This is a genomic window from Stenotrophomonas veracruzanensis, assembly GCF_032911525.1.
Classification (GTDB): Bacteria; Pseudomonadota; Gammaproteobacteria; order Xanthomonadales; family Xanthomonadaceae; genus Stenotrophomonas; species Stenotrophomonas africana.
Genome location: NZ_JAWJTI010000022.1, coordinates 1 through 57092, shown reverse-complemented (window position 1 = coordinate 57092; position 57092 = coordinate 1). Strand labels below are relative to the sequence as shown.

The following is a 57092-nucleotide window of genomic DNA, read 5'->3' as shown; positions in this document are numbered from 1 at the left end:
GGTGATTTCCCCGGACAGCCCCTCCCCTTTCCCGCCCCGCCTGCCGGACTCCCTGCCTGCAACGCTGCCGCTGGTCATCATCGGCGCCGGCCAGGCCGGGTTATCCCTCAGCGCGCTCCTGCAGGAGGCCGGCATCGAGCATCGCGTGCTGGAGGCCGAAACCGTGGGCGCCAGCTGGCAGCGGCGCTGGGAGTCGTTCCAGACCAACACCGCCAACGCGACGATGGCCCTGCACGGTCATGCCTATGCCGGCGATGATCCGGAAGGCTTCATGGGGGCCCCGGAGTTGATCCGGCGGCTCCGCGACTATGCCGACGAACGCGCGTTGCCGATCAGCGAGGGGTGCGTGGTGCGCCGGGTCGCGCCTGAGTCCGGCGGTTATGCCATCGACAGCAGCCAGGGGCTGGTCCACGCCCGCGCGGTGGTGGTCGCCACCGGTGAATATCGCCGCGCGCGGATGCCCCGGGTGCCCTTCGCGCCCGCGTCAGGCCTCACCGTGCTGCACTCGGGCGACTACCGCAGTGCCCGCCAGCTGCCCGATGGCGCCGTGCTGGTCATCGGCGGTGGGCAGTCCGGCGCGCAGATCGCCCAGGACCTGCGCGACAGCGGTCGCAGCGTGTACTGGTCACTGGCCCAGCGTCATTCGCATACCCGCCGGCTGCGCGGCAAGGACTCGATGACCTGGTGGGACATGGCCGGGCGCATCCACCAGCATGTGAGTGAGGCGGCCGCCGTACTGGCCGGAGAACCGGATGCGCTGCGCAAGGCCCGCACCGCGGAGTTTCCGCTGATTTCCGGCAAGGGACGTGCCGGCCTGGGCAGTTCGATCAGCCTGCTGTCGATGCACCGCGCTGGCATCAGGCTGCTGGGCCGTTTGCAGGAGTTCAGTGGAAACACGGCCCGCTTCGCCGATGTCCGTCCGCAGCTGCGCACCGCGATCGAGGCGACGCGGACCGAATATGCCTATCTCGATTCGCTGGCCAGCGCGTACTACGCCACGCGGCCCGAACCACGCACCGACGATGCCCGCTACATTCCCGAAGAGGTCTACCTGCACTGGGAGCCGGAACCGTCCCCGTGCGAGCTGGATCTGCAGGCCGCAGGCATACGCTCGGTGGTGCTGGCCACCGGTTTCGTCGCCGAATGGCCGTGGCTGGACGTGCAGGGCGTGCTGGATGCGCACGGTTATCCGCTCGGAGAGTTCGGCGTTTCACCGCAGCCAGGGTTGTTCTTCATCGGCATGCACAACCTGCAGCGGATGAGTTCATCGTTCCTGTGCAACGGCGGCCGCGATGCACGCGACCTGCTGCCGCCCATCCTGCAGCACCTTGGCCGAAGCGGGAGTACCGGCTTCGGCGCAGGGTAAGGGAGCCGCCGGGGAAGGCCCGACGGCACCAGACCGGCTTAGCGGCCGGTCTTCACCTCGGTCCACAGCCGGGTGTAGAGCTTGTCGGTCTCCGGCGTGTTGATCGAATAGGTGAACATCTTCTCGGCCACGTCGGCCGGCGGGTAGATGGTCGGATCGGTCCGGATCGCCTCGTCCACCAGCGGGGTCGCGGTCGGCACCGGGTTGGCGTAGTGGATGAAGTTGGTGTTGGCCGCGGCAACCTTCGGCTGCAGCAGGTAGTTGATGAACGCGTAAGCGGCTTCCGGATGCTTGGCATCCTTCGGGATCGCCAGCATGTCGAACCACTGCGGAGCGCCTTCCTTCGGGATCGAGTAGGCCACGTGCACGCCATTACTGGCTTCCTCGGCGCGGTCGCGGGCCTGGATGATGTCACCCGACCAGCCGACCACCAGGCAGGTACCACCGTTGGCCAGCGACCCCACGTACTGCGAGGAGTGGAAATTCTGCACGTACGGGCGGATCGACTTCAGCAGGTCGGCCGCCTTCTGCAGCTCGGCCGGGTCACCGCTGTGCGGGTCCAGGCCCAGGTAATGCAGCGCGATCGGGATCATGTCCGCCGGCGTGTCCAGGATGGTCACGCCGCAGTCCTTCATCTTGCTGATGTTCTCCGGCTTGAACACCAGGTCCCAGCTGTTGGCGATGTCGGTGCTGCCGCCAAAGCGCTGCTTCAGCATCTCCACGTTGTAGCCGATGCCGGTGGTGCCGATCATGTACGGCACGCCGTACTGGTTGCCCGGGTCCTGGGTGGCGATGCGCTTCATCACCGCCGGATCGAGATTGGCCAGGTTCGGGATCTTGCTCTTGTCCAGCGGCAGGAACACGCCGGCCTGGATCTGGCGGCCGAAGAAGTTCAGGGTCGGCACCACCACGTCGTAGCCACTGTTGCCGGCCAGCAGCTTGGTCTCGACCATCTCATCACTGTCGAACACATCGTAGGTCACCTTGATGCCGCTCTCCTTCTCGAAGGTCGGGATGGTGTCCTCGGCGATGTAATCGCTGTAGTTGTAGACGTTCAGGACCTGGCTGTCCTGCGCGCCGCCGTTGCCACCGCTGCAGGCGGCGAGCATGGCGGAGGCCAGGCTGAGCGTGAGGATACGCAGCTTCATCGGGTGCTCCAGAATGCGGAAAGGGGGGCCAGCGGGGCCGGCAACGGGTGCCAGCCTACCCCCCGGCGGCGGATTTTTCTATTCCAGATGCTCAGACGTTCAGCAGCAGGAACTCACGCTCCCACGAGCTGATGACGCGGAAGAAGGTCTCGTATTCCTTGCGCTTGACCGAGATGTAGGCGCGGCAGAAGCGCTCGCCCAGCAGTGCCTGCAGCTCGCTGCACTGCTCCAGTCCGTCCAGCGCCTCGCCCAGCGAGCGCGGCAGGTTGTAGCCCAGTTCCTTGGCGCTGCCGGTCACCGGCGCGTCCGGTGCCAAGCGCTCGCGGATGCCCAGCAGGCCGCAGGCCAGGGTCGCCGCCATCGCCAGGTAGGGGTTGGCGTCGGACCCGGCGAAACGGCTTTCCACGCGCATGTTCTCCGGCGTGTCCAGCGGCACGCGCAGCCCGCAGGTGCGGTTGTCATAGCCCCAGTGCACGTTGCTCGGCGAAACCTCGCCGAACACCAGCCGCCGATAGGAGTTCACGTTCGGCGCGAAGAAGGCCATCGCCTGCGGCACGTACTTCTGCAGGCCGCCCAGGTAGTGGCCGAACACCGGGCTGAACTCGCCCTCGGCATGGGTCTCGCCGGCGAATACATTGCTGCCATCGCTCACCCGCACCAGGCTCTGGTGGATGTGCATGGCGCTGCCCGGCTCGTTCTCCATCGGCTTGGCCAGGAACGTGGCATACACCCCGTGGCGCATCGCCGCCTCGCGCATGGTGCGCTTGAACAGGAACACCTGGTCGGCCAGGTCCATCGCATCGGCATGGGTGAAGTTGACCTCCAGCTGCGCTGCGCCGGATTCGTGGATCAGCGTGTCCACGTCCAGCTTCATCGCATCGGCGTAGTCGTACATCAGGTCGAGGATCGGGTCGAATTCGTTGACCGCGTCGATCGAGTACGACTGCCGCGCGGTTTCCGGCCGCCCGGAGCGGCCGGCCGGTGGCAGCAGCGGGAAGTCCGGGTCGGTATTCTTCTGTACCAGGAAGAACTCCAGCTCCGGCGCCACCACCGGGCGCAGGCCCAGCTCGGCGTAGGCCGCCAGCACGCGGCGCAGCACGTTGCGCGGCGCCAGTTCGTGCGGCTCACCGTTCTTGGTGTAGCAATCGTGGATGACCTGCGCGGTGGCGTCTGCTGCCCACGGCACCATGCGCACCGTGTCCGGATCGGGGCGCAGCATCATGTCCGAGTCCGACGGCGACGTCAGGTCGTAGTAATCGTCAGGGAACTCGCCAGTGACAGTGGTGGCGAAGATGCCTTCGGGCAGCCGCGTGCCGTAGTCGTGCGAGAACTTGTCGGCGGGAATGATCTTGCCACGCGCGTTGCCGGTGATGTCCGGCACCAGGCACTCGACCTCGGTGATGCGCCGTTCCTTCAGCCAGCGCAGCAGGCTGCTTTCCTGCGGTGCGGGGGGCGTGGCCGTCTTGCGCGGGCGCGTTCGGGAACTCATCGGGAATCCAGTCGGTTCTGTTGGTGCTGCCGGCAAGCTTGGCCGAACGCACGGAAAATAGCGTGATAGAACGGCGCCTGCATGACACGCCACTCCGGGTGCCACTGTACGCCGAGCACGAAACCATGGTGCAGGCTGCGCGCCGCCTCGACCAGCCCATCATCTGCCACGGCCTCGACCTGCAGGCCCTGCGCGAGGCGGGCAATGCCCTGCCCGTGCACCGAATTGACCTGTGCGCGGTCACTGCCGTGCCACTGCGCCAGCCAGCCATCGGCGACCAGGGTAACCGCGTGGGCCGGCCCGTACTGCACCTCCACCGGCGCCTGTAGGTCTTCGCGATGGTCAGATAGGCCAGGCACCGCGTGTACCTGCGGATGCAGGCTGCCCCCCAGCGCGACGTTCAGTTCCTGGAAGCCGCGGCAGATCGCCAGTACCGGCAGGTCCAGCGCCAGCGCCTCGCGCAGCAGCGCGAACGCATTGGCATCACGGGCCGGGTCATGCGGATTGCCCGGCCAGCTGCGGCCGCCCTCGTAATGCTGCGGTTCGATGTTGCTGACCGCGCCGGTCAACAGCAGGCCATCAAGCCCCTGCAGCCAGTCGCCAGCCGGCAAAGGAGGCTGCAGGCTCGGCAGTACCACCGGGGTCACTTCGGCGGCCTCGGCCAGCGCGCGCACGTACTTCTCGCCAGCCACCGCGAAACGGTGGTGGCCGAGCACGGTACTGTCGGTGGGCAGGCCCACCCAAGGCAGGCGGCGCATGGGAAAACTCCTTGGCGTGCGAACACGTTACCCGCCGGCCAACGAAGGCGGCAAGTCTTCGCCGTCACACCATGGCTGTCACGCATCGGCGAAACTACGCGGGTGAATGCTGATCGTTCTCCCCCGCTCCCCCCCTCCCGCACTGCGCCCGCGAGGCCTGCAGTGAGCGCCGCCTTCCCGCCCAGCTGGTATGCCGCCAGCCTGCCCGAACCGGCCGCAATGCCTCCGCTGCAGGGTGAGGTTCAGGCCGATGTTGCAGTGCTTGGCGCGGGTTACACCGGGCTGACCGCAGCACTTGAACTGGCTACGCGTGGCCAGCGCGTGGTGGTACTGGACGCGCAGCGGATCGGTTGGGGCGCGTCCGGTCGCAATGGTGGCCAGGCGCTGGTCGGCTATGGCTGCGAGGTGGACGAACTGGAGCGTCAGCTCGGTCGTGATGATGCGCGCCACCTGTTCGACTGGTCACGCGACGCGGTGCAGGCAATGCGCACACGCATCGATCGCCACGGCATCGACTGCCATTGGGTGGAAGGCCACGCCAGCGTCGCGATCCGCGAACGCCATGAGCGCGACCTGCGGGCCAACTGCGAGCATCTGCAACGCCACTACGACTACCCCATGCAGTGGTGGGACCGTGATGCCCTGCGCGCACAGCTGGACAGCCCACGCTACCGCGCCGCGATGTTCGATCCGCTCAGCGCGCACCTGCAGCCCCTGGCCTATGCCCGCGGACTGGCCGATGCCGCGCGTGCGGCCGGCGTGGTGATCCACGAGAACTCCGCAGTGACCCGCGTGCAGCGCGGAACGCAGCCCACCCTGCATACCGCGCAGGGAAGCGTGCGCGCCGCGCATCTTGTGGTGGCTGGCAACGCCTGGCTGCAGGGCCTGCTACCCGAGCTGGAACGGCGGATCATGCCGGTCGGCACCTATATCGGCGCCAGCGCGCCGCTGGGTGCCGAGCGCGCCCGCGCCCTGATCGGCAACAAGATGGCCGTGGCCGACACCGCCTGGGCACTGGACTACTTCCGTCTCAGCCACGACGACCGCCTGCTGTTTGGTGGCCGCGCCAGCTACTCGGCACTGCCCCCACCTGGCCTGCGCGGCGTGATGCAGCGGCGCATGCACCAGGTGTTCCCACAGCTGGCCGACGTGGCCCTGGAGCAGGTCTGGGGCGGTTATGTGGACATCACCCGTAACCGCGCCCCACATTGGGGTCGGCTGGACGGCAACCTGTACTTCGCACAAGGGTTCTCCGGCCATGGGGTGGCCGCCGCCGGGCTGGCCGGCGAGGTGATCGCCGCCGCCATTGCAGGCCAGAGCGAGCGCCTGGACGTGTTCCAGCGCCTGCGGCATGCCCCCTTCCCCGGCGGTCGGCTGCTGCGGATGCCGCTGCTGGTGGCGGCAATGTCGTGGTACAAGCTGCGGGATGCGTTGTGGTGAGCTGATCAGGGATCACACCAAGTCAGCTCCCTCGGAAACTGTGAAACCCGTCGCCACGGGAAATCATGTGATGATTTTCTCACTTGCCCGGCGCTGCGCTGAGGTGATTGCATAATCGAACGCGTGTCGATACCGTCGGTAAGAACCGGGTCCCGCGGCGAATGGATGCTGACAGGGAACGTACTGTGAAGGGGTAGTGCGATTGAACTGGTGGAATGAAGGCCTGCAGCTGAAGTTGCGCATCCATCCGGCAGGACTTGCCCTGGCTGTGCTGTATGCCATTGCCTGTTGGGCCACCCGCCAGTTGTCCCTTGATCAGTTCTATCTGCCCGCTGGTGTACGCGTGGCTGCGGTACTGCTCTGTCCTCCTCGGCTTTGGCCCTATCTCCTGCTGGGCGAGTACGCCTATTTCGCACAGATGCGAGTGCCGATGATCGAACGGTACGGGCTGACATGGGTCATTCTCGGCTCGGTCTTCCAGATGCCGGTTGTAATGACGATCGTCTATCTCCATCGCAATGTAATCTCGGCAGTAAAAAACGCTTGGCTCATCTCGATTGCTGCCTTCGCTGCAGTTTCCGTCACACTGATCAACCTGCTTCTGGCGAACTCCCTCTGGCCAACACCTCCCGCTTTTCCGCTGCTGACCGGAATCGTCCGCCTGGTAGTAGGTGACTTCATCGGCATACTCACGTTTGCGCCGCTTGTGCTGCTGTGGTCGCGAGGCAAGGCTGAAGTGCAGGTCCGAAAACGGGATATCGCACAGATGGCAGGAGCACTTGCGCTGATGGTCGTGTTCGGCCTTTGGGCTGCGGACGTACCTGCTGATGCAGTGACGACAAAAGTATCCCTGCAACTCCTCATGGCGCTTCCCGCCGTTCTTCTCACATGCGTGTATGGGTGGCGGGGCGCCGCCATCGGCGTGCCGACCCTGAACATGATTATCGGTCTGACAACACCCTCGTCTCACCCTGAGTCATTCGATCCTGCATCGTTCGCAACCCAGCAGATCATGGCCGTCACGGGCGCAGCACTGCTCATACTGGGCTCCCGGATCACTCACTACTATCACCGTTATCGACTGCGGGAGGTCGGCGAGAAAAATGCCATCAGACTTGCTCGGAGCTCCCATGTCGCCAGTGAGCTGGATCTCCGCGAACGCGCGTTGCATCTGCGGAAGCTTGGGGATGGCATAGATCATGCGCTTGACGAGGTTATCAACTGGCTTACTGCACAAGGCCATCATGCGATTGCGGAGAGCCTTGTACATGTGGCGTCGATTCATTCGCGCCAGTTCCGCGAGCAGACAAGCATGATTTATCCGACCGCCCTGGAGCAGCTCGGCCTTTATGTTGCCCTCCGAGCAGGTGGCGTTCGCGAAGCATGGGAAAAAACGGCTCGCGTAGCCAATCCGTCGTTGCTTGGCGACCCCTGTCAACTCAGTGTCGGACTGCAGCTTGCTGCCTACCGCACTGTGATAGATGCGGTGTCACTGCTGATCCAGGGTGAAACGGGACAGATCCACGTGCGGGCGCGTTGCGGACGGATGGGTTCGCATCGTGGAATCCTGATAGCGGTGTCAATGCTGGATCAACATCAACGCCTTTCGGACACGACCGTCGCCGCCGCGATGGAAAGACTGGCCGGCAGGACGCTTGCCTACGGCGGCACGCTGAAATGCAACCGAAATCGCATCGTGCTGGCAATGAAGGAAACGGGTACAGCCGCTCCTCTGGATGCTTTTTCATCAGATGCCCGGAACAGCCTTTCGGGACTCGAAGCGGGTCCCTCACGCGCTCAGGCTTGAACGACAAGGTCTACTGACTTCTGTTTCGATAGCGGGCATTCCCCCCCCTGAGCGTGACCGCAGCAACGTGCAAGCGGTTTTGATCGCTCGCACGCCTCAAGCCCTCCGGTCCGGGCGCTACGGTGTTTCGACAGACCAGATGTCGCCATCCGCGGTGGCATACCGCACCAGTACCACGTCCTGCGCACGATACACCTCGGAACGCTTTGCACTGGATGGGACAGTGAGTCGCTGACCGGGAAGCGAAACAAGTGCTGCGGACTTGCCGGCAGGCAATGCAAAGTACGCACCCGCGGCATTGCCGATGATCAGCTTCACCTGACCGGTCAGATCGTTGACCTGCAGGTAGACCATGCCATCGCGTTGGAAGGCATACACCTGCCAAGCGGGATCGGCGCTGATGTCTGCGGCAGCAGGGTTGGTTTCACCAAGGCCTGCCTTCGAAACTGCGGCACTTGCCAAGGGACTGCCGTGGTAGTCACCGCCCCCTTTATCACCCGCGAATACCGGAGCTGCGGCGAACAATGTTGCCCCGGCTACAACACCAACAAATATGGATCGCACAATGACCTCCTGGTCGGGATAAGAGTAGACAACCTCAAAACGATAGTAGCGTCTTCCCGCCACAACAAAGTGATTGACGGATAATCCGGACGATTTAGTTTCATTCGTGCACCCCTCTCCCCTTCCCCCCTGCCCGCGCCATGTCATCTGCAGAAGAAGGAGGATGCTGATCGCGCCTGCGACGATCTGGTGGATAGTGTCCAGTAGCGGGCCAGCGGTAGCTGAGCGCGAGCAAAGGAGGCTTGTTTTTGGACCGATTCAAGAAGGCAATTGAACTGAGCTTCCGGATCCGGCCGGTCGGGATCACACTCGCGGCCGCCTATGCCTTGAGCTGCCTCGCCTCGCGCCAATTCTCGCTTGATCAGTTCTTCCTGCCCGCAGGCATCCGGGCAGCAGCACTGCTGATCGTCCCGCCCCGCTTGTGGCCCTACCTTTTGCTGGGGGAGTACGCATACTTCGCAACACTGCGCATCCCCATGATCGACAGCTATGGCTTGGCCTGGGTCATTCTGGCCTCGACGCTTCTGATGCCGATGGCGATGCTGGTAGTCCACCTTCACCTCAGGAGAATGCCGTCCGACGCAGCCACCGGCCTCTGGCTGCTGTCGTTGTCGATCTGCACGGCACTGTTCGTCCCGGCTCTCAACCTGAGCATTTCATATGTCCTCTGGTCGAATCCTCCGCCGAGCAACCTGCTGTACGCGGTCGACCGAACGATCTTTGGTCACTTCGCGGCCATCATTACCCTGCTCCCACTGGCCTTCCTTTGGGCGCAGCGGCACGTGGATCCCAGTTGGAGCACTCGCTTTGTCGCGCCTACAGCTGCGGCGATCCTGGCGATGCTGATACTGGGGTTGGGCATGCAACTGACGGACAGCAGCGCCCATACCACCCGCACACATCTTGTCCTTCTGTCGGCCCTGCCTGCCATCGCCCTGACCTTCATGCATGGCTGGCGCGGCGCGGCCATCGCAATTCCGCTGTTGAATCTCCCACTCCACGGCGCTACGCCCAGCACCGGCCTGCCCTCCTCTTTCGACCTCGGTACGTTCGCCACCCAACAGAACATGGCTGTGATCAGCGTCGCGTTGCTCGCACTCGGATCCAGCATCAGCTATCACCATCAACGCGCGCGGGCCCGTTGGCAGGCTGAACGGAACGCCCTGCGCCTGGCACGCAGCTCCCACCAGACCAGCGAGCGCGAGCTGCGTGAACGGGCCGCCCATCTGAAGCATCTGGGCGAGGGCATGGACAGTTCGCTCAGCGAGATGGTCAGCTGGCTGAAGGCTCAGGGCCATCATGCCGTGGCGAACAGCCTGCAACACGCGTCATCCGTGCACTCACGCCTGTTCCGCGAGCAGGCCAGCATGGTCTACCCCACCGGACTGGAGCAGGTCGGGTTGTACATCGCCCTGCACGCAGGCGGCGCATGCGAGATCTGGAACAACACGCATCGCGTCATTCCGCCCAGGCTGGCGGGGAACCCCTGCCTGCTGTCCGTGGATCTGCAACTGGCCATCTACCGCTCCTTGATCGAGGCGGTGTCACTGCTGCTGGAGCTGGAGACCGGGCAGGTCTGCGTGCGTGCCCGAAGTGGCCGGGCGGGCGGACGTCGCGGCATCGTTGCTGTCGTGAGCCTGCTCGACCGTGGTTGCACGCTGTCGGCACGCACCACCGACCAGGCCGTCGAGCGCCTGGCCGGTCGAATGCTTGCCTACGGCGGTACGGTTCACTGCCGGGGCAACCGGCTGCGACTGGTCCTGCATGAATCGATCACCCACGCGGCGCCCGCGACGGCCTGACACGGAATCTGGCGCGGCGCGCGACGTTCGCCGCTAAAGTTACACCCGAAACCGCCGCTATCCGTGCCGAGCCCTCCTTCGTGAGCCACCGCATCATGCCCGTCCTGCCGCAGGCCGCCGTCGATGGCGACCTGGCCGATCCGTTGCCACAGCGGATCCTGCTGGTCGAAAATTCCCGTGCGTTCACCGGCATGCTGCGCGAAGCCATCGAGCAGCGCCTGGAACTGCCGGTGGTGATCGCCTCCACCCTCGCCGAGGCCGACCGCCTGCTGAACGAAGGCGGCGGCTGGTTCCTGGTGCTGACCGGGTTGGTGCTGGCCGACGGCGACCGCGATGCGGTGGTTGAGTTCTTCCTCAAGCGCGACCTGCCAACGGTGGTGGTCAGCGGCGTGTACGACGAGGACCTGCGCAAGCGCGTGCTGCAGCAGCAAATCATCGACTACGTGCTGAAGAACACTCCCGGCAGCATCGACTACCTGGTGTGGCTGGTGCAGCGGCTGGAACGCAACCGCCGCATCGCCGCGCTGGTGGTGGACGATTCGCCGTCTGCGCGTGGCTACGCTGCGGCCCTGCTGCGCATGTACGGCCATGAGGTGCATGAAGCCGCCGACGGCAACGAGGGTCTGGCTGCCATCGAGGCGCATCCGGCAATCCGCCTGGCGGTGGTCGACCAGGAAATGCCCGGCATGCAGGGCGTGGAGTTCACCCGCCGCCTGCGTACCCTGCGCTCGCGCGACAAGGTGGCGGTGATCGGCATCTCCGGCAATACCGATGCCTCGCTGATCCCACGCTTCCTGAAGAACGGCGCCAACGACTTCCTGCGCAAGCCGTTCTCGCGCGAGGAATTCTTCTGCCGTGTCTCGCAGAACGTGGACCAGCTGGAACTGATTGGCACCCTGCAGGATCTGGCCACCCGCGACTTCCTGACCGGCCTGCCCAACCGCCGCTGCTTCCTGGAGCAGAGCCAGCGCCAGCTGCCGCAGCTGCAGCTGCATGGCCAGTGCGTGGCGGTGGCGATGATCGACATCGACCACTTCAAGCACATCAACGACACCCACGGCCACGAGGCCGGCGATGATGCGCTGCGCGCGGTGGCCGGCGCGGTGGCCGCACATGCACGCAGCCAGGACCTGATCGCACGCTTCGGTGGCGAGGAGTTCTGCCTGCTGGTGCCGGACATGGAACAGGACGAGGCGCTGCTGTACTTCGAGGAACTGCGCCAGCGCATCGCCGCGCTGGAAGTGGACATCGGCAGCGCTACCTTGCGCATGACCGTGAGCATCGGCCTGTGCTGCCTGCGCCCGCAGCGTGATGCGCTGCACCGGCTGATTTCCGAGGCCGACCGCCAGCTGTACCTGGCCAAGGCCGGTGGCCGCAACCGGGTCAGCTGCACCACGGTGGCCAGCCCGCTGCGCCCGCGCGAGCCTGCCCTGCCCTGACCGGCCCGCTTTGATCCAGATCAACGCCGCACCCGCGCGGCGGCTCTACAGTCGGCCCCGACATACGCATGAAGGGGAGCCGGGGATGGCACTACTGGTCTGGCAGGACGATCTGAACATCGGCATCGATGTGATCGACCAACAACACCGCCGCATCATCGAGATGCTCAACCACCTGCACGTGGCCCAGGCCAGCATGCAGCGTGCGGCAGTGGGTGAAGTGATCGACGAGGTGGTGGACTACACCATGTCGCACTTCGCGTTCGAAGAGGAGCTGATGGAGGAAGCGGGCTACCCGTTCTGTGCCGCGCACAAGCGCGTGCATGAGGTCTTCATCAAGCGGGTATCGGAATACCGCATGCGCTTCCAGGCCGGCGAGGACATCAGCGACGAGCTGCGCACCATGCTCTCGCGCTGGCTGTTCAACCACATCCGCGGCGATGACCAGGCCTATGCCGAGCAGGTCAAGGCGCACCTGAACCAGTTCGCCCGCGAACACCAGGGCGGTGGTTGGCTGGGGCGCACGCTCAAGCGCTTCTTTGGTTGAGCCGCAGGGCGCGCCGGTGCAGTGCCACCAGTGCGCACAGGGTCGCCACCGCGGTCAGGCACAGGTAGTAGCCCACCGCGACCAGGCCGAAGCGTTCGGCCAGCCAGGTGGCCAGGTACGGCGCCGGTGCCGCACCGAGGATGCCGGCCAGGTTGAATGACAGCGAAGCACCGGTGTAGCGCACCTCCACCGGGTAGATCTCGGCCAGGAAGGTGCCGCAGGGACCGTAGGTCAGGCCCATCAGGAACAGGCCCAGGCACAGGAAGCCAGTGACCAGCCACGGGCTGTGCGGCTGGAACAGCGGTGCGAACAGCACGCCGAAGCCGACGATCAGTACGCTGGCGACGATCATCGTGCGCCGCGTGCCCCAACGGTCGCCATAGCGCGCCGACAGCGGAATACCCAGCGCGAAGAACAGCATGCCGGCCATCTGCATCAGCAGGAACTGCTCGCGGCTGTAGCCCAGCACCGCAGTTCCGTGGCCCAGGCTGAACACCGTCATCAGGTAGAACAGCACGAAGGTGGCGAAGGCACCGAGGGTGCCCAGCAGCATCGGCACCGGATGGTCACGCAGCACCGTCCACATCGGTAGCCGCACCGGCGCCTTGCGCTCCAGCGCCTTCTTGAAATCGGGCGTCTCGTGGATGTTCAGGCGCACCCACAGGCCAAGGCCGACCAGCAGCGCGCTGGCCACGAACGGAATGCGCCAGCCCCACTGCAGGAAGTCGTCCTGGCTCAGGCAGCGGCCGAGCACGAGGAAGATGCCGGCCGACAGCAGGAAGCCGAGCGGTGCGCCCAGCTGCGGGAACATGCCGTACCAGGCCCGCTTGCCCGGCGGCGCGTTCTCAGTGGCCAGCAGCACCGCCCCGCCCCACTCGCCGCCCAGCCCCAGGCCCTGGCCGAAGCGGCACAGCGCCAGCAACGCGGGGGCCCACAGCCCGATCTGCGCATGGGTGGGCAGCAGGCCGATCAGCACCGTGGACAGGCCCATGGTCAGCAGCGCGGCCACCAGCGTGGCCTTGCGGCCGATACGGTCACCGAAGTGGCCGAACACTGCCGAGCCCACCGGGCGCGCGATGAACGCGACCGCAAACGTTGCCAGTGACTGCAGCAGCGCCGCCTGTTCGCTGCTGTCCGGGAAGAACAGGTGCGGGAACACCAGCACCGCCGCCGTGGCGTAGATGTAGAAATCGAAGAATTCGATGGTGGTGCCGATCAGGCTGGCCAGCAGGACTCGACTGGGGGAATTCACGGGCGGCGCGGCAGCGGTGATCGTCGACATCGGCAACACGGGTAACGGCGGATCGCCCGATTCTGCCACGGGCCGACGGCCGCACGGGGCGATGGTTTCAGCCGACACCGATGCCAACGAAATTTTTCGGGCCGCCCGCTAGGCTGCGCCACCGGTCCCTGCATGGATGCTTTGCCGATGACTGCAGTCGCGCTGTCGTGGTCCGATTCGCCGAAGCTGCCGCGCATGGCGGCATGGCTGGTGGTGCTGCTGGTGCATGGATTGATGGCAGTGTGGCTGCTGGGCAGTGGCAGGATGACGCTGCACAGCGACGACGCAGCCAGGATTTCATTGCGCTGGTTACCGCCGGAGCAACCCGCGGCGGTACAACCACACCCGGCGCTGCCCTCCGCATCGGCGGCGCGACCAGCCGCATCGACAGCGCCACGTCCGGCCCCGGCCGCACCCACGGATGCCATCGCGCCCGCGTCCGAGGAACCGCCTGCAACGGCGCCACTGTTGCTGGGCCTGCCTGCGGGCAGCATCGATGGCGGTGACGGCATCAGCGCAGCGGGCGTGGCGCCGCGCCTGATCGGTCGGCGCGAGGTCCATCCCGCGTTCGGGCCGCGCCGCAATTACTTCCGGATCCGTCGGCAGATGAGCCCCGAGCAGATCGTGCATGGCGTGGCGCAGCTGCTGGGCTTGTGGCCACCCGGGTACACCGTCGACCCGTGCGAGCTGGGCAAGCAGGACATGGACTATTTCCAGAACGCCGTCGAAGAAGCCGATCGCGACGTGCTGCGTGCGGCAGTGCTGCAGGTGAGTGCCCGCTGCCGGTAGCGGGCACGCCTTTGTAGAGTCGAGCCATGCTCGACTGCGCTTCGCCAGATGCAGCCGAGCATGGCTCGGCTCTACAGAAGAGCGAACAGCAGCCGATCATGGCTCGGCTCTACAGAAGAACGAACGGCAGCCGAGCATGGCTCGACTCTGCAAAGAGCGAACAGCGGTCACGCAGCCACGTCGTTACAACTGGATCCAGGTAGCCTTGATCTCGCTGTACTTGTCGAACGCATGCAGTGACTTGTCCCGCCCATTGCCGGACTGCTTGTAACCACCAAACGGCGCGGTCATGTCACCGCCATCCCAGCCATTCACCCATACGCTGCCCGCGCGCAACTGTCGCGCGACCCGATGGGCGCGGCCCAGGTCACGTGTCCACAGGCCAGCGGCCAGTCCGTAGCGGCTGTCATTGGCCAGGCGCACGGCTTCGGCCTCGTCGTCGAAGCCGAGTACAGCCAGCACCGGCCCGAATACCTCCTCACGTGCCAAGGCCTGCTCCGGGCGCACCTGGTCGAACACGGTGGGTTGCACGTAGCAACCGCCGGCCTCCACCTCGGCACGATGGCCGCCCAGCAACAGGCGGGCGCCCTCACCTTCGGCCCGCGCGATATCGGCCAGCACCTTGTCCACGTGCGCGGCATCCACCAGTGCGCCCATCGGTGCATCCGCCTCCAAAGGGTGCCGCGGTTGCATGCGCTGGCCGTAGGCGATTACCTGGTGCACGAAGTCTTCGCGGATCGAGCGTTGCACAAGCAGTCGCGAGCCAGCGGTACAGACTTCACCTTGGTTGAAGAAGATGCCCTGTGCCACGGCCTTGGCGGCGTCCAGATCGGGAGCATCGGCGAATACTACGTGCGGGCTCTTGCCACCGCATTCCAGCCAGACCCGCTTGAGGTTGGATCGCCCGGAATACTCCAGCAGCTTCGCGCCGGTGGCAGTGGAACCGGTGAAGGCCAGCACGTCCACATCCATGTGCAGCGCCAGCGGTTCGCCGACGCGCGCGCCATGGCCCGGCAGCACGTTCAGTACGCCCTCCGGCAGGCCCGCCTCGGCGGCCAGCGCCGCCAACCGCAGCGCACTCAGCGGTGACCGCTCAGAAGGCTTGAGCACCACCGAGTTGCCCATGGCCAATGCAGGCGCGATCTTCCAGCACGCCATCAACAGCGGGAAATTCCACGGCACGATGGCCGCCACTACCCCAGCGGCCTCGCGCGTGACCAGCCCCAGCTCGTGCGGGCCGGTGGGTGCGACCTCACCGTACAGCTTGTCCACCGCTTCGGCGGTCCAGCTCAGGCAGCGCACCACGCCGGGCAGGTCGATACGGCGCGCGTCACGCACCGGCTTGCCCATGTCCAGGGTTTCCAGCAGGGCCAGCTCATCGGCGTGCGCTTCCACCAATGCCGCCAGCGCCAGCAACACGCGCTTGCGATGGGCCGGGCTTGCCTGCGACCAGTGGCCCGCCTCGAAGCTGCGCCGCGCTGCCAGTACCGCGCGCTCGACATCCTGCGCGTCGCAGTCGGCAACCGCTCCCAGCACGCGACCGTCGATCGGGCTGATGCAGTCGAAGCGGGCGCCGCTGGCGGCATCGACATAGCGGCCGTCGATGAAGGCCTGGCCCGGCATCGACAGCTGGAGGGCCAGCGCCTGCCAGTGGCTGCGGTCGGGGAAATCGGCCATGGGAAGCTCCAACATTCAACGAGCCCTGGTTATACCGGGGCCGCCGCGACTCCGCCGTGACGCAGCTGCGCTACATTCATCGCATCGGACCCGATGGAGCTGGCATGAAGCGTCCCGAAAGCGACCTGCACGACCTGGCCACCCAGCGCCCCGAGTCACTGGACGCGTACTGGATGCCGTTCACCGCCAACCGCCAGTTCAAGGCTGCGCCGCGTGTGCTGGTGCGTGCCGAGGGCATGCACTACGAGGATGTCGACGGTCGCCAGATCCTCGACGGCACCGCCGGCCTGTGGTGCTGCAACGCCGGCCACGCACGCCCACGTATCGTCGAGGCCATCGTCGAGCAGGCACGCACGCTCGACTACTCGCCGGCCTTCCAGATGGGCTCGCCGCCGGCCTTCGCGCTGGCGCAGCGACTGGCCGCACTGGCTCCGGGCCCGCTCAACCATGTGTTCTTCACCAGCTCCGGCTCCGAGGCGGTGGATACCGCCATGAAGATCGTGCTGGCCTACCATCGCCAGCGTGGCGAGGGCCAGCGCACGCGCTTCATCAGCCGCGAGAAGGCTTACCACGGGGTCGGCTTCGGCGGCATGGCGCTGGGTGGGCTGCCCAACAACCGCAAGTCGTTCGGCCTGCAGCTGGGCGGCGTGGACTACCTTCGGCACACCCTGGACCTCCCACGCAATGCATTCAGCAAGGGTCTGCCGCGCCAGGGTGCGGAACTGGCCGACGACCTTGAGCGGCTGATTGCGCTGCACGACGCTTCGACAATCGCCGCCGTATTCGTCGAACCCATTGCCGGCTCCGCCGGGGTGATCCTGCCCGCACCGGGTTACCTGCAGCGACTGCGCGAGCTGTGCGACCAGCACGGCATCCTGCTGGTGTTCGACGAGGTCATAACCGGTTTCGGCCGCGTCGGCATGCCGTTCGCCGCGCAGCGCTTCGGGGTCACCCCGGATCTGCTGACCTTCGCCAAGGCGGTCAGCAACGGCGCGGTACCGCAGGGTGGGGTACTGGCCAGCGACGCCGTGCATGCAACGCTGATGCAGGCGCCGCCACAGGCCATCGAGCTGTTCCATGGCTATACCTATTCGGGGCACCCGCTGGCCTGTGCAGCGGCGCTGGCCACGCTGGAGGTCTACGCCGAGGAGCGCCTTTTCGAGCGCGCCATCGAGCTGGGCGAGTACTGGCAGGAACGGCTGCATGCGCTGCAGGGCCTGCCCAACGTGATCGACATCCGCAACTTCGGCCTGGTCGGCGCGGTCGAACTGGCGCCTCGCCGCGATGCGCCGGGCAGCCGGGGCTACGAGGTCTACCGGCGCTGCTTCCACGACGGCCGGCTGCTGGTGCGCTGTACCGGCGACATCATCGCGCTGTCGCCCCCGCTGATCGTGGACAAGGCACAGATCGCCCAGATCACCGGCACGCTGGGCGAGATGATCCGGGCCACCGCCTAGCCCGGACCGACGGTGGCGAGCGGGTACAATGGGCGGTTCCGCTCCTGCTCGTTGCCGTGCCCATGGATATCGTCGTCAAAGAAGAACTCAAGGCCTACATCGACCCGCTCACCGCGGACGAACATGACGCGCTGGAGCGCAGCATCCTGGCCGAAGGCTGTCGTGACGCGCTGGTCCTGTGGGGCAACGTACTGGTCGACGGCCACAACCGTTTCGGCATCTGCCAGAAGCATGGCCTGCCCTTCAACACCGTGCAGAACACCCGCTTCCAGAGCATGGAAGACGTGCACCTGTGGATGATCGAGCAGCACCTGGGCCGCCGCAGCGTGTCCGATTTCCAGCGCGGCGTGCTGGCGCTGCGCAAGCGGGACATCCTGGCCGCCCGCAAGCAGATCGAACAGGCCCGGCTGCAGCGCGAGAGCGATGGCACCGCCGAGGTGGTCGAAGACGCGGGTGAGGACAGCCCGCCGTGGGAGCCGGCACCGAAGATCAGCCGCGCCGAGCTGGCCCGCGAGGCCAAACTGAGCACCAGCCAGGTCGGCATGATCGAACGCATTCACGCCCAGGCTGCGGCCGAAGTGGTGGAAGCGGTGAAGGCCGGCGTGATCTCGATCAGCGCCGCCGCGGCCGTGGCCGACCTGCCCGAAGAAGAACAGCGCGCCGCCGCCGCCGGTGGCAAGGACGAGCTGAAGCAGGCCGCCAAACGCGTGCGCGAGTCCAAGCGCAAGCCGCGTGCACCGAAGCCGGAAGCGGCCGAGATGGACTTCGAGGAAGCGGACGAGGAGCAGATCGCCAGCCGCGACGCCGAGGTGCTGTCGGCGCTGGAGCAGCTGGGCGAGGATGCCCCGGCGCTGCGCCGCCGCGTGGTCGCGCTGACCCGCGAGAACGACACCCTGCGCGCGCAGCTGGCCGCGCTGCGCAAGCAGCTGGAAGCGCTCTGAACCAACGGGTAGTGCCGGCCGCTGGCCGGCAACCCCAAGAACGTTCCAGGTGCGCTGAGGATGCCGGCCAGCGGCCGGCACTACCAGATGCTCATGCCGTGCCGGTTAGACTTCCGGCATGACGCCTGCCCACGATCCGCGCCGCGCTCAGCTGCGGCGCCTGAAAGCCCTCGCGCTGGGCCTGTTGCTGTTGATGCTGGCCGGTTTCGCGGTCAGCCACTGGCAGGGCGAACGCGGCATCTGGGCCTGGGTCTCGGCCTTCTGCGAAGCAGCGGCCGTGGGCGCACTGGCCGACTGGTTCGCAGTCGTCGCGCTGTTTCGGCGGCCGATGGGGCTGCCGATCCCGCATACGGCAATCATCCCGCGCAGCAAGGAACGCATCGGCGACAGCCTCGCCCTGTTCGTGCGCGACCAGTTCCTGGAACCACAGGTGCTGCTGGCAAAGCTGCAGGTGTTCGATCCGGCCAGCCGCCTCGGCAGCTGGTTGGCCGACCCCGCGCGCTCACGGATGCTGGCCGACATGGCCCGCGGCTGGGCGCTGCAGGCGCTGGATTTCTTCGACGAAACCGCCGTACGTCGGCAGCTGCACGCCTTCGTGGTGCAGCAGCTGCGGCAGTGGAATGCCGCCGCCACCGTCGGTGAACTACTGGCCCTGCTGACCGCCGATGGGCGCCACCAGCGCGTGCTGGACGAAGGCCTGCAGCGGCTGGGGCGCTGGCTGGAGCAGCCGGAAGTGAAGGAGCGCGCCTCGCAGTTGATCGTGCGTTACATCCAGCGCGAGTGGCCGACGCTGTCGAGCACGGTGAACTGGGTCAAGCCGATCGACGAGATCGGTGACAGCCTGGCCGAGCGCTTGGCGCGGGCGGTGCTGGAAGAACTGCAGCAGGTGCTGGCCGAGCCGCAGCATCCGCTGCGCCAGGATTACGAGAGCTGGCTGCAGAACTACGTGCAGCGCCTACGCGAGGACCCGGGCCTGGCCGAACGCATCGAACAGCTCAAGCAGGAAATGATCGACCACCCGGCCCTGCAGGACTACGTGCAGGGGCTGTGGGCGCGCATCCATGCCAGCCTGCGCGCCGATCTGCAGCGTGAGGATTCGGCGCTGGTCGGCCACCTGCAGCGCAGCCTCGCATCACTGGGCAGCAGCCTGCAGGCCGACCCCGCCCTGCGCGACGCGCTGAACCAGCATCTGCTGGAGGGCGCCCAGCGCCTGACCGGCCGCCTGCGCGAAGGCGTGACCACGCATATCGCGCAGACCGTGAAGAGCTGGGACGAACGTCACCTGGTCGAGCAGCTGGAACTGAGCGTGGGTCGCGACCTGCAGTTCATCCGCTTCAACGGCACCCTGGTGGGTGGCCTGATCGGCCTGCTGCTGCATGCGGCGACGGTGGTGTTCAGGTTCTAGGCCCAGCTGCGCCATCAGGATCGTCACGCTTGATTCATAAAATGCGAATGCCTATCATTTACTGATCGGTTGTGCGCTTAGCCAAAGGGTACGGAGACGTGCCCATCGCCCGTGTACATCCCCGACCTCTGGGCCGCCCGTCCGCGCGGGCCGTGCCTCGTCGATGGGACACGCTGGGCAACATGCGCAGGGCGCAAGGGGCCGCGGACGCGTTCCATCCCTTCTCCAACCTGCAGGACCTCCGTGGACCGCTCGCCCGCAACCGCCAGCCCCCGCACCTACTTCTCCAACCCGCGCTGGGGCGTGCTGTCACGCTCGTTGGCTGCAATCTTCGGCGGCTACGCGCTGGCCTCGGTGACCAGCGTGTTCTGCGCGGTGGCCCTGCCCGGTGCGCGCGGCCAGACCGTGCTGACCGGCATGCTGCTGGCGATTCTGGTGGCCGCCTGCGCAGCGCTGTGGGCCTTCGCCACCCGCAGCGCGCTGCGTGCGTGGGTCGGCATTTTCGCTCCCACCCTGCTGATGGCGGCCATCGCGCGCATGCTGGGGGCCTGGGCATGAAGAACGGATTCCGCCAGTCGATGGCCTGGCTGCACACCTGGACCGGCCTGCTGGTCGGCTGGTTGCTGCTGCTGATTTTCATGGCCGGCACGGCCAGCTACTACCGCGAAGAAATCAGCCGCTGGATGCGCCCGGAGCTGCCATCCAGCAATGTCAGCATCGACGTCGCCGCGCAGCGCGCGGTGGACTTCCTGCAGGCCAACGCCGCGCAGGCCGAGAACTGGTTCGTCACCTTGCCGCAGCCGCGCAACCCAGCCATGCAGATGTTCTGGCGGTTGCCGCCGGAACTGGCCGACCCCAGCCGTGGCCGCCGCGGTGGCTTCGGCGATGCCACGCTTGATCCCAACACCGGACAGGCATTGAAGGCGCGCGAGACCCGCGGCGGCGACTTCTTCTACCGCCTGCACTTCGACCTGCACTACATCCCGGTGCTGTGGGCGCGCTACCTGGTTGGCTTCTGCGCGATGTTCATGCTGGTGGCGATCATCACCGGCGTCATCACCCACAAGAAAATCTTCAAGGACTTCTTCACCTTCCGCAAGGACAAGGGCCTGCGCTCCTGGCTCGATTTCCACAACGTCAGCGCAGTGATGGCCCTGCCCTACCACGCGATGATCACCTACACCGGCATCGTCACCCTGATGGTCATGTACCTGCCCTGGGGCGTGAAAGTCGCCTACCCACAGGACGAGGACCAGTTCTTCTTCGAGGCCTTCGGTGGCATGCCGGAGGTGACCGCACCGGCCGAAGGCCGCGCGACCCCGCTGCCGATCGCACAGCTGCTGGACAGCGCACGCGCGCATTGGCACGGCGTGGAAGTGGCCGGCTTCACCGTGTCCAACCCGGGTGCGGCCAATGCGGTGATCGACATCCGCCAGCGCGACGGCAAGCGCCTGTCCACCGACACCCCGGCCGTGCGCTACGACATGGTCAGCGGTGCGCTGCTGGAAGAGACGCCACCGTCGGGCGGAGCTACCGCGACCCGTGGCGTGCTGTATGGCCTGCACCTGGCCCGCTTCGCCGACTGGGGCCTGCGTGCACTGTTCTTCCTGTCCGGCCTGGTCGGCTGCCTGATGGTCGCCAGCGGTGTGGTGCTGTGGGCGGTGAAGGAACGCCCGAAGCATGCCAAGAGCGGCCGCACCGGCTTCGGCCTGCGCCTGGTCGATGCGCTGAACATCGGCACCGTGGCCGGCCTGCCGATTGCCTTTGCCGCCTACTTCTGGGGCAACCGCCTGCTGCCACTGGACATCGCCGAGCGCGCGAGTGCGGAAGCCAACGTGTTCTTCTATGCCTGGGGCGCGGCCCTGCTGGCCGCCTTCATCTGGCCCAAGCGGATGATGTGGGCGTGGCAGCTGTACCTGGGCGCAGCCGCGTTCGCACTGGTGCCGGTGGTCAATGCCCTGACCACGCACGCGCATCTGGGCATCACCCTGCGCAATGGTGACTGGGTGTTGGCTGGCTTCGATCTGTCGATGATCGCCTTCGGTGCGATGCTGGCGTTGTGCGGCTGGCGCATGCAGCACTGGACGCCACCGCTGAGCGCGGCCGAGAAGAAGAAGCGTGCGGGGGCTGCAGCGGCGCCCAAGGCACCGGTCGAAGCGGCGGACGCTGCCGAAGCGGAGGCCAGCGCATGATGCTGCTGGCGTTGACCCTGTCGTTCTCCGCGTTCACCGCGCTGTCGCTGGCGATGGAAAAGCACCAGCACGACCTGCATGGCAAGGCGGCAGCCCCCGCGGCACGGCGCACGCAGTGGCGTGCGCTGGGCTGGGCCCTGCTGACGGTGGCGTTCGCGCTGTGCGTGGCCGACCACGGCTGGGCGATGGGCCCGGTGCTGTGGCTGGGCGCGATGACCGTGGGCGGCGTGGTGCTGTCGTTCGGGCTGTACCCGTACCGACCGAAATGGATCGTGCCACTGGCGATCGCGCTGCCGGTGGCCGGGCTGCTGGTGGCGTTGGTGTAGCAGAGCCACCGGGGTCGGATCCCCGGCGCTTCGCGCAGGGGATCCGACCCCGGACGTCGACTTACCCCAACCGCTTCAATTCCCACGCGCGGTGGATGCGCGCGTTGCGCTCGAAGTCCGGGCCGATCGTGCGCGCGGTGATCTCGCGGCACTGGGCGAATTCGGCGACGGCGTTTTCTTCCAGCTTGAAGCGGCGGAAGTTGTTGGAGAAGTACAGCACGCCGCCGGGCGCCAGCCGCGCCACGGCTGCACGCAGCAGCTTGATCTGCTCGCGCTGCACGTCGAAGTCATCGGCGCGCGCCGAGTTGGAGAACGTCGGCGGATCGCAGAAGATCACGTCGTACTGGCCACGGTCACCGTCCAGCCAGGCCATCGCATCGGCCTGCACCAGAAGGTGCTGGTTGCCGCCCTGCCCGTTCAACGCCAGGTTGTCGTAGCACCACTGCAGGTAAGTGGCCGACAGGTCGACGCTGGTGGTGCTGGCGGCACCAGCCACGGCCGCCTGCACGCTGGCCACACCGGTGTAGCAGAACAGGTTGAGGAAACGCTTGCCACGCGCCTGCTCGGCCATCATCCGGCGCAGCGGGCGGTGGTCGAGGAACAGGCCGGTGTCCAGGTAGTCGAACAGATTCACCTGCAGCAGCGCGTTGTTCTCGCGCACCACGATGAACTCGTCGCGCTGCTCGAAGCGTCCGTACTTGCTGCCGCCCTTGCCGCGCTCACGCGACTTCATCGAGACCTGCTCCGGCGGCACGCCGAACACTTCACGCGCGGCCGCCAGCAGTTCGTTGCGGCGACGGCGCACGTCGTTCTCGGGAATTGCAGCCGGTGCAGCGTATTCCTGCACGTGCAGGAAGGTACGGCGCTTGCCACCGTCTTCCTCGTAGACGTCGATGGCGGCCGCGTACTCCGGCAGATCGGCGTCATAGGCGCGGAAACAGGTGATGTCCTCGCGGGCACGCCAGCTCTTGAACTTCTTCAGGTTCTTGCGCAGGCGGTTGGCCACCATCTGCGCACCTTCGCTCAACTCGCGCGGCTGCGCCGGGTCACGGCCGGGCACGGCGATCGGGTCGCAGACGATCAGCGCACATTCCAAGGCACCGTTGAACATCTGGTACTTCTTGCCGGCACGCAGGCCGGTGGCGAAGGCCAGTTCGTCGTTGCCGCACAGCAGGCTGGCGCGCCACTGCGGCACCGCCTTCTGCAGGGCATTGCCCAGTGCACGGTACAGCGCCGGATCGGCGGCCAGGCGTTCGTCGTACGGCGGGTTGCAGACCACCGCACCGATCTCCTGTTCCGGCGCGGCCAGGTCGGCCACATCGGCGCGGGTGAAGCGGATCGCGTGGGCGACGCCCGCGACCTCGGCATTCTCGCGTGCCGCCTGGATCGCGGTCGGGTCGATGTCGCTGCCGTGGATGACCGGCTTCAGCGCGGCCAGGCCTGCGGCCTCACGATCACGCGCTTCGCTCTGGATGGTCTTCCAGACGGCCTTGTCGAAGCCCAGCCAGCGGCTCGGCGGCAGGCTGCCATGGCGCATCAGGCCAGGGGCAACGTCGGCAGCCATCAGCGCGCCTTCGATCAGCAGGGTGCCGCTGCCGCACATCGGGTCCAGCAGGCCACCACCGGCAGCGTGCAGGCGCGGCCACTGCGCGCGCAGCAGCAGCGCGGCGGCCAGGTTTTCCTTCAGCGGTGCCTCGTGGGCGGCACCACGCCAGCCACGGCGATGCAGCGGGCCGCCGCCGAGATCGATCGACAACGAGGCACGGCCCTTGCGCAGCGACAGGTTGACGCGCACATCGGGCAGATCGGTGTTGACCGAGGGGCGTTCCAGTCCCTCATCGCGCATGCGGTCGACGATGGCGTCCTTGATCCGCTGGGCGGCAAAGCGGGCGTGGGTGATCTTGTCGCCGGACACATGTGCGTCCACCGCCAGGGTCATCTCCGGCTTGATGTGCTCATGCCACGGCAGCGCACGCACGCCGTCGTACAGGGCCTGCTCGTCCGGGCACTCGAACTCATCGATCGGCCACAGCACACGGCTGGCCAGGCGCGACCACATCACGATCCGCAGCGCCTGCTCCAGTTCGCCCTCGGCGTTGACGCCGGCAATGGTGGCAGTGGCCTTGCCAAGGCCCAGGGCCGACAGTTCATCGGCAAGCAGGTATTCCAGGCCCTTGGCGCAGGAGACGAAGAATTTCACGGGATCGGTTCGCAGGTGGTCGGGCGCGGCACTGGGGCCGGGCCGGTCGGAAAGGAGGGCCGCAAGCACGGCCGGCAGGCCCGCGCCGGGGGCGGCGGGGCTGCCATTGTAGTCAATGCGGGCGGGCGCGCCGTGCGCCCGGGGTTCACAGTTGCCGGAGCAGGCGCTCGAAGGCCTGCGCGGAGGCCTCCACGTGGCGTTCCAGGCGGTGGCCGTCGTCGACCAGCAGCAGCTGCGCCGAACGCGCCTGCGCCCAGGCAATCACCCCGGCGGCCGGGACCACGTCGTCATGCCAGGCCTGCACCACCGTGGTCGGCACCGCGGCGGCATCCAGCGCCGGCATCGGGCCCATGGTGGTCGGCGGCACCATCAGGAACAGGCCGGCCACCGGCACCTGCAGCGAGGCGATGGCGGAGATGTAGGCGCCCAGGCTGGAGCCGGCCAGCACCACCGGGCCCTGTTGGGCGGCGATGGCAGTGCGTTCCACCAGGCGCTGCAGCCGGGTGCGCACGTCGCCTACCCGGCTGACCTCGCTCATCGCGTCCAGGTCGGTGTAGTCCGGGCGCTCATGGGTCCAGCCCAGGCGCTGCGCCACGTCGGCCAGCGCGGTGACCTTGGTCGCCTCCGGGCCGCTCTCGAAACCGTGGGACAGGATGCAGTGGCCGCGGCTCATGCGCGCGCTCCGTGGGAGCGGGTCGGCGAGGAAAGGGAAGGCAGGTTCATGCCGCAATGCTAGCATCGCCGGATGTCCAACCCGCTCCTGCCCGGCCTGCAGCTGCAGCCCCTGCCCTACGAAGACCGCCTGCCACTGCGCGACCCGGCCACGCTGGAGATGGTGGTGATCCACTGCACCGAGCTGCCGGATCTGGCGATGGCCCGCGAGTACGGTGAGCGCGTGCTGTATGACAGCGGCGCCGGCAACAGCGGCCACTTCTACATCGACCGCGATGGCAGCGTGGTGCAGTACGTGGCACCGGAACGCGTGGCCCACCACGTACGCGGCATGAACGCTCATACGCTGGGCATCGAACTGGTCAACACCGGGCGCTACCCGCACTGGTTCGACAGCCGCCAGCAGGCGATGGACGAGGCCTACACCGAGGCGCAGCTGGAAGCGCTGGAGCGGCTGCTGTTGGCGCTGGTGGCACGCTATCCCTCGCTGCAGCGGATTGCCGGGCATGACCAGCTGGATCTGGAGCAGGTGCCGGCCAGCGATGACCCGACGCTGATGGTGGCGCGCAAGCGTGATCCGGGGCCGTTGTTCCCGTGGGCGCGGGTGCTGGCGAAGGTGCCACTGCAGCCGGTTGGGTGAGGGCTTGCAGGGCTGCGCCCTGCACCTGCAGAAGCCGAAGCCAGAGCAACAGCAGAAGCTGACTTCCTGAGGGGAGACGGGGTGGGTCCGGTTACGGGGGACGCTGCAAGTACGTCCCTGTAAGCTTGGCCGCGGCATCCATGCCGCGGACACCCCCGCAACCGGACCCACCCGCCTTCGACAGTTTCCCGCTGCTGTTGGTGGGTGTCGACCTTGGTCGACACGGGGTCGAATCGATCGAAGGGTGCCTTTGTAGAGTCGAACCGCGCTCGACTGCTTTTTGCTCGGATCGCTCAGGCGCCGGTTGCCACCGGGCGGCTGCTGTCGCTGACCCATCCGCTCCAGGAATCGGCATAGATGCGGGCGCCGGACAGGCCGGCCGCTTCCATCGCCAGCAGCAGGTGGCAGGCGGTCACGCCGGAGCCGCACATCAGCACCACCTGCTGCGGATCACGGTTGCCGATCACGCCCTGCAGTTCGGCGCGCAGTTCCTGTGCATCACGCAGGCGGCCGTCGGCGACGTTCAACGCAAACGGGCGGTTGACCGCGCCGGGTACGTGGCCGGCGACCGGGTCCAGCGGCTCGACTTCGCCGCGGAAGCGCTCGCCCGCGCGTGCGTCGACCAGCCAACCCGGCGCGTGCTTCAGGCGTGCGCTGATTTCATCGGCATTGGCAATCTGGGTGGTGTCGAAACGGCCCGGGTAAGCCGGCAGCGCGGTCACCTCACCCTGCCCCGTCGCCAAAGGATGTCCTGCGGCCTGCCACGCGGCGATGCCACCATCAAGCACGGCCACCTTGGTGTGCCCGATCAGGCGCAGCAGCCACCACAGGCGCGAGGCAGCCATGCTGCCGTCGCTGCCGTCGTAGACCACCACCTGGGTATCGGGGCCGATGCCCCACTGCCCCAGCCTTGCGGCAAAGGCATCGCTGTCCGGCAGCGGATGACGGCCGTGGCCGCTGCGGGTCAGATCCGACAGGTCCCGATTGAGATCGGCATACACCGCGCCCGGAACATGCCCCGCCAGATACTGGCCGCTTCCCGCCTGCGGATCAGCCAGCGAGGACCGCGCATCGACCACGCGCACCGCGGTGCTGGCGGTGGCGCGCGCGTCGACCACGCGGACGCCCTCGCCCAACGCGGCGGCCAGGGTGGCGACATCGACCAGGGTGGTCCACGGCGGATCGATCGGCTTCATTGCACTTGCTCCAGGCGGCGACGCAGGTTGTAGAGAATGGCGGCGGTCGCGCCCCAGATGCGCTGGCCAGGCCAGCCATATTCGAGAACGTGGCGGATGCGGCCGCGGTGATTGATTTCGACCTGGCGCAGGTTGTCTGCGGCCATCAGGTAATCCAGCGGCACCTCGAACACCTCGGCCACTTCGCTGGGCTGCGGCACCGGTACGAAGTCCGGATCGACGACGGCTACCACCGGCGTGACCCGGTAGCCAGTGATCGTCACAAAGGGATCGAGATAGCCCAGCGCCTGCACCTGGCCGGGCGCCAGTGCGATTTCTTCCTGGCTCTCGCGCAGCGCGGCCGCCAGTGCGTCGCGGTCATCGGGTTCGGTGCGCCCGCCGGGGAAACCAACCTGGCCACCATGCTGGCGCAGGGTTTCGGTGCGACGGGTAAGGATGACTTGTGCGCCGTTGGCGCGCGGCACGATGCCGGCCAGTACGGCGGCTTCCACAGGTGGCCCCGGGGGCAGCAGGTCACTCAGTTCGCTGCGGTTCCAGCCGTCGCCGGCCGGCGGATCGGCCAACGGATGCAGCGCGCGCATCAAGCGTTCGTGATCGGCCAGCGAGCCGCGCAGTGATTGCTGCAGCTGTTCACGCAGGGGTTGCACGCGATGCAGGACGCGGCTGCGTTCCTCGTTGCTCATCGACGACCACCGTGCGATTTCATCGATGTGCCGCCCGCAGCCGGCGCATTGCCGGTCCGGATCCAGCGTGCACACTCCGATGCAGGGACTTGCGACAACACGCGCCGTTTCTTCCATTGTTTGCACCCGGCAACAGTAGCGCGATCGGGCGGAATTTGCGCGGGGTGCCCGGACGGACGGCAGCGTCGACTGTCAGTCGACTCGCGCGCGCAGCGCGGGCGTTTCCCCGATGTGACCCAAGAGCAGTCGACTGACAGTCGACTCTACCGTCAGGAACTGCACAAACAAAAACGCGCCGGTGGAATCACCGGCGCGTTTCGTTTACGGCTTCGATTTACTTGACGCTGACCAGCTTGATCTCGAACTGCACAGCCACGTTCGGCGGGAACGGGGTGCGCGGGTCGGCACCGTAGGCCTGGTCCGGCGGCAGGGTGACTTCCCACTTCGAGCCTGCCGGCATCTGCAGCAGGGTCTCGCGCATGGCCTTCATTTCGACTTCGCTGACCTTGATCGACGGAATCTGCTGGGCCGGGCGGGCTTCGGTCGGGCGCTGGCCGTACGGGAACGGACCGGCCACTTCCAGCTGCACGGTGCTGGCCTGGGTCGGCTTGGCACCCTTGCCGGCTTCGATCACGCGGTACTGGACGCCGCTCGGCAGCGACTGCACGCCGGCCTTGGCCTTGTTCGCCGCGATGAACTGATCGCTCTTGGTCTTGTTTTCGGCAGCAGCCTTTTCGTACTCGGCCTTGGCAGCCTGGGCACGGCCCTGCTCGCGCTTCTGGAACGCTTCAACGGCCGGCTTCAGCTGCTCGGCGGTGATCGCCGGCTGCTTCTTGGCGTAGGCATCCTGCAGGCCCTTCACCACCGAGTTGATGTCCAGCTGCTCACCACGACCGGTCAGCTCCGCCAGGTTGTTGCCGTAGTCGTAACCGAAGTAGTAGCTCAGCTTGCCCTTTTCGGACGCAATGTCCTGGGCGAAGGCATTGCCCGTCAGGGCCAGGGCCGCGACGGCGACCGCGATAGAACGCAACTTCATCAAACAGTTCTCCAGGGGTGGTAACTCAGGGACGTTCTGCGCCGCCCTGAGGCGACGGGTTAGGATAACGGGCGCAACGTGTAACCGCTACTCACGATGCAGGCTATGACCCGTCTGCGTTCGCGGAGTTCAATATCACTTTTTTTTAACGTTCCAGGAGTTTCCCCGTGGCCGATGCCCTGATCGCTGTCACCGACGACGGCGCCATCCGCACCGTGACCGTCCAGCGCCCGGACAAGCTCAACGCCTTGAATGCCGCGACCCTGCAGGCCCTGGCCGAGGCGTTCAGCGCCGCCGCTGCCGACCCGGACGTGCGCGTGGTGGTGCTGACCGGTGCCGGCCCGAAGGCGTTCGTGGCCGGCGCCGACATCGCTGAGATGAACACTCTCAGCGCGGTTCAGGGACGTGATTTCTCGCTGCTGGGCCAGGCCCTGATGCGCCAGATCGAGCGCATGCCCAAGCCGGTGATCGCGCGCGTGAACGGTTTTGCCTTGGGCGGCGGCCTGGAACTGGCGATGGCCTGCCACCTGCGCATCGCGGCCGATACGGCCAAAGTCGGCCAGCCGGAGATCAATCTCGGCCTGATTCCCGGCTTCGGCGGCAGCCAGCGCCTGCTGCGCCTGTGCGGCCGCGCCGCCACCCTGGAGCTGTGCCTGCTGGGTGCACCGATCAACGCCGCGCGTGCGCTGGAACTGGGCATCGTCAACGAGGTGGTGCCGGTCGACGCGCTGGACAACCGTGTGCAGGACGTCGCCCGCCAGTTGGCACGCTCGGCGCCGCTGGCCCTGCGTGGCCTGCTTGATGCCGTACACGTGGGTGGCGAATGCAGCCTGGAGGCAGGGCTGGAGTACGAAAGCGCGCAGTTCGGCCTGCTGTTCGCCACCGAGGACATGCGCGAAGGCACCAGCGCGTTCCTGCAGCGCCGTCCGCCGGCCTTCCAGAACCGCTGACGCCATGGCATCCCGACCCAACCCCGCGCAGCTGTTTGCCCGGGTCCAGGCAGACGATCTCGATGGCGCCCTGCAGGCCGGGCTGATGGACTATGTCGCCCGCGCCGACGACGCGCAGTTGCTGCCCGGTCACCCGGAACTCCCGCAGCGGTTGCAGCAGGCCCAGCGGCAGCTTCAAGCCGCCTGGGCCGCCCGCGAACGCTACCGCGCCCGCGCGGTGCGACTGGCCCGCCGCGAAGCCGAACGCGACGCGCGGCGCACGCCGGCCCCGGCGCCGGACGTGAAGCCTACCCTGCCCGCCGCAGCGGCCGCCATCCTCGCCCGGGCCAAGGCCCGCGCCAGCGGCAAGGAGCAGTAATGGCCACCACGAAGAAGACTGCACGCGCCCCGGCGCGGCGTGGCGGCACGATGCCACGCGCCGACGTGGTGGAGATGTTCACCCGCCTGCGCGAACTCAACCCGCACCCCAAGACCGAACTGGAATACAGCTCGCCGTTCGAGCTGCTGGTAGCGGTAGCGTTGTCGGCACAGGCCACCGATGTCGGCGTCAACAAGGCCACGCGCCGTTTGTTCCCGGTGGCCAACACGCCGGCGAAGATCCTCGCCCTGGGGGAAGACGGCCTGAAGCAGTACATCGCCACCATCGGTCTGTTCAACGCCAAGGCGAAGAACGTGATCGCCACCTGCGCGATCCTGCTGGAGAAGCACGGCGGTGAAGTGCCGCGCGATCGGGATGAACTGGAAGCGCTGCCGGGCGTGGGCCGCAAGACCGCCAACGTGGTGCTCAACACTGCATTCGGTGAGCCGGTGATGGCGGTGGACACGCACATCTTCCGCGTCTCCAACCGCACCGGTCTGGCACCAGGCAAGAACGTGCGCGACGTGGAAGACAAGCTGGTGAAGGTGATTCCGGCCGAGTTCCTGCTCGACGCGCATCACTGGCTGATCCTGCACGGGCGTTATGTGTGCAAGGCGCGCAAGCCGGATTGCCCGGGCTGCGTGATCGCCGACCTGTGCCGGTTCAAGGAAAAGACCACGGCGGAGGTGTGACCGCGTTCATGGTGTGACAGAACAAAGACGGCGGGCACAAGGCCCGCCGTCTTTGCTTGTAGACAAGGGTGCTTCAGGAGATCAGAACGACAGGTCGCCCCAGACGCCGAATTCCTTGGTCTTGTCGTTCTTCTTGTCGCCGGCGTTGGCTAGGTGCGTGTACTTGTACACGGTCGACAGCTTGAGGTTCTTCATGACCGGGAACTCGACACCGACGTTCCAGTACTTGTCGCTCAGGGTCGGGTCCAAGGTCTTGCTGACGTCGGTGTCATCGTAACGACCGAACACGTTGATGCCGCCGTCGGTGACGCGCACGCTGCCCCACACCGACCAGCCGCTGGTCTTGTCGGTGGCAACGGTCAGCACGTTGTTGAGGTTCTTGGCCTGGAAGTACTCGCCACCGACGCGGAAGTTGCTGTCGGCGTAGGCCACCATCGCGTTGGCGCGGGTGTAGGTGTTCTCGGCGCTCTGGATATCGGTTTCCTTGCCCAGCTTGCCGCTGTAGCCGCCGACGGCGACCACGAAGTTCTCGTTCGGGGTGTAGGCCACGCGGCCTTCCACGTCCATGCCCTTGCTGCGGGTCGGGTTCTTGTAGCCGGCGCCGGACACGACCGACACGGCGTAGTTGAAGTTGTTGCCCAGATTGCCGAAGCCATGCAGACCCCAGTCGGACGAGTTGCCGTACTTCAGGCGGTCGGTCAGGGTGTTCTCGACATAGCGCATGCCGTAGAACTTCTCGACGTACGGGATCCACGGCATGTCGGCAGCACCGACGCGCAGGTTGAAGGCCGGGTCGAAGCTGCCCTGCACGTAGGCCTTCTTGACGAACAGTTCGGTGTTGCCGATGGCCGAGCTGTACTGGAAGTCGGTGGTCAGGTTGGCCGACCAGATGTCGTTGAACTTGTGGTCGACGGTCAGGTAGAAGCGCTTGACGTCAAGACCGGTGCCGCTGGCGGCGGTGTCCTTGCCGTTGCTGGTCTTGTCGATGTTGGTCAGATCGAAGAACATGCGACCGCCAATCTTGTTGTCATTGACCAGCTTGGCCAGCTTGTCGACGCTGGTCTGGGTCTTCTGCGCACCTTCCAGGGCCTGGGCCTGGGTGATGTTCACTTCGGACTGCGCGTCGGACTGCGCCTGCAGCGCCTGCGAATCGTTCTGCAACTGCTGGACCTGGGCCTGCAGCGCAGCGATCTGTGCCTGCAGCTGCTGCAGCTGTGCCTGGGATACGCCCGAGCTGGCGGGGGCTGCGAAGGCGTCGGCGGAAACCAGACCGAGGCTTGCAACGACCGCGGCGGCGAGCAAATGGGAACGCATTTTGGATTTCTCCAGAGGGTTGGAATGGCTTGGGCAGAACGCCACGCCGGCAGGCCGGTCAAGCGTTTTGCGAACGTTCCGTTAAAACCATGACAGCCGAATGACAGATTGAGCACCAACCACAGATTTCTTCGTGCGGTCATGCGTACGACTCATTTGTGGCCACATGCGTGTCGATGCCTTGTGGCACAGGGCGTCACGTATCAGCGTCCCGGCCCGGGCCGATCGCCGCGCAGCCCTGACCTGCATCGATGGTTTCGTGTGGATGACGCGGCATCACTGCGGAATGCCGGGCCGGGACGGCATGACGACCACAGCGGACAGGTCATCAGCGACATATAGAACGTGATCGCAACCGGCTTACGTCCGTGTCCGGCGCATTGGTCATCACGTTGCCCGCGGTACGCAGAACCTTCACGCCCCTGCTGTACGGGCACCGGGCAGCGCTGTAACGGCTGCGTCATACAACGGTCCCTGCGTTGTCATCGAACCGTTATGGAATGTGCGCCGGGCGGGTAACCCCGCATCCCAATCAACCCAGGAGCCACCCCGTGATCCACGCCTTCAAGTCGCGCGTTGCCGTTGCCGTCTTCGCAGCGTCGTCCGTGTTCGCCGCCAACGCCGCTGAAATCACCGGCGCGGGCGCCTCGTTCATCTACCCGGTGATGTCGAAGTGGTCGGCCGACTACAACGCCGCCACCAGCAACAAGGTCAACTACCAGTCGATCGGTTCCGGCGGCGGCATTGCGCAGATCAAGGCCAAGACCGTTGATTTCGGCTCGTCCGACGCCCCGCTGAAGCCGGAAGAACTGGCGGCTTCGGGCCTGGCGCAGTTCCCGTCGGTGATTGGCGGCGTGGTGCCGGTGGTCAACGTGGCCGGCATCGCCCCGGGCGCGCTGAAGCTGGACGGCACCGTGCTGGCCAACATCTTCCTGGGCAAGATCAAGACCTGGAACGACCCGGCCATCGCCGCGCTGAACCCGGGCGTGACGCTGCCGAGCGCCAAGATCACCGTCGTGCACCGTTCGGACGGCTCGGGCACCACCTTCAACTTCGTCAACTACCTGTCCAAGGTCAGCCCGGAGTGGAAGAGCTCGGTCGGTGAAGGCACCTCGGTCCAGTGGCCGGCCGGCATCGGCGGCAAGGGCAACGAAGGCGTTGCTGCCTACGTGAAGCAGATCAAGGGCGGCATCGGCTACGTCGAACTGTCCTACGCGCTGCAGAACAAGCTGTCGTACACCGCGATGAAGAATGCCGCCGGCCGCTTCGTGCAGCCGAGCGACACCTCGTTCGCCGCCGCCGCTGCCAGCGCCGACTGGGCCAGCGCCAAGGACTTCTACCTGGTGATGACCAACGCCCCGGGCGCCGAGTCCTGGCCGATCACCGCCACCAACTTCATCCTGGTGCACAAGAAGCCGAAGAACGCTGCCAACGGCAAGGCCACCCAGGAGTTCTTCCGCTGGGTCTACAAGAGCGGCGACGCCCAGGCCCGCCAGCTGGACTACGTGCCTCTGCCGGACAGCCTGGTCCGCCAGATCGAGACCTACTGGTCGCAGAACCTGAAGTAAGCGTTCCCCCGCAGGAACGGGATCGGCGGGTCCTCTCTCCCTCGCCGATCCCACCCGGGCGCGAGATCCTCGAGATCTCGCGCTCTTCTTGTTTTTTGGGGTTGGTCGTGAAGAGCGTTTGCGCCTTCGCTGATCCGTGGGTGAGTCGGTGGGCCAGGGCGTGCAGGACACGCCGTAAACCCGTCCTTGGGGGCTCGGCCACGGCATCCATGCCGTGGACGGTCCTGCACGCCCTGGCCCACCGCCTCTGGACAGTTCATCGCGGGCGCGGTGGGGTCATGGAAGGCAGGAGCAGAGGCAGGAGCGTTTGTAGTGCCGAGCCCATGCTCGGCTGGGTGCTGGAGCGTGCGGACCAACGGTCCGCACCTACCGGGGCAGGGAGCAGTCGAGCATGGCTCGACTCTACAAGGGCCAACCGGCCGTCATATCGGTGCGCAGATCGGAGGTTTCCGGGCACCTGCCGGATTGGTGCCAACCCTGTGAAACCCTTGTCAGAACGTGATCCAGGGCACCTCTGTCATGGTCGTAATACGGCTGTAACAAAAACATCATTTCATAGCCGCATCCGCCGACGCCGTCGGCTCTACCCCGCTATGGAGTGACCATGAAACTGCACTCGGCCGGCCTTGCCGCCCTTTCCCTGGCCATCGCCCTGGGCCTGTCGGCCTGCGGTGGCGACAAGCAGGCAGCGCAGCAGCCGGCGGCCGACGGTGCCGCCGCTCCGGCCGCTGCCGGTGCCAAGGTGACCGCCGAAGTGTCCGGTGCCGGCGCTTCCTTCATCTTCCCGCTGGTCTCCAAGTGGTCGGCTGACTACAACGCCAGCACCGGCGCCAAGATCAACTACCAGTCGATCGGCTCGGGCGGCGGTATCGCCCAGATCAAGGCCGGCACCGTCGACTTCGGTTCCTCCGACAAGCCGCTGAGCAGCGAAGAGCTGGCCCAGGCCGGCCTCGCCCAGTTCCCGTCCGCCATCGGCGGCGTGGTCCCGGTGGTCAACATCGAAGGCCTGGAAGCCGGCAAGCTGCGCCTGAGCGGCGCCCTGCTGGCCGATATCTTCCTGGGCAAGGTCAAGACCTGGAACGACCCGGCCATCGTCGCCGCCAACCCGGGCGTGAAGCTGCCGGAAGGCAAGATCACTCTGGTTCACCGTTCGGACGGTTCGGGCACCACCTTCAACTTCTCCAACTACCTGTCCAAGGTCAGCCCGGAGTGGAAGAGCAAGGTCGGCGAAGGCACCTCGGTGCAGTGGCCGGACGGTGTTGGTGGCAAGGGCAACGAAGGCGTTGCTTCCTACGTGAAGCAGATCAAGGGCTCCATCGGCTACGTCGAACTGGCCTACGCGCTGCAGAACGGCATGCCGTACACCGCCATGCAGAACGCGGCCGGCAACTGGGTCGAGCCGAGCGCGGAAACCTTCGCCGCCGCGGCCGCCAGCGCCGACTGGGCCAGCGCCAAGGACTTCAACCTGGTCATCACCAACGCCCCGGGCGAGCAGGCGTGGCCGATCACCGCCACCAACTTCATGCTGATGCAGAAGCAGCCGAAGGACGCCAAGCGCAACCAGGACACCCTGGCCTTCTTCAAGTGGGCCTTCGAAAACGGCCAGGCCCAGGCCAACGAGCTGCACTACGTGCCGCTGCCGGCCGAACTGGTCAAGCAGATCGAGGCCTACTGGGCGACCGACCTGAAGTGATGGACACGACGGTGCCCGCCCCGCGCGGGCACCGCCTCTTCCACGCCGTGCCGCCCCGCCCCTTCCTGGCCCTGCCGTCCCCATGAATGCCATCGCCCAGCCTGTAGCAGCCCCGTCCACGCGTGATACGCGTGATGCCCGCAACGACAAACTGTTCCGATGGGTGCTGGTCGGCACCGTCATCTTCGTCCTGATCGCCCTGGCCTGCGCCGCACTGTCGATGCTGTGGGGCGGCCGCCATGCCCTGCAGATGCAGGGCCTGAGCTTCTTCTTCTCCGCCGACTGGAATCCGGTCGAAAACAAGTTCGGCGCCCTCGCCCCGATCTACGGCACCCTGGTCACCGCGCTCATCGCGATGGTCATCGCCGTGCCGGTCAGCTTCGGCATCGCCTTCTTCCTCACCGAAGTCGCGCCGCGCTGGCTGCGTGGCCCGGTCGGTACCGCCATCGAACTGCTGGCCGGCATTCCCTCGATCATCTACGGCATGTGGGGCCTGTTCGTGCTGGTACCAGTGATGACCGAGTACGTCACTCCGTTCCTCAACGAGACCCTGGGCGAATGGCCGATCATCGGCCCGATGTTCCAGGGCCCGCCGCTCGGCATCGGCATGCTCACCGCCGGTTTCGTGCTGGCCATCATGGTCATTCCGTTCATCTCCTCGGTGATGCGCGAAGTGTTCCTGACCGTGCCGACGCGCCTGAAGGAATCGGCCTACGCGCTGGGCTCCACCAAGTGGGAAGTGAGCTGGGACATCGTCCTGCCCTACACCCGCTCGGCGGTGATCGGTGGCATCTTCCTCGGCCTCGGCCGCGCCCTGGGCGAAACGATGGCGGTGGCCTTCGTGATCGGCAACAGCGTGCGCCTGTCGCCGTCGCTGCTGGAACCGGGCACCACCATCGCCGCGCTGATCGCCAACGATTTCGGCGAAGCCACTGAAACCTACCGCTCGGCGCTGCTGCTGCTCGGCTTCGTCCTCTTCATCGTCACCTTCGTGGTGCTGGCCATCGCCCGCCTGATGCTGATGCGCCTGTCCCGCAAGGAGGGCAACTGATGTCCACCACCGCTGATTCGCTGTACCTTCGCCGCCGCATCGGCAACGTCGTTGCGATCACCGCTTCCTGCGCCACCGCGCTGTTCGGCCTGTTCTTCCTGGGCTGGATCCTGTTCACCCTGGCCTCGAAAGGCCTGGCCGGCATCAACTGGGATCTGTTCACCAAGATGACGCCGCCGCCGATGCAGGAAGGCGGCCTTGCCAACGCCTTCTTCGGCAGTGCAGTGATGTGTGCGCTGGCGATCGGCATCGGCACCCCGCTGGGCGTGCTGGCCGGTACCTGGCTGGCCGAGTACGGCAACGCCCGCAAGGCCGGCACCGTGGTCCGCTTCGTCAACGACATCCTGCTGTCGGCCCCGTCCATCGTGCTCGGCCTGTTCGTCTACACCCTGTACGTGATGCAGACCGGCGGCAACTTCTCGGCGTTCGCCGGTGCCCTGTCGCTGGCCTTCATCGTGCTGCCGGTGGTGGTGCGCACCACCGACGAGATGCTGCGCCTGGTGCCCTCGCAGATGCGCGAAGCGGCCCTGTCGCTGGGTATCCCGCAGTGGAAGGTGATCGTGCAGGTGCTGTACCGCAGTGCCTCGGCCGGCATCATCACCGGCATCCTGCTGGCGCTGGCCCGCATTTCCGGCGAGACCGCGCCGCTGCTGTTCACCGCCTTCGGCAACCAGTACTGGAACAACAACATCTTCCAGCCGATGGCCTCAGTGCCGGTGGTGATGAACCAGTTCGCCGGCAGCCCGTATGAATCCTGGCAGGTCCTGGCCTGGGCCGGTGCCCTGGTGCTGACTGTCTTCGTGTTGCTGGTCAGCCTTGCCGCCCGCGGCATCCTGCTGCGCAACCGTATCTCCCATGACTGACCTTTCCGTGGATAACGCCATGAACGACCTTTCCAACGCCGTGCCGATGCAGCGCATCGCCGTGCCGTCCTCGCACGAGAGCCTGCACACGCCGTCGCCGGTGAAGCTGGCTGCGCGTGGACTGGACTTCTACTACGACAAGTTCCACGCCCTGAAGGGCATCAACCTGGAGATTCCGGAAAAGCGCGTGACCGCGCTGATCGGTCCCTCCGGTTGCGGCAAATCGACCCTGCTGCGCATCTTCAACCGCATCTACGCGCTGTACCCGAAGCTGGAAGCGCGCGGTGAAGTGCTGCTGGACGGCGAGAACATCCTGTCGCCGAAGTACCCGATGAACCGCCTGCGCAGCAAGGTCGGCATGGTGTTCCAGAAGCCGGTGCCGTTCCCGATGACCATCTTCGAGAACGTCGCCTACGGCATCCGCCACCACGAGAAGCTGAGCAAGGCCGACATGGCCGACCGCGTCGAGCAGGCGCTGCGCCAGGGCGCGCTGTGGGACGAAGTGAAGGACAAGCTGGGGCAGAGCGCACTGGGCCTGTCCGGTGGCCAGCAGCAGCGTCTGTGCATCGCCCGTGCCGTGGCGCTGCGCCCGTCGGTGCTGCTGCTGGACGAGCCGACCTCGGCGCTGGACCCGATTTCGACCAGCCGCATCGAGCAGCTGGTGGAAGAGCTCAAGCACGAGTACACCATCGTCATCGTCACCCACAACATGCAGCAGGCCGCGCGCGTGTCCGACTACACCGCCTTCATGTACCTGGGCGACCTGATCGAGCATGACCGCACCGAAGTGATCTTCTCGCAGCCGTCGCAGCGGCAGACCGAGGACTACATCACCGGTCGCTTCGGCTGAAACGCCAGTCGAGCGTGGCTCGGCTCTACAGACAACGCCAGTCGAGCATGGCTCGACTCTACAGAGTGGAACAACCATGAACCTTCCCAACGACCACATCGTCAAGAGCTACGACGAAGAGCAGCAGCGCCTGGTGGCCGAAATCGTGCGCATGGGCGAGATGGCCGTCGCCCAGCTCGAAGCGGCGATGGACGTGATCGAGAAGCGCGACGAGAACGCTGCCCATCGCATCATCGCCAACGACGAAGCGATCGATGCGCTTGAGCAGCAGATCAGCCACGACGTGATGCGCCTGGCGCTGCGTGGCCCGATGGCGCGGGACCTGCGCGAGATCCTGGCGGGCCTGCGCATCCCGGCCGACATCGAACGCATCGGCGACTATGCGGCGAACGTGGCCAAGCGTTCGATCGCGCTGGGCAAGGTGCCGCCGCTGCCGCAGATCCAGGGCCTGCGTGCGCTGGGCCGCCTGGCCGCGCAGCAGGTGCGCCGCGCCATTGCCGCCTACCGCGACAACGACGCCGATGCCGCGCTGGAACTGCGCGAGGACGATGCCCGCCTGGACGCGCAGTACACCGCGCTGTTCCGTGAGCTGCTGACCTACATGATGGAAGACCCGCGCAACATCACCCCGTGCACGCACCTGCTGTTCATGGCCAAGAACCTGGAGCGCGTGGGCGACCACGCCACAAACATCGCCGAGAACGTCTGGTTCCTGGTGCACGGCGAGCAGCCGCTGCCGCCGCGCGAGAAGCGCGACGAAACCTCAAGCACCGGGCAGGTCTGACGCTGCACTGCAACACCAGAGTTGGATCCAGGGTGGCCGCTGTCCTTGTGACGGCGGCCTTATTTTTTGGGGTATTCCCCCGGATTGTGGGCGCCGGGCTTGCCCGGTGCGAACCTGCCGGATGCTTCTGTAACAAACCTCACGAAAATTTGAGTTCTTGGCGAGGATTCGTTGAGTAGGATCGCTGCACCATCGTTTCCACCGGCATCCCTGCCGGCCACCCGGGCACCCGCCCACACCACCCAGGAGCACGACCGATGAGCAGTTCCAACAAGACCCTGTCCCTGCTGACTGCTACCGCCCTGGCCGCCGGCCTGGGCATGACCGCCAGTGCCTCGGCCCTGAGCATGAGCGACCTCGCCCAGGGCTACCTGGTGGCCGGACAGGCAGCCAAGGCCAGTACCGAGGCCAAGGCCGCCGACACCAAGATGGCCGCTGACGCGACCAAGCATGCCGAAGGCAAGTGTGGCGCCGACGGCAAGACTGCCGAAGGCAAGTGCGGCGCCGACAAGGGCAAGGCTGCCGGAGCGGCAGCTGGCGCCAAGGCCAAGACCGGCGACAAGAAGGCGGCCGAAGGCAAGTGTGGCGAAGGCAAGTGCGGTGCCAAGCACTGACGTCCGCGCCAGCGTCGTCAGCCCGCGGTCGCCGCTTCGTGCGGCGGCCGCAGGGTTGGGGCTGCGCCGGGCGCTGTTGCAGGAGCTGCGTGATGCACCGGCCGGCGACTTCGATTTTCTCGAATGCGCGCCGGAGAACTGGATTCACGTCGGCGGTCCCGCCGGTGATGCACTGGCCGAACTGGCGCAGCGCCATCCGTTGAGCTGCCACGGCCTGTCGTTGTCGCTGGGCGGCAGCGCGCCGCTGGACACCCGTCTGCTGGAACAGATCGGCCAGTTCCTGGAGAAGCACCGCGTGCCGCTGTACAGCGAGCACCTGAGCTACTGCAGCGACGACGGACACCTGTACGACCTGCTTCCGATTCCGTTCACCGACGAAGCGGTGCGCCATACCGCCGCACGCATCGCCCGCGTGCAGGACCTGCTGGGTCGCCGCATCGCGGTGGAAAACGTGTCCTACTACCTGGCACCGGAACCGGCAATGGACGAACTGGCCTTCACCCTTGCCGTGCTCGCCGAGGCCGACTGCGACCTGTTGCTGGACGTCAACAACGTCTACGTCAACGCCTGCAACCATGGCTACGACGCCGACACCTTCATTGCCGGGCTGCCCGCTGACCGCATCGTCTGCCTGCACGTGGCCGGGCACCTGGACGAGGCACCGGACCTGAAGATCGATACCCATGGCAGCGCGGTGATCGATCCCGTCTGGGACCTGCTGGCGCGTACCTACGCGCGCATCGGCCCGCGCCCCACCCTGCTCGAACGCGATTTCAATTTCCCGCCCTATGCAGAACTGCAGGGCGAACTGCAGACCATCCGCCGCCTGCAGACCGCACACGCCGGGGCTGCACATGGCTGACGCCACCGACACCCTGCGCGCGCAGCAGCACGCGTTCACTGCCCATCTGCGCGATCCGGAGAGCGTGCCGCCACCGGCCGGCCTGGAGCCACGCCGGGTGGCGGTGTACCAACGGCTGCTGTTCAACAATCTGCTCGGCCTGTTGAGCAACGGCTTCCCGGTCTGCATGCGCCTGCTCGGCGAACCGGCCTGGAGCGGACTGGTGCGCCAGTACTTCGCGACCCATCGCTGCCAGACGCCGCTGTTCACCGAACTGGCCGCCGAATTCGTGGAGTGGCTGCAGGCGCAGCCACAGCTGCCGCACCCGGCGTTGGCCGAACTTGCTCATTACGAGTGGGTGGAAACCGCGCTGTACCAGCTTCCTGCCGAGCCGCTGCCGGTGCCAGGTGACATCGACCCGCTGCGGGTGCCGCTGCAGCGCTCGCCGCTGGCGTGGCCGCTGCTGTACCAGTGGCCCGTGCACCGGCTTGGTGCCGAGGACGCACCGTCACAACCGCCGGCCGAACCGACCGGCCTGCTGGTCCGTCGCGAGGCCGATGGCGAGGTGCGCTTTGCCGTACTCAGCCCACTGGCGGTGTACCTGCTGTCCAGCATCGGCGAACACCCCGGCCTCGATGGTCATGCCTACCTGCAGCAGCTAGCTGCTGCGCACGGCCTGGCCGATGACGCGCTGGCCCTACCCGGTGCTGCGCTGCTGCAACAGTTCCTGCAGGCCAGCGTGATCGGCCCGCTCGCAGTCCCCAGCTGACGCCCCTTCCCCCGGAGAACCGCCGATGAACCTCCCGACCCTGGCCACCGCGCGCGGCCAGCTGGACCGTCTCGCCCCCTGGTTGGCCCCGCTCGGCCTGCGCCTGCTGCTGGCCTGGGAATTCTTCGAATCCGGCCGCGAGAAACTGCACGGGCAGAACTGGTTCGCCAACCTGCAGGACGCCTTCCCGTTCCCGTTCGACCAGCTGCCGGCTGCCCTGAACTGGCAGCTCGCCACCTGGTTCGAACTGATCGGCGCGGCCTGCCTGCTGGTTGGCTTCGGCACCCGGTTTGCCGCGGCCAGCCTGCTGGTGCTGACCATTGTGGCGACCTATGCAGTGCATTGGCCGATGGAGTGGAACTCGCTGGCCGACCTCGCCATGGGCTATGCGATCACTGACCAGGGCTTCGGCAACTTCAAGCTGCCGGTGCTGTTCATGGCGATGCTGCTGCCACTGATCTTCACCGGCGCCGGCAGACTGAGCGTGGATGCATGGTTGGCGCGGTGGCAGCCATCGGGCACGACGGCACGGCCCGCAGTGCGGTAGATACTTCCGCCGGCGCTCATCGTGCCAACCAAGGTTGGCACCTACCGGAATCCTGAGCGTGCGGTGCCCGGTAGATGTCGACCTTGGTCGACACACGCCCACGCCGGGAACCCATGCACAGAAGGCTGGCCGGGCACTCAGGGTCGCTCTGCTAGAATTCACGCATGACTGACCCCACTCCCGCACCTGCCGCCGCTCCCGATTCCGTAGTACCCCAGGCGCAGCGCGCGATGTCACAACGCTTCCGCGGCTTCCTGCCGGTGGTGGTGGATGTGGAAACCGGCGGCTTCGACAGCCAGCGCAACGCGCTGCTGGAAATCGCTGCCGTGCCGATCGAGATGGACGAGAACGGCCTGCTCTACCCCGGCCAGACCGCCAGCGCCCACGTGATACCGGCCGAAGGCCTGGAGATCGACCCGAAGTCGCTGGAAGTGACCGGCATCATCCTCGACCACCCGTTCCGGCTGGCCAAGGAAGAGAAAGCCGCGCTGGACCACATCTTCACCCCGGTGCGTGCGGCGATGAAGAAATACGGCTGCCAGCGCGCGATCCTGGTCGGCCACAACGCACATTTCGACCTCGGTTTCGTCAACGCGGCGGTTGCACGTACCGGTCACAAGCGCAATCCGTTCCATCCGTTCAGCGTGTTCGACACGGTGACCCTGGCCGGCATCGCCTACGGGCAGACCGTGCTGGCGCGTGCAGCCACGGCCGCCGGGCTGGGCTGGGACGCCAACGAGGCGCACAGCGCGGTGTATGACACCGAGCAGACTGCTCGGTTGTTCTGCACCATCGCCAACGCCTGGCCGCGGTAAGCCAGCCAACGGCGCAACCGCATCCACGCAGTGCGGACCAACGGTGCGCACCCACCACTCACCGCACGGTGGATCCACGCCATGCGTGGATGCAATCAACCAATGCTCGTACGATCCCGGCCGTCGCTCTTGGCGCGGTACAGCGCGCGGTCTGCGCGCTGGTACAGCAGCGCCGGGGTGCGGTCGTCGGCATCCAGTTCCACCAGGCCTGCGCTGAAGGTCACGCGCAGGCCCGCCACGCCGGCCCAGTCGGGATGGTCATGGAACAGGCCGCGCAGGCGCGCGCACAGCTGTGCGGCTTCCTCCAGGCGGGTGTCGTTGAGCAGCAGCGCGAACTCTTCGCCACCGGTCCGCGCCGGCAGGTCCGAATCGCGGCTGGCGGCGGCGATCAGCCTCGCCACCTGCACCAGCACCGCATCGCCGATGCTATGGCTGTGGCGATCGTTGACGTCCTTGAAGTGGTCGATGTCCAGCACCACCAGGCACAGCGGATGACCACTGCGCTGCGCACGCGCGAAGTCGCGGGCCAGGGTTTCATCGAAGGCACGGCGGTTGGCCAGGCCGGTCAGCGCATCCTCGCGGGCCTGCCGTTCGAAGGCCTCGGCCTGGCGTGCCAGACGCTCGGCCAGTTCGGTCTTTTCCTGGTTCAGCGCCTGCAGGTGCACGGTCTTGGCCTGCAGGTCGAAGGTGGCTTCATCCACCCGCCGCGCCAGGCGCAGGTTGCTGGCCTTCAACTGCTGCAGCAGCAGGCGGTACAGCGCCACCAGCCCGGCCAGCAGCAACAGGCCACCCAGCACCTGCACGCTGCGTCGCTGCCACCAGAACGGCTCCACGGTGAAGCTCCATACCGCCTCCTGCTGGCCCCAGCTGCCACCCGGATGGGCAGCGGCCACGTGCAGGGTGTAGTCGCCCGGCGGCAAACCAACGAACTCCACGCTGCGCTGCGGGCCGCGTTCGACCCACCCCGCATCCAGGCCGTCCAGCCGCGTGCGATAGCGGATCCGGTCAGACATCAGGTAGCTCAAGCCGACGTAGCTCACCGTCAAGCGGCGGCCGCCGGGAATGTAGTTCCGGTCCGGACCTTCCCAATGCACCGGTGCGCCATCCACCTGCACGCTTTCAATCGCTGCCGGCGGTGAAAGGCGCTCGCGGAAGCGTTGCAGGCGTTGCGGGTCGACGGTGCTCAGGCCTCCGGCGGTGACCACCCAGAACGTGCCGTCCTGGCGCAGGATGGCCGATGGCGCGGAGCTGCCGTTGGCCTGCGCGTTGGCCATCCCGTCGATCTCGTTGTAGCGCTCCACCACCACCCGCGGTGCGCGGCCATCGGCCACGGCATTGAGGGTCGCCATGTCGGTGCGCAGCACGCCGCGGTTGCTGCTGATCCACACGTTGCCAAGACGATCCGGCACCAGCTGGAACACCGCATCCACCGGCATGCCCTGCTCCAGCCCCACCCGCGCCAGCGTGCCGTTCCGCCAGCGGTACAGGCCACGGTCACTGCTGATCCACATCGCGTCGCCCAGCTGGTGGAAACCGAACACACTGCGGCCCCCGCCCAGCGGCGCCAGGTCGATCGACTGCACGTGGTCACCGCGCAGCACGCGGATTCCCTCGATGGTGCCGATCCACAGGTTGCCCTGATGATCGTGCTCAAGCGCGGTGATCAGGCCACCGGGCATCCCCGCAATGTCTGATACCTGCACGCGGTCGCCATCGATGCGCACCACGCCCTTCTGCGTGCCGGCCCAGACCACGCCCTGCGGGTCCACGCTGATCGCGCGGATGTTGCCGCCCGGCATGCCATCGGCTGCGGCATAGTTGTGCCGCAGCCTGCCATCACGGCCAAGACGGTAGACGCCATCGCCGAACGTTCCGACCCACAGGTCACCGTCCGGGCCCTGCGCCAGGCTGAGCACCGAAGGTGCCTTGCCGCCGCGGTTGTGCAGCGGCATCGCGCGGAAGCGGCCATCGGCGGTCTGCAGGTCGAGGCCGCTGGCACTGCCGACCCACAGCTGGCGGTCGCGGTCCTCGAACACGGTGCGCACATAGTCGCCACTGAGGCCATCGCGCTCGGTGTAGCTGCTGAACAGTGTTTCGCGCAGGCGGTAGAGGCCACCATTGGCACCCACCCAGATGCTGCCTTCGGCGTCCTCGCGCAGGCTGACCACGCGCCCACCCGGAAGGTTCAGGCCCGCCGGCAGCCGCTCCAGGCCATGTGCGGAGATCCGCAGCAGGCCCTGGTTCTCGGTGCCCAGCCACAGGTCACCGTGGCGGTCCTGCAGCATCGAGGTCATGTGCAGCTGGCCCGGCAGACGGTGCATCAACACCAGCTGGTCATCCTCCACCCGGTACAGGCGCTCGCCGGCGACGATCCACAGCGCGCCATCCGGAGCGCGGTACGGCCACGACAGCCCACTGCCGGCGCCCAGCCCCCACGCTGCAGGGGCCCGCTTGAGCACGCCGTCGTTGTCGCGCAGCACCAGCCCGTCCAGCGTGCCGGCCCAGACCCGGTCCTGTGCATCGACGACCAGCTTGGTGAAGCTCATCGCCATCGGCAGGTCGGCCGCCGGCGCCTGGTAGACGATGCCGGTGTCCGGTGTCAGATAGCCGATGCCCTTGCCTTCATACAGCAACCACAGACGGCCCTGGCTGTCCATCTGCATGGACTGGATCAGCACCTGCGGGGTATCGGCCCGATGCTCCCAGACACGCCACTGCCCATCGTTGCCGCGGTGGCTGACGTTGCCGCGCGAATCACTGATCCACAGACCACCCTGGCGGTCGACCAGCAGCGCGCCGATGCCGTTGTCGCGCAGGCCCGGGCGGGTGCTGCGGTCGAACACAGTGAAATCGAGGCCGTTGTAACGCACCAGGCCTTCCCAGGTGGCGAACCACAGGTGGCCTTCGGGGGTCTGCGCGATGTCGCGCAGCGAGTTGTGCGGCAGGCCGTTGCGCGACGTCCATACATCAATGGCGTAGTCGCGCAGCGGTGGGGCACCGTCCTGTGCGGCCAGCGGCAGCGCGACCGCCAGCAGCAGCCACAGCAGCCCCTGCCGCAGCGCCCGCCTGAATCCCGATACGTGGCACTCCACCCAGCGCCCGTTGCCCCCCTGTCCGCCCATCAGTGCAGCGGCGGTGGCCAGATGCAGCCGCCGGAGCAGGCAGGGCGCGGGAACGGCCGGGCAGCGCGGAACGGCATGCCGGCGGGAACAGGCTGGCTCATCGACGGGAAACATGGGAGTTGCGCAGATGATAGGCCAAACCCCGGCCCTGGCGTCACCGTTGGCCGGCGGGCGGACTCAGCCGGCCCGGCCCGGAGGAACCACCTGCGCGCTGGCCGGCCACTGCACCACCGCCTCCAACCCACCTTCGGCGCGGTTGCGCAGCCACAGGCGAGCGCCGTCCTTCTCGGCCAGTGCGCGGGCGATGGTCAGGCCCAGCCCGGCACCGCCGGTTTCCCGCGAACGGGAGGTTTCCACCCGCACGAACGGGTCGAACACCGCCTCCAGCTGATCCTCGGCGAGGCCGGGGCCGTCATCGGCCACCACTACGGTGATCGCACCGCCACTGCGCTCGACCCGCACACGCACCCGGTAGGCATACATCACCGCGTTATCCACCAGGTTGGAAAACAGGCGGTGCATGGCCAGCGGACGCAACATCAACACCGCTCCGCTGCCGCCTTCGAAGACGACATCACCGCCGCCCTCGGCCGTGTCTTCAACAATGCTTTCCAGCAGCGAATCCAGGTCCAGCGCGGCACGCTGTTCGGCGCTTTCGGCACTGCGGGCCAGCTCAAGGCCTTCGCGCACCAGTGCCTGCATTGCCGCCAGATCACCGATCAGGCGCTCGCGCAGCGCTTCATCGCCGACGTTTTCCAGGCGCAGGCGCAGGCGGGTCAGCGGCGTCTGCAGGTCATGGGTGATCGCCGCCAGCATCTGCGTGCGCTCAGCCAGATGCCGCTGCAGGCGGTGCTGCATGGCGTTGAAGGCTTCGGCGGCACGCTGCACCTCGCGCGGCCCGCGCAGGGGCAAGGGATCACGCTGCAGGTCATCGCCGAGATCCTCGGCGGCAGCGGCCAGTTCCTGCAGCGGCGCGCTGGCCATGCGCGCGACGATGTACGCCAGCACCGCAATCGCCAGCACCAGCAGGGTCAGGAACCATGGGTCCACGGCAAGGATGCCGTTGTGCGCCACGGCCGGTGAATCCAGAGCCAGCTTGAGCAGCGTACCGTCGTTGAGGGTCACGTCCACCGCACGGCACTTGGGTGGGATGAACGCCGGATCGCGTTCGCGCGGATGTCGGCGGTGCCCGGGCGGCGGTGGCGGCAGCAGATCCTGCAGCTTGGGAATGCACGAGCGGAACGAAGCAAAGTGCACGTGGGCGCGGGACACCGGCCCCGGACGGTCTTCCAGTACCTCCATCAGCGCGGTGTCGGCGCGTCCCAGGCGAGCACCCGGCTGCAGCGCACGCACGCTCGGCCCGCCGATCTCGAGCAGGCGCTCGCGCAGCTCCGGATTGCCATCGAGCAGATTGACGTAGCCCTGCAGGCGGTCGGCGATGCGGTTCAGGTTCTGCCGTTCGAACTCCTGCTGACGCTTGGAGGTGGCCAGCATGGTCGCGCCGATCGCGGCCACGCTCATGCCCAGCAGCAGGATCACGAACAACCGCCCGACCATCGAGGACAGGAAATGGCGCAGGCGCTTCATCCAGGCTTATTCCAGGTTCACCGACGAGGCCAGTACATAGCCTTCGTTGCGCACGGTCTTGATCAGGCCGTCCGGGCCACCGTCGTCACCCAGCTTGTTGCGCAGCCGGCTGACCTGCAGGTCGATGGCGCGGTCCTGCGCTTCGTAGTTGCGGCCACTGCTGAGCGCCACCAGCTGTTCGCGCGACAGCACCTTGTTGGCATGGGCGATGAACACCCGCAACAGGCGGAACTCGGCGCCGGACAGCACCACCACGCGGTCGTCCGGATCCACCAGGTGGCGGTGTTCCAGGTCGAACACCCAGCGCGAGAAACGTGCGCGGCGCACCGCCAGGGGTTCGAGATTGGCCGGCAGCGCCTCGGTCCGGCGCAGCACGTTGCGGATGCGCGCCAGCAGCTCGCGCGGTTCGAACGGCTTGGCCAGGTAGTCGTCGGCACCCATTTCCAGGCCCAGCACACGGTCGATCGGCTCGGCGCGTGCGGTCAGCATGATCACCGGCGTGTTCGAGCGCGCGCGCAGGTCGCGGCACAGGGTCAGGCCATCCTCACGCGGCAGGTTGAGGTCGAGCACGATCAGGTCCACGTGCTCACGGTCCAGCAGCTGGCGCATGGCGGTGCCGTCGGCGGCCGTGCTCACCTGGTAGCCGGCACGGCCCAGCTGTTCTGCCAGCAGGGTGCGGATGTCGTTGTCGTCGTCGACGATCAGCAGTCGATGCATCGTGTTTTCAGTCTCCATGTCGCGATCATCCCGTGTCGGCAGCTGAACCGCATCCGGGGCAATGCGTACCAGTGTATCCAGCCATGGGCGGGATACCTGTGGTTACGCGTATTCACCGACAGTGTTACATACAGACATACCCCGAGGATTGGCCCCCCGTCGGTCGATCTTCACAATGCCCACCAACGCCGCCACCGCGGCCCCGAGAGTGAAGCCACGACGTGACGTTCCGCCTGCTGCCCGCGACCCGCCGAGGTCGCCTGATACTGATCGCCCTGCTTGCCCTTGCCGTCGCCGCAGGTGCCTGGTGGCTGCTGCGCAAGCCCGCCGCCCCGGCCGTAGCGACCACCCCGGTCAGCCGCGGCGACATCGAGCAGACCGTGGAAGCCACCGGCGTGATCGACGCCTACAAGCTGGTCAGCGTCGGTGCGCAGGCCTCGGGCCAGATCAAGTCGCTGAAAGTTCAACTGGGCGACACCGTGAAGGAAGGTGACCTGATCGCCGAGATCGATGCCACCACCCAGCAGAACCAGGTGCTCAACGCGCAGGCCTCGCTGGACCAGGTCACCGCCCAGCGCGCCGTGCAGCAGGCCACCCTGCGCCAGGCCGAACTGGAATTCGCGCGCCAGCAGCAGATGCTGGCTGCCGAGGCCACCTCGCGCCAGGAATACGATGCCGCCGAAGCACAGTTGAAGACTGCCCGCGCCCAGCTGCAGTCCTACGAGGCGCAGATCAAGGGCCGCGAAACCGAGCTGGGCACCGCACGCGCCAACCTGGCCTACACCCGCATCACCGCGCCGATGGATGGCACCGTGGTCGCGGTGGTGGCCGAGGAAGGCCGCACCGTGAACGCCAACCAGACCGCGCCCACCATCGTGATGCTGGCGCGGCTGGACGTGGTCACGGTCAACGCCGAGATCTCCGAGGCCGACGTGGTCAAGATCAAGGCCGGCATGCCGGTGTACTTCACCACGCTGGGCGAGCCGGACCGCAAGTACCACGCCACGCTGCGCCAGATCAATCCGGCGCCGGCCTCGATCGCCAACGAGAACTCCTCCAGTTCCAGCAGTTCGTCCAGCTCCAGTTCCAGCAGCGCGGTGTACTACAACGCGCTGTTCGATGTGGAGAACCCGGACGGCACGCTGCGCATCGACATGACCGCGCAGGTCTCGGTGCTGCTCAAGCAGGCCAAGGGCGTGCTGATGGTGCCGGCGGTGGCCCTGGGGCCGAAGCGCCGTGGCGACGAGCGCATGGTGCGGGTGCTGGACGACAAGGGCCAGCCGCAGCCGCGCAAGGTCACCGTGGGCATCAACAACGGCGCCTCGGCCGAGATCCTGTCCGGGCTGAAGGAAGGCGAGCGCGTGGTGGTGGGCGAAGCCGGTGCGGCCGGTGCCAGCGCCGGCGGTGGCAACCGCGGCGGCATGCAGATGCGGGTCGGCGGCCCGGGCATGGGGCGCCGATGAGCACGACGGCGCCGCTGCTGCGCCTGCGCGACCTGCGACGCGAATTCCCGGCCGGCGATGATGTGATCGCCGTGCTGCGTGACGTCAATCTCGACATCCACGCCGGTGAGATGGTGGCCATCGTCGGCCAGTCCGGCTCGGGCAAGTCGACGCTGATGAACATCCTCGGCTGCCTCGATCGTCCCACCCGTGGCAGCTACCAGGTAGCCGGCCGCGAAACCGGGAAGATGGAACCGGACGAGCTGGCCGAACTGCGCCGCGAGCATTTCGGCTTCATCTTCCAGCGCTACCACCTGCTGGGCGACCTGGATGCGCGCGGCAACGTGGAAGTACCGGCGGTGTATGCGGGCAGCCCCGGGCCCGTGCGCAACGCGCGTGCCGAGCAGCTGCTGCAACGGCTGGGCCTGAGCGACCGCATGCATCACAAGCCGGGCCAGCTGTCCGGTGGCCAGCAGCAGCGCGTGTCGATCGCACGTGCCCTGATGAACGGCGGCGAGGTGATCCTGGCCGACGAACCGACCGGCGCGCTCGACACGAAATCCGGCGAGGAAGTGATGGCGATCCTCGGCGAGCTGCACGCCGAAGGCCACACCATCATCATCGTCACCCACGACATGAGCGTTGCCGAACATGCGCAGCGCATCATCGAGATCCGCGATGGCGAGATCATCGCCGACCGCGCCAACCCGAACGCACCGAGCTACCGCGCACAGCGCGAGGCCAGCACCGGTGTTGCCCACGGCAACAGCTGGCGGGCGGCGCGCGACCGTTTCACCGAAGCGTTCCGCATGGCGTTGCTGGCGATGAACGCACATCGGCTGCGTACCTTCCTGACCATGCTCGGCATCATCATCGGCATCGCCTCGGTGGTCTCGGTGGTGGCGCTGGGCAATGGCTCGCAGCAGCAGATCCTGCAGAACATCAGCGCGCTCGGCACCAACACCATCGACGTCTATCCCGGCCGTGGTTTCGGCGACATGCGCTCGGCGCGGGTTCAGACGCTCAAGGCCAGCGATGCCGATGCACTGGCAAAGCAGAGCTACGTTGACAGTGCCACCCCCAGCGTGTCGACCTCGGTCACCGCCCGCTACCGCAACCAGTCCTCCACCGCCCAGGTCAGCGGCGTTGGCGAGCAGTTCTTCCGGGTCAAGGGTGTGACCCTGCTCAGCGGCAGCTTCTTCGATAGCGATGCGGTGAAGGGCCTGGGCCAGGTGGCTGTGATCGACGAGAACACCCAGACCCAGTTCTTCCCCGATGTCGATCCGGTCGGCCAGGTGATCCTGCTCGGCAACGTGCCGGCGCGCGTGGTCGGTGTGGCCAAGCGCCAGAGTTTCGGCTTCGGCGGCAGCACCAGCCTCAGCGTGTGGGTGCCGTACACCACGGTGATGTCACGCATGCTCGGTCAGAGCCACGTCTCCAGCATCACCGTGCGCGTGGACGACGACACGCCGATGGATGCCGCACAGGAAGCGATCACCCGACTGTTGACGATGCGCCATGGCACCGAGGACTTCTTCCTCAGCAACAGCGCCGAGATCCGCGAGACCATCGAGCAGACCACGCGCACGATGACCCTGTTGATCGGCGCCATCGCCGCCATCGCGCTGCTGGTGGGCGGCATCGGCGTGATGAACATCATGCTGGTGTCGGTGACCGAGCGCACCCGTGAGATCGGGGTGCGCATGGCCGTGGGTGCACGGCAGAGCGACATCCGCCAGCAGTTCCTGATCGAAGCGGTGCTGGTGTGCCTGCTCGGCGGCGTGCTCGGCATCGGCCTGGCCCTGCTGCTGGGCTCGATGATCGGCCGCTTCGCCAGTGACTTCCAGGTGCTGTTCTCCACCGCCTCGATCGTTGCCGCGTTTGCCTGCTCCACCCTGATCGGGGTGGCGTTCGGTTTCCTGCCCGCGCGCAACGCCGCGCAGCTCGACCCGGTGGAGGCCCTGGCCCGCGAATGAAGATGATGATGACCCGACTGCCCTTGCCCGCTCCCTCGCGCCTGCTGCTGGCGGGCGCTGTTCTGCTCGCCCTCTCAGGCTGTGCCTCGGTGGGCCGCTACCCGGTGCAGGCCCCGGACGTAGCGGCCAGCTACGGCCGTGGCGATGCCACCCTCAACGCACCGGCCGACGACCCGCGCAGCAGCCTGGATACACCAGGCCGCGACATCCGCCAGGACACCTGGTGGACCGGTTTCGGCGATGAACGTCTCGATCGCCTGGTGGCGCAGGCGCTGGCCGCCAACAGCGATCTGGCCGCCGCTGGCCTGGCCGTGCAGCGTTCGCGGCTGCAGGCCGGCCTGGCCAGCAACGCGCTGTGGCCGCAGCCTTCATCCTCCGGCGTGAGCGGCAGCGCCAGCCGCGCCACCGACCAGGCGGATGACTGGCGACGCAGCTATTCCACCGGCGTCTCGCTGGGCTGGGAGGTCGATCTGTGGGGCCGCCTGCGCACCCAGCGCGACATCGCCCGCTGGGAAGCCGAAGCCAGCGAGGAAGACCGGCAGAACACCACGTTGCTGGTGATCGGCGACACCATCACCCAGTACTGGAACCTGGCCTATCTCAACCAGTCCATCGCCACCGGCCAGGCCAACCTGGAACGGCTGGAGCGCACCCGCGAACTGGTGCAGGCCCGCTTCGACGCTGGTGCGGTATCGCGCCTGGAAGTGCGCCAGGCACTGCAGAACCTGCAATCGCAGCGTGCCTCGCAGAGCGTACTGGAACAGCAGCGGGTGGAGGTGCGCAATGCACTGGCAGTGCTGCTGGACGGCACGCCCTGGCCGCAGCAGGACGAACCGCAGGACCTGCTGGCCGCACGCAGCCCCGGCATCAACGAAGGACTGCCGGCCGACCTGCTCGGCCGCCGTCCCGACCTGCGCGCGGCCGAACTGCGCCTGCGCAACAGCCTGAAGACCATCAAGGTGACCGCTACCCAGTACTACCCGGCGCTGAGCCTGACCGGCAGCCTGGGCTCCAGTGCAACGTCACTGGGTGACGTGCTGCGCAACCCGGTGGCCACGCTGGGCGCCGGCCTGTCGCTGCCGTTCCTCAACCTGCAGCGCGCGCAGCTGGATACCGACATCGCCGGTACGGCCTACCAGATTGCTGCGACCAACTTCCGCAAGACGCTGTACACCGCGCTCTCGGAAGTGGACAACGCGCTGTCGGCACGCGAGCAGCTGGCGCGCCAGGTGGCGGCCTCGCAGGCGTCGTATGACGAAGCGGTGGAAGTGGAGCGCGCGCAGGAAGTGCGCTACCGCGTGGGTGCCACCGACCTGCGCACGTGGCTGGAAGCGCAGCAGACCCGGCGTGATGCCGAGCTGTCGCTGGCACGCGTGCGCCAGGGCCAGCTGAACAACGACGTGACCCTGTTCAAGGCACTGGGCGGCAGCGCTGGGTGAGGCGATGCGGGGCTGCGCCCCGCACCCGCCGAAACAACGTCAACGTCAACAACGGGGCATTCCGTTGAATGGCGGGGTGGGTCCGGTGGCAGGGGGCGCCGTGAACTCGACTGATTCCCGCGCGTTGTCGGAAAGCCGTCATGCACGCTTTGGTAGGTGTCGACCTTGGTCGACACGATCCTTCCGATCAAAAAAGGGCTCAGATCACGCCGGCCGATCAACCGCGCTGGCGCACGGCCTCGAACAGGCTGACGCCGGCGGCGACGGACACGTTCAGGCTCTCGATCTCGCCCGGCATCGGGATCTTGACCAGGCCATCGCAGTTCTCGCGGGTCAGGCGGCGCAGGCCATCGGCCTCGCCACCCAGCACCAGGGCGATGTTGCCCTTCAGGTCAAGCTGGTACAGCGAGGCGGTGGCTTCGCCGGCCAGGCCATAGATCCACACGCCCTGCTTCTGCAGGTCCTTCAGGCAGCGCGACAGGTTGGTCACCGCCACCACCGGGATGAGATCGGCGGCACCGGCCGAAGTCTTGCGCACAGTGGCATTGACCGTGGCCGACTTGTCCTTCGGGATTATCACTGCAGTGGCGCCGGCCGCGGCGGCCGAGCGCAGGCAGGCGCCCAGGTTGTGCGGGTCCTGCACCTCGTCCAGCACCAGCAACAGGGCCTTGCCCTCGGCTGCAGTGACCAGGCCTTCCAGCTCGTTCTCGCTGTAGGTGCGGGCGGCGGCATAACGCGCGGCCACGCCCTGGTGGCGCACCGAACCGCCGACACCGTCCAGCGCCTGGCTGTTCACCTTGCGCACGTCGATGCCCTTGCGGCGGGCGTTTTCCTCGATCTCGGTCAGGCGCGGGTTCTTCGCACCGGCCTCGACCAGCACTTCGCGGACGTTCTCGGCGTCGTTCTCGATGGAGGAGGCGACGGCGTTGACGCCGACAATCCACTGGCTGTTCTTGCTCATGCGGGCGGGGACCGGAAAGGGGGTGGCTATGGTAGAGCATCGGCGGCGGCCGCGCTTCAAGGCAGCCGAGCATGGGCTCGGCTCTACACAAACCTCAACGGCTGCGCGGCGGCCAGTGCGGCGTGTCGTGGTCGGGGTGCTGGTGGGACACGATCGTGGCCAGGAAATCCAGCGCGGCGATGTCATCCTCGGTACGTCGCGCCGGGAGGCTGGCCAGGCTGTCGACCAAGGGCAGCTTGCGTTCGACCCCGTACTGGATCGTCGGCGGCAGGCGTTCGGGCTCGTCAAACGCGCCGGCAGCCACCGCCACGCCATCGGGCGCCTCGTAGGTCAATGGCGTACCACAGTCGGCGCAGAAGCCGCGCCGCACCACGTTGGACGACTGGAAATAGCGCGGCTGGCCCCGGGTCCAGCTGAACTGCACGCCGCGCACCGACACCAGCGGCGCGTAGTAGGCACCGAAGGCCTTCTGGCACATCCGGCAATGGCAGATCGAGCTGTCGGTCAGCTCGCCACGCGCCTGGAAGCGGATCGCGCCGCACTGGCAGCCGCCACTGTATTCGGGTTTGCCCTGCATGGTGGGTTGCTCCAGAAGATCGTGCCGACCGGGTGAGGTGGGTGCCGACCGTGGGTCGGCACCTTTCAATATTGCTTCTTGGTGCGCTTGGCCGGCTTGCCACGCTCGGGCAGCGGCGGCAGGCCATCACCCTCGTCCTCGCCCTTGTGCTCGACCAGGCGGAAGTCGATCTTGCGCTCTTCCATGCTGGCCTTCAGCACCAGGATCCGCACGCGGTCGCCCAGCCGGTAGCTGCTGCCGCGGCGCTCGCCGGTCAGCGTCTTGCGGGTCGCGTCAAACTTGTAATAGTCCTGCGGCAGCTGGGTGACGTGGACCAGGCCCTGCACCTTCGACTCATCCAGCTCCACGAACAGGCCGAAGCTGGTCACGCCGCTGATCACGCCATCGAACTGGCCACCCACGTGCTTTTCCATCCACGCCGCGCGGTAGCGCTCGTCGACTTCGCGTTCAGCCTCGTCGGCACGGCGCTCGCGCTCGGAACACTGCAGTGCCAGCGCGGCCATCTCGCGGGCGTTGTAGGTGAACTTGTCCAGCGGCTTGCCGGACAGCGCGTGCTTGATGGCGCGGTGCACCAGCAGGTCGGGATAGCGACGGATCGGCGAAGTGAAGTGCGCGTACGCCTCCAGTGCCAGGCCGAAGTGACCGTGGTTTTCCGGGCTGTAGATCGCCAGGCTCTGGCTGCGCAGCAGCACCGATTCCAGCAGCGTGGCATCGGGGCGGTCGCGGATCTTCTTCAGCAGCTTGGTGTAATCGCCCGGGCGCACCTTGGACCACGGCGGCAGGCTCAGCTTGAACTCCTTGAGGAATTCCAGCAGGTCGGCGTACTTGGTTTCCGGTGGCTTCTCGTGGATGCGGTACGGAGCCGGCACGTGGCGTGACAGCAGGTACTTCGCCGCCTCGACGTTGGCCGCGATCATGCATTCCTCGATCAGCTTGTGCGCGTCGTTGCGCACCAGCATGCCGGCCTGGGTCACTTCACCGCGGTTGTCCAGCACGAAGCGCACTTCGCTGCTTTCGAACTCGATCGCGCCACGCTTGGCACGTGCCTTCGACAGCACCTTGTACAGTTGGTGCAGGCGCTGCACCTGCGGCAGCAGATCGCCCATCCAGGCCTTGGTATCAGCATCGTCCTCGCCCACCGCCTTCCACACCTGGGTGTAGGTCAGGCGCGCGTGCGAGTTCATCACCGCCTCGTAGAAGCGCGAATGCGTGACCAGGCCGTCGCGGTCGATCTGCATGTCGCAGACGAAGCACATGCGGTCGACCTTCGGCATCAGCGAGCAGATGCCGTTGGACAGTGTCTCCGGCAGCATCGGTACCACGAAGCCCGGGAAGTACACCGAGGTGGCGCGCTTCTGCGCCTCTTCGTCCAGCGGCGTACCGGGGCGAACGTAGTTCGAGACATCGGCAATCGCCACCACCAGGCGGAAGCCATCGGCATTCGGCTCGCAGTACACCGCGTCGTCGAAGTCCTTGGCATCTTCACCGTCGATGGTGACCAGCGGCGTACTGCGCAGATCGACGCGGTCGCCGATCATCGCCGGCTCGACCACCAGCGGCACCGAGGCCGCTTCGTCCAGCACTTCCTGCGGGAACTCGAACGGCAGTTCATGGCCGTGGATGGCGGTTTCCACCACCAGCGAGGCGGTCAGCTTGTCGCCGAGCACGGCGATGATGCGACCGATCGGCGGACGGCGGCTGTCCGGCGCCTGGGTCAGCTCGCAGACCACCAGCTGACCGTCGCGCGCGCCACCAGTCTGGTCTGGCGGCACCTGCACGTTGCGCTGCACGCGCTTGTCGTCGGGCACCACGTAGTTGATGCCCATCTCGATGCTGAAGCGACCGATCAGACGGGTCATGCCGCGCTCAAGCACGCGGGCGATGCTGCCTTCGCGGCGACCACGGTGATCGATGCCGGTCACGCGGGCCAGCACCTTGTCGCCGTGCATGACCTTGCGCATTTCATACGGCGGCAGGAACAGGTCGTCACCGCCCTCGACCGGGCGCAGGAAGCCGAACCCTTCCGGGTTGGCGATCACCACGCCGGTGATCAGGTTCAGGGTCTGGATCGGGGCAAAGCCACCGCGGCGGTTCTGCACCAGCTGGCCATCACGGACCATGGCGCCGAGCCGGCGCGACAGCGCCTCGGCCCGGTCGGGTGCGGTCAGGCCCAGGCGCGCGCCCAGTTCTTCAGCGGTCTGCGGCCCTTCGCAACGCTCCAGCAGGGCCAGGATGGCCTCGCGGCTGGCGATGGGCTGTTCGTATTTCTCGGCTTCGCGGGCGGCATAGGGATCGTCGATCACCTTGCCGGTCGGCGGCAGCTTGCGGCCCGGGGCCGGGCCCGGGGCGTCGGCACTACGGACCTTGCGGCCTCGCGGTGGCGCGCCGCTTTCATTCAATTCAGGGAACCAGCCCGGCAACGGCTTGCCCGGCTTGGTGGTGCGGGCTGCGCCCGCCTTGGCGCCCTTCTTCGGGGCCTGGCTGCGGGAGGTGCTCCCGCCCTTGCTTGGTTTTTTGGTAGTCATCACCCTACATGGTAGCCGCTGACGGCGTGCAGAACGGGTCAGTGACCGTCTTCAAGGCCTTGCGTGAAAAATATTCAGGAAGTCGTTGACAGCCTGCGGGTTCATCTTCACAATTGCGCCTCTGGAACGCCCAGGTGGCGGAATTGGTAGACGCACTAGTTTCAGGTACTAGCGGGTAAAA

49 protein-coding genes (1 of these 49 running past the window's edge) are annotated in these 57092 nt (G+C 66.8%); 31 read left to right on the top strand and 18 right to left on the bottom strand.

The window, feature by feature from the left end:
- Positions 1-1366, top strand: partial view of an NAD(P)-binding domain-containing protein gene (locus R1H25_RS13935; protein WP_317223877.1) — the 3' portion only. 35 nt of this gene lie to the left of the window's left edge; 1366 of the gene's 1401 nt are visible here — the last part of the coding sequence; its start codon lies off the left edge, out of view; it ends in the stop codon at positions 1364-1366.
- Between the two features lie 38 nt (positions 1367-1404).
- Here R1H25_RS13935 and R1H25_RS13930 read toward each other — a convergent pair whose 3' ends face one another.
- The 3 genes from R1H25_RS13930 to R1H25_RS13920 form a co-directional block, all read right to left on the bottom strand.
- Positions 1405-2514 carry a polyamine ABC transporter substrate-binding protein gene (locus R1H25_RS13930; RefSeq protein ID WP_154348755.1) on the bottom strand — a complete coding sequence of 370 codons (1110 nt, stop codon included), beginning with the start codon at positions 2512-2514 and terminating at the stop codon, positions 1405-1407.
- A 91-nt stretch (positions 2515-2605) separates the two neighbouring features.
- A complete protein-coding gene (locus R1H25_RS13925) occupies positions 2606-4003 on the bottom strand; it encodes a glutamine synthetase family protein (protein WP_097049183.1) in 1398 nt (465 codons plus the stop codon).
- Positions 4000-4761 (bottom strand): gamma-glutamyl-gamma-aminobutyrate hydrolase family protein, encoded by a 762-nt coding sequence (locus R1H25_RS13920; protein ID WP_317223875.1) that lies wholly within the window; start codon positions 4759-4761, stop codon positions 4000-4002. The genes R1H25_RS13925 and R1H25_RS13920 overlap by 4 nt, the downstream gene beginning before the upstream one ends.
- 162 nt (positions 4762-4923) lie before the next feature.
- On the opposite strand from R1H25_RS13920, the gene R1H25_RS13915 reads away from it, so the two are divergent.
- Both R1H25_RS13915 and R1H25_RS13910 read left to right on the top strand, forming a co-directional pair.
- Entirely contained in the window at positions 4924-6201 is a 1278-nt protein-coding gene (locus tag R1H25_RS13915; RefSeq protein ID WP_317223874.1) for an FAD-binding oxidoreductase, read from the top strand.
- A gap of 202 nt (positions 6202-6403) precedes the next feature.
- The gene (locus tag R1H25_RS13910; protein ID WP_317223873.1) at positions 6404-8008 is read left to right on the top strand and encodes an MASE1 domain-containing protein; all 1605 of its coding nucleotides are present in this window, start codon (positions 6404-6406) and stop codon (positions 8006-8008) included.
- 117 nt (positions 8009-8125) lie between these two features.
- Here the strand turns inward: R1H25_RS13910 and R1H25_RS13905 are convergent, their stop codons facing one another.
- Positions 8126-8572 carry a hypothetical protein gene (locus R1H25_RS13905; protein WP_049446438.1) on the bottom strand — a complete coding sequence of 149 codons (447 nt, stop codon included), beginning with the start codon at positions 8570-8572 and terminating at the stop codon, positions 8126-8128.
- Positions 8573-8820: 248 nt separating this feature from the next.
- On the opposite strand from R1H25_RS13905, the gene R1H25_RS13900 reads away from it, so the two are divergent.
- From R1H25_RS13900 to R1H25_RS13890, 3 genes are all read left to right on the top strand, one after another.
- A complete protein-coding gene (locus tag R1H25_RS13900) occupies positions 8821-10374 on the top strand; it encodes an MASE1 domain-containing protein (RefSeq protein ID WP_317223872.1) in 1554 nt (517 codons plus the stop codon).
- A 95-nt stretch (positions 10375-10469) separates the two neighbouring features.
- Positions 10470-11813: a diguanylate cyclase gene (locus R1H25_RS13895; protein WP_057500231.1), complete on the top strand. Its 1344-nt coding sequence runs from the start codon at positions 10470-10472 to the stop codon at positions 11811-11813.
- 85 nt (positions 11814-11898) lie between these two features.
- A complete protein-coding gene (locus tag R1H25_RS13890) occupies positions 11899-12360 on the top strand; it encodes a bacteriohemerythrin (RefSeq protein WP_004151683.1) in 462 nt (153 codons plus the stop codon).
- On the opposite strand, the gene R1H25_RS13885 is transcribed toward R1H25_RS13890, so the two are convergent.
- Positions 12341-13642 carry an MFS transporter gene (locus R1H25_RS13885; RefSeq protein WP_010486179.1) on the bottom strand — a complete coding sequence of 434 codons (1302 nt, stop codon included), beginning with the start codon at positions 13640-13642 and terminating at the stop codon, positions 12341-12343. The two genes, R1H25_RS13890 and R1H25_RS13885, sit on opposite strands and share 20 nt — an antisense overlap.
- Positions 13643-13789: 147 nt before the next feature.
- On the opposite strand from R1H25_RS13885, the gene R1H25_RS13880 reads away from it, so the two are divergent.
- Complete coding sequence (locus R1H25_RS13880; protein ID WP_317223871.1) at positions 13790-14431, top strand: hypothetical protein; 642 nt, start codon at positions 13790-13792, stop codon at positions 14429-14431.
- 183 nt (positions 14432-14614) lie between these two features.
- Here R1H25_RS13880 and R1H25_RS13875 read toward each other — a convergent pair whose 3' ends face one another.
- Positions 14615-16108 (bottom strand): aldehyde dehydrogenase, encoded by a 1494-nt coding sequence (locus R1H25_RS13875; RefSeq protein ID WP_317223870.1) that lies wholly within the window; start codon positions 16106-16108, stop codon positions 14615-14617.
- A 104-nt stretch (positions 16109-16212) separates the two neighbouring features.
- Between R1H25_RS13875 and R1H25_RS13870 the strand changes: the two genes are divergently transcribed.
- From R1H25_RS13870 to R1H25_RS13845, 6 genes are all read left to right on the top strand, one after another.
- Positions 16213-17565 carry an aspartate aminotransferase family protein gene (locus R1H25_RS13870; protein ID WP_317223869.1) on the top strand — a complete coding sequence of 451 codons (1353 nt, stop codon included), beginning with the start codon at positions 16213-16215 and terminating at the stop codon, positions 17563-17565.
- 62 nt (positions 17566-17627) lie between these two features.
- A complete protein-coding gene (locus R1H25_RS13865) occupies positions 17628-18506 on the top strand; it encodes a plasmid replication/partition related protein (RefSeq protein WP_317223868.1) in 879 nt (292 codons plus the stop codon).
- Between the two features lie 118 nt (positions 18507-18624).
- The gene (locus tag R1H25_RS13860; RefSeq protein ID WP_317223867.1) at positions 18625-19911 is read left to right on the top strand and encodes a DUF445 family protein; all 1287 of its coding nucleotides are present in this window, start codon (positions 18625-18627) and stop codon (positions 19909-19911) included.
- A gap of 243 nt (positions 19912-20154) precedes the next feature.
- Positions 20155-20469: a DUF3649 domain-containing protein gene (locus R1H25_RS13855; RefSeq protein WP_317223866.1), complete on the top strand. Its 315-nt coding sequence runs from the start codon at positions 20155-20157 to the stop codon at positions 20467-20469.
- Positions 20466-22103 (top strand): PepSY-associated TM helix domain-containing protein, encoded by a 1638-nt coding sequence (locus R1H25_RS13850; RefSeq protein WP_317223865.1) that lies wholly within the window; start codon positions 20466-20468, stop codon positions 22101-22103. The genes R1H25_RS13855 and R1H25_RS13850 overlap by 4 nt, the downstream gene beginning before the upstream one ends.
- A complete protein-coding gene (locus R1H25_RS13845) occupies positions 22100-22429 on the top strand; it encodes a DUF3325 domain-containing protein (RefSeq protein ID WP_088479691.1) in 330 nt (109 codons plus the stop codon). Before R1H25_RS13850 ends, R1H25_RS13845 begins: the two co-directional genes overlap by 4 nt.
- Positions 22430-22490: 61 nt before the next feature.
- Here the strand turns inward: R1H25_RS13845 and rlmKL are convergent, their stop codons facing one another.
- Both rlmKL and R1H25_RS13835 read right to left on the bottom strand, forming a co-directional pair.
- Positions 22491-24629, bottom strand: coding sequence for a bifunctional 23S rRNA (guanine(2069)-N(7))-methyltransferase RlmK/23S rRNA (guanine(2445)-N(2))-methyltransferase RlmL (gene rlmKL, locus R1H25_RS13840; RefSeq protein ID WP_317223864.1), 2139 nt, complete (start codon positions 24627-24629; stop codon positions 22491-22493).
- A 145-nt stretch (positions 24630-24774) separates the two neighbouring features.
- A complete protein-coding gene (locus R1H25_RS13835) occupies positions 24775-25302 on the bottom strand; it encodes an alpha/beta hydrolase (RefSeq protein ID WP_049446415.1) in 528 nt (175 codons plus the stop codon).
- A gap of 72 nt (positions 25303-25374) precedes the next feature.
- Between R1H25_RS13835 and R1H25_RS13830 the strand changes: the two genes are divergently transcribed.
- Positions 25375-25941 carry an N-acetylmuramoyl-L-alanine amidase gene (locus R1H25_RS13830; protein WP_317223863.1) on the top strand — a complete coding sequence of 189 codons (567 nt, stop codon included), beginning with the start codon at positions 25375-25377 and terminating at the stop codon, positions 25939-25941.
- 293 nt (positions 25942-26234) lie between these two features.
- Here R1H25_RS13830 and R1H25_RS13825 read toward each other — a convergent pair whose 3' ends face one another.
- The 3 genes from R1H25_RS13825 to R1H25_RS13815 all read right to left on the bottom strand — a co-directional run bounded on the left by R1H25_RS13825 (position 26235) and on the right by R1H25_RS13815 (position 28856).
- On the bottom strand, positions 26235-27137 hold the full coding sequence (locus tag R1H25_RS13825) for a sulfurtransferase (protein ID WP_317223862.1): 903 nt from the start codon (positions 27135-27137) through the stop codon (positions 26235-26237).
- Complete coding sequence (locus tag R1H25_RS13820; RefSeq protein WP_049446410.1) at positions 27134-27937, bottom strand: CoA pyrophosphatase; 804 nt, start codon at positions 27935-27937, stop codon at positions 27134-27136. The genes R1H25_RS13825 and R1H25_RS13820 overlap by 4 nt, the downstream gene beginning before the upstream one ends.
- A gap of 217 nt (positions 27938-28154) precedes the next feature.
- Complete coding sequence (locus R1H25_RS13815; RefSeq protein WP_014646545.1) at positions 28155-28856, bottom strand: FKBP-type peptidyl-prolyl cis-trans isomerase N-terminal domain-containing protein; 702 nt, start codon at positions 28854-28856, stop codon at positions 28155-28157.
- A 167-nt stretch (positions 28857-29023) separates the two neighbouring features.
- Here R1H25_RS13815 and R1H25_RS13810 point away from each other — a divergent pair, with 167 nt between their 5' ends.
- Genes R1H25_RS13810 through nth form a run of 3 tightly spaced genes read left to right on the top strand, consistent with a single transcriptional unit; the run spans position 29024 to position 30856 of the window.
- Positions 29024-29806, top strand: coding sequence for an enoyl-CoA hydratase-related protein (locus tag R1H25_RS13810; protein ID WP_317223861.1), 783 nt, complete (start codon positions 29024-29026; stop codon positions 29804-29806).
- 4 nt (positions 29807-29810) lie between these two features.
- Positions 29811-30164: a hypothetical protein gene (locus tag R1H25_RS13805; RefSeq protein WP_057499822.1), complete on the top strand. Its 354-nt coding sequence runs from the start codon at positions 29811-29813 to the stop codon at positions 30162-30164.
- Entirely contained in the window at positions 30164-30856 is a 693-nt protein-coding gene (gene nth / locus R1H25_RS13800; RefSeq protein ID WP_317223860.1) for an endonuclease III, read from the top strand. Before R1H25_RS13805 ends, nth begins: the two co-directional genes overlap by 1 nt.
- A gap of 81 nt (positions 30857-30937) precedes the next feature.
- Here nth and R1H25_RS13795 read toward each other — a convergent pair whose 3' ends face one another.
- Positions 30938-32170, bottom strand: coding sequence for a porin (locus tag R1H25_RS13795; RefSeq protein WP_014036551.1), 1233 nt, complete (start codon positions 32168-32170; stop codon positions 30938-30940).
- 551 nt (positions 32171-32721) lie between these two features.
- Here R1H25_RS13795 and pstS (R1H25_RS13790) point away from each other — a divergent pair.
- From pstS (R1H25_RS13790) to rnt, 11 genes are all read left to right on the top strand, one after another.
- The gene (gene pstS / locus R1H25_RS13790; protein ID WP_049444582.1) at positions 32722-33738 is read left to right on the top strand and encodes a phosphate ABC transporter substrate-binding protein PstS; all 1017 of its coding nucleotides are present in this window, start codon (positions 32722-32724) and stop codon (positions 33736-33738) included.
- Between the two features lie 604 nt (positions 33739-34342).
- Positions 34343-35431, top strand: a complete 1089-nt coding sequence (gene pstS, locus R1H25_RS13785; RefSeq protein WP_057501775.1) for a phosphate ABC transporter substrate-binding protein PstS — start codon at positions 34343-34345, stop codon at positions 35429-35431.
- An 82-nt stretch (positions 35432-35513) separates the two neighbouring features.
- Positions 35514-36482, top strand: coding sequence for a phosphate ABC transporter permease subunit PstC (gene pstC, locus R1H25_RS13780; protein WP_049444211.1), 969 nt, complete (start codon positions 35514-35516; stop codon positions 36480-36482).
- Positions 36482-37345, top strand: coding sequence for a phosphate ABC transporter permease PstA (pstA, locus tag R1H25_RS13775; protein ID WP_032127902.1), 864 nt, complete (start codon positions 36482-36484; stop codon positions 37343-37345). The genes pstC and pstA overlap by 1 nt, the downstream gene beginning before the upstream one ends.
- A 19-nt stretch (positions 37346-37364) precedes the next feature.
- Positions 37365-38195, top strand: a complete 831-nt coding sequence (gene pstB / locus R1H25_RS13770) for a phosphate ABC transporter ATP-binding protein PstB (protein ID WP_005408788.1) — start codon at positions 37365-37367, stop codon at positions 38193-38195.
- Positions 38196-38271: 76 nt separating this feature from the next.
- On the top strand, positions 38272-38979 hold the full coding sequence (gene phoU, locus R1H25_RS13765) for a phosphate signaling complex protein PhoU (protein WP_262084484.1): 708 nt from the start codon (positions 38272-38274) through the stop codon (positions 38977-38979).
- Between the two features lie 257 nt (positions 38980-39236).
- Positions 39237-39593, top strand: coding sequence for a hypothetical protein (locus R1H25_RS13760; RefSeq protein WP_049444207.1), 357 nt, complete (start codon positions 39237-39239; stop codon positions 39591-39593).
- Positions 39580-40455 carry a DUF692 domain-containing protein gene (locus R1H25_RS13755; RefSeq protein WP_317223859.1) on the top strand — a complete coding sequence of 292 codons (876 nt, stop codon included), beginning with the start codon at positions 39580-39582 and terminating at the stop codon, positions 40453-40455. The genes R1H25_RS13760 and R1H25_RS13755 overlap by 14 nt, the downstream gene beginning before the upstream one ends.
- Positions 40448-41203 carry a putative DNA-binding domain-containing protein gene (locus R1H25_RS13750; protein WP_317223858.1) on the top strand — a complete coding sequence of 252 codons (756 nt, stop codon included), beginning with the start codon at positions 40448-40450 and terminating at the stop codon, positions 41201-41203. Before R1H25_RS13755 ends, R1H25_RS13750 begins: the two co-directional genes overlap by 8 nt.
- Positions 41204-41228: 25 nt before the next feature.
- Positions 41229-41750, top strand: coding sequence for a DoxX family protein (locus R1H25_RS13745; protein ID WP_317223857.1), 522 nt, complete (start codon positions 41229-41231; stop codon positions 41748-41750).
- 164 nt (positions 41751-41914) lie between these two features.
- Positions 41915-42565, top strand: a complete 651-nt coding sequence (gene rnt, locus R1H25_RS13740) for a ribonuclease T (RefSeq protein ID WP_373695565.1) — start codon at positions 41915-41917, stop codon at positions 42563-42565.
- A gap of 95 nt (positions 42566-42660) precedes the next feature.
- Here the strand turns inward: rnt and R1H25_RS13735 are convergent, their stop codons facing one another.
- The 3 genes from R1H25_RS13735 to R1H25_RS13725 all read right to left on the bottom strand — a co-directional run bounded on the left by R1H25_RS13735 (position 42661) and on the right by R1H25_RS13725 (position 48009).
- Positions 42661-45687: a two-component regulator propeller domain-containing protein gene (locus R1H25_RS13735; RefSeq protein ID WP_317223876.1), complete on the bottom strand. Its 3027-nt coding sequence runs from the start codon at positions 45685-45687 to the stop codon at positions 42661-42663.
- A 177-nt stretch (positions 45688-45864) separates the two neighbouring features.
- Positions 45865-47274, bottom strand: coding sequence for an ATP-binding protein (locus tag R1H25_RS13730; RefSeq protein WP_049448383.1), 1410 nt, complete (start codon positions 47272-47274; stop codon positions 45865-45867).
- 6 nt (positions 47275-47280) lie between these two features.
- A complete protein-coding gene (locus R1H25_RS13725; protein ID WP_005408779.1) occupies positions 47281-48009 on the bottom strand; it encodes a response regulator in 729 nt (242 codons plus the stop codon).
- Positions 48010-48212: 203 nt separating this feature from the next.
- Here R1H25_RS13725 and R1H25_RS13720 point away from each other — a divergent pair, with 203 nt between their 5' ends.
- From R1H25_RS13720 to R1H25_RS13710, 3 genes are read left to right on the top strand one after another with little or no spacing between them, the layout of a single operon-like run.
- Complete coding sequence (locus tag R1H25_RS13720; RefSeq protein ID WP_317223856.1) at positions 48213-49454, top strand: efflux RND transporter periplasmic adaptor subunit; 1242 nt, start codon at positions 48213-48215, stop codon at positions 49452-49454.
- Complete coding sequence (locus R1H25_RS13715) at positions 49451-51409, top strand: MacB family efflux pump subunit (protein WP_057501767.1); 1959 nt, start codon at positions 49451-49453, stop codon at positions 51407-51409. Before R1H25_RS13720 ends, R1H25_RS13715 begins: the two co-directional genes overlap by 4 nt.
- 2 nt (positions 51410-51411) lie before the next feature.
- The gene (locus tag R1H25_RS13710; RefSeq protein WP_373695564.1) at positions 51412-52848 is read left to right on the top strand and encodes an efflux transporter outer membrane subunit; all 1437 of its coding nucleotides are present in this window, start codon (positions 51412-51414) and stop codon (positions 52846-52848) included.
- 217 nt (positions 52849-53065) lie between these two features.
- On the opposite strand, the gene rlmB is transcribed toward R1H25_RS13710, so the two are convergent.
- From rlmB to rnr, 3 genes are all read right to left on the bottom strand, one after another.
- Complete coding sequence (rlmB, locus tag R1H25_RS13705; RefSeq protein WP_005408775.1) at positions 53066-53809, bottom strand: 23S rRNA (guanosine(2251)-2'-O)-methyltransferase RlmB; 744 nt, start codon at positions 53807-53809, stop codon at positions 53066-53068.
- 94 nt (positions 53810-53903) lie between these two features.
- On the bottom strand, positions 53904-54386 hold the full coding sequence (locus R1H25_RS13700) for a GFA family protein (protein WP_317223854.1): 483 nt from the start codon (positions 54384-54386) through the stop codon (positions 53904-53906).
- A gap of 65 nt (positions 54387-54451) precedes the next feature.
- The gene (gene rnr, locus R1H25_RS13695) at positions 54452-56911 is read right to left on the bottom strand and encodes a ribonuclease R (RefSeq protein ID WP_107379344.1); all 2460 of its coding nucleotides are present in this window, start codon (positions 56909-56911) and stop codon (positions 54452-54454) included.
- Between the last annotated feature and the right edge of the window lie 181 nt (positions 56912-57092).

Coding starts and splice junctions, on each gene's coding strand:
- R1H25_RS13930 (WP_154348755.1), bottom strand. CDS start 2,514: ATGAAGCTGCGTATCCTCACGCTCAGCCTGGCCTCCGCCATGCTCGCC.
- R1H25_RS13925 (WP_097049183.1), bottom strand. CDS start 4,003: ATGAGTTCCCGAACGCGCCCGCGCAAGACGGCCACGCCCCCCGCACCG.
- R1H25_RS13920 (WP_317223875.1), bottom strand. CDS start 4,761: ATGCGCCGCCTGCCTTGGGTGGGCCTGCCCACCGACAGTACCGTGCTC.
- R1H25_RS13895 (WP_057500231.1), top strand. CDS start 10,470: ATGCCCGTCCTGCCGCAGGCCGCCGTCGATGGCGACCTGGCCGATCCG.
- R1H25_RS13890 (WP_004151683.1), top strand. CDS start 11,899: ATGGCACTACTGGTCTGGCAGGACGATCTGAACATCGGCATCGATGTG.
- R1H25_RS13885 (WP_010486179.1), bottom strand. CDS start 13,642: ATGTCGACGATCACCGCTGCCGCGCCGCCCGTGAATTCCCCCAGTCGA.
- R1H25_RS13880 (WP_317223871.1), top strand. CDS start 13,790: ATGACTGCAGTCGCGCTGTCGTGGTCCGATTCGCCGAAGCTGCCGCGC.
- R1H25_RS13875 (WP_317223870.1), bottom strand. CDS start 16,108: ATGGCCGATTTCCCCGACCGCAGCCACTGGCAGGCGCTGGCCCTCCAG.
- R1H25_RS13870 (WP_317223869.1), top strand. CDS start 16,213: ATGAAGCGTCCCGAAAGCGACCTGCACGACCTGGCCACCCAGCGCCCC.
- R1H25_RS13865 (WP_317223868.1), top strand. CDS start 17,628: ATGGATATCGTCGTCAAAGAAGAACTCAAGGCCTACATCGACCCGCTC.
- R1H25_RS13860 (WP_317223867.1), top strand. CDS start 18,625: ATGACGCCTGCCCACGATCCGCGCCGCGCTCAGCTGCGGCGCCTGAAA.
- R1H25_RS13850 (WP_317223865.1), top strand. CDS start 20,466: ATGAAGAACGGATTCCGCCAGTCGATGGCCTGGCTGCACACCTGGACC.
- R1H25_RS13845 (WP_088479691.1), top strand. CDS start 22,100: ATGATGCTGCTGGCGTTGACCCTGTCGTTCTCCGCGTTCACCGCGCTG.
- R1H25_RS13835 (WP_049446415.1), bottom strand. CDS start 25,302: ATGAGCCGCGGCCACTGCATCCTGTCCCACGGTTTCGAGAGCGGCCCG.
- R1H25_RS13830 (WP_317223863.1), top strand. CDS start 25,375: ATGTCCAACCCGCTCCTGCCCGGCCTGCAGCTGCAGCCCCTGCCCTAC.
- R1H25_RS13825 (WP_317223862.1), bottom strand. CDS start 27,137: ATGAAGCCGATCGATCCGCCGTGGACCACCCTGGTCGATGTCGCCACC.
- R1H25_RS13820 (WP_049446410.1), bottom strand. CDS start 27,937: ATGGAAGAAACGGCGCGTGTTGTCGCAAGTCCCTGCATCGGAGTGTGC.
- R1H25_RS13815 (WP_014646545.1), bottom strand. CDS start 28,856: ATGAAGTTGCGTTCTATCGCGGTCGCCGTCGCGGCCCTGGCCCTGACG.
- R1H25_RS13805 (WP_057499822.1), top strand. CDS start 29,811: ATGGCATCCCGACCCAACCCCGCGCAGCTGTTTGCCCGGGTCCAGGCA.
- nth (WP_317223860.1), top strand. CDS start 30,164: ATGGCCACCACGAAGAAGACTGCACGCGCCCCGGCGCGGCGTGGCGGC.
- R1H25_RS13795 (WP_014036551.1), bottom strand. CDS start 32,170: ATGCGTTCCCATTTGCTCGCCGCCGCGGTCGTTGCAAGCCTCGGTCTG.
- pstS (WP_057501775.1), top strand. CDS start 34,343: ATGAAACTGCACTCGGCCGGCCTTGCCGCCCTTTCCCTGGCCATCGCC.
- pstC (WP_049444211.1), top strand. CDS start 35,514: ATGAATGCCATCGCCCAGCCTGTAGCAGCCCCGTCCACGCGTGATACG.
- pstA (WP_032127902.1), top strand. CDS start 36,482: ATGTCCACCACCGCTGATTCGCTGTACCTTCGCCGCCGCATCGGCAAC.
- pstB (WP_005408788.1), top strand. CDS start 37,365: ATGAACGACCTTTCCAACGCCGTGCCGATGCAGCGCATCGCCGTGCCG.
- phoU (WP_262084484.1), top strand. CDS start 38,272: ATGAACCTTCCCAACGACCACATCGTCAAGAGCTACGACGAAGAGCAG.
- R1H25_RS13760 (WP_049444207.1), top strand. CDS start 39,237: ATGAGCAGTTCCAACAAGACCCTGTCCCTGCTGACTGCTACCGCCCTG.
- R1H25_RS13750 (WP_317223858.1), top strand. CDS start 40,448: ATGGCTGACGCCACCGACACCCTGCGCGCGCAGCAGCACGCGTTCACT.
- R1H25_RS13745 (WP_317223857.1), top strand. CDS start 41,229: ATGAACCTCCCGACCCTGGCCACCGCGCGCGGCCAGCTGGACCGTCTC.
- rnt (WP_373695565.1), top strand. CDS start 41,915: ATGACTGACCCCACTCCCGCACCTGCCGCCGCTCCCGATTCCGTAGTA.
- R1H25_RS13735 (WP_317223876.1), bottom strand. CDS start 45,687: ATGGGCGGACAGGGGGGCAACGGGCGCTGGGTGGAGTGCCACGTATCG.
- R1H25_RS13730 (WP_049448383.1), bottom strand. CDS start 47,274: ATGAAGCGCCTGCGCCATTTCCTGTCCTCGATGGTCGGGCGGTTGTTC.
- R1H25_RS13725 (WP_005408779.1), bottom strand. CDS start 48,009: ATGGAGACTGAAAACACGATGCATCGACTGCTGATCGTCGACGACGAC.
- R1H25_RS13715 (WP_057501767.1), top strand. CDS start 49,451: ATGAGCACGACGGCGCCGCTGCTGCGCCTGCGCGACCTGCGACGCGAA.
- R1H25_RS13710 (WP_373695564.1), top strand. CDS start 51,412: ATGATGATGACCCGACTGCCCTTGCCCGCTCCCTCGCGCCTGCTGCTG.
- rlmB (WP_005408775.1), bottom strand. CDS start 53,809: ATGAGCAAGAACAGCCAGTGGATTGTCGGCGTCAACGCCGTCGCCTCC.
- R1H25_RS13700 (WP_317223854.1), bottom strand. CDS start 54,386: ATGCAGGGCAAACCCGAATACAGTGGCGGCTGCCAGTGCGGCGCGATC.
- rnr (WP_107379344.1), bottom strand. CDS start 56,911: ATGACTACCAAAAAACCAAGCAAGGGCGGGAGCACCTCCCGCAGCCAG.